The sequence below is a fragment of the Pseudokineococcus lusitanus genome (genome assembly GCF_003751265.1).
GTDB classification, from domain to species: domain Bacteria; phylum Actinomycetota; class Actinomycetes; order Actinomycetales; family Quadrisphaeraceae; genus Pseudokineococcus; species Pseudokineococcus lusitanus.
In genome coordinates, this window is the sequence record NZ_RJKN01000006.1 from 287,141 (window position 1) to 344,608 (window position 57,468).

At 78.3% G+C, this 57,468-nt stretch carries 51 protein-coding genes; 26 read left to right on the forward strand and 25 right to left on the reverse strand.

The window, feature by feature from the left end:
• Positions 1-23: 23 nt before the first annotated feature.
• From EDC03_RS12830 to EDC03_RS12845, 4 genes are all read left to right on the forward strand, one after another.
• The gene (locus tag EDC03_RS12830; protein ID WP_241967179.1) at positions 24-617 is read left to right on the forward strand and encodes a GNAT family N-acetyltransferase; all 594 of its coding nucleotides are present in this window, start codon (positions 24-26) and stop codon (positions 615-617) included.
• A gap of 540 nt (positions 618-1,157) precedes the next feature.
• Entirely contained in the window at positions 1,158-2,816 is a 1,659-nt protein-coding gene (locus EDC03_RS12835) for an HNH endonuclease signature motif containing protein (RefSeq protein WP_148058083.1), read from the forward strand.
• 164 nt (positions 2,817-2,980) lie between these two features.
• The gene (locus EDC03_RS12840; protein WP_123380624.1) at positions 2,981-3,985 is read left to right on the forward strand and encodes a quinone oxidoreductase family protein; all 1,005 of its coding nucleotides are present in this window, start codon (positions 2,981-2,983) and stop codon (positions 3,983-3,985) included.
• Positions 3,986-4,088: 103 nt separating this feature from the next.
• Positions 4,089-5,477, forward strand: a complete 1,389-nt coding sequence (locus EDC03_RS12845; protein ID WP_158674295.1) for a S8 family serine peptidase — start codon at positions 4,089-4,091, stop codon at positions 5,475-5,477.
• Positions 5,478-6,119: 642 nt separating this feature from the next.
• On the opposite strand, the gene EDC03_RS12850 is transcribed toward EDC03_RS12845, so the two are convergent.
• The 4 genes from EDC03_RS12850 to EDC03_RS12865 all read right to left on the reverse strand — a co-directional run bounded on the left by EDC03_RS12850 (position 6,120) and on the right by EDC03_RS12865 (position 11,617).
• Positions 6,120-8,162, reverse strand: a complete 2,043-nt coding sequence (locus EDC03_RS12850; protein ID WP_123380626.1) for a sensor domain-containing diguanylate cyclase — start codon at positions 8,160-8,162, stop codon at positions 6,120-6,122.
• A 148-nt stretch (positions 8,163-8,310) separates the two neighbouring features.
• On the reverse strand, positions 8,311-9,594 hold the full coding sequence (galK, locus tag EDC03_RS12855) for a galactokinase (RefSeq protein ID WP_199720226.1): 1,284 nt from the start codon (positions 9,592-9,594) through the stop codon (positions 8,311-8,313).
• Positions 9,591-10,736: a galactose-1-phosphate uridylyltransferase gene (gene galT, locus EDC03_RS12860; RefSeq protein ID WP_241967180.1), complete on the reverse strand. Its 1,146-nt coding sequence runs from the start codon at positions 10,734-10,736 to the stop codon at positions 9,591-9,593. Before galT ends, galK begins: the two co-directional genes overlap by 4 nt.
• 89 nt (positions 10,737-10,825) lie before the next feature.
• Positions 10,826-11,617 carry a DeoR/GlpR family DNA-binding transcription regulator gene (locus EDC03_RS12865; protein WP_123380627.1) on the reverse strand — a complete coding sequence of 264 codons (792 nt, stop codon included), beginning with the start codon at positions 11,615-11,617 and terminating at the stop codon, positions 10,826-10,828.
• Positions 11,618-11,782: 165 nt separating this feature from the next.
• Here EDC03_RS12865 and EDC03_RS12870 point away from each other — a divergent pair, with 165 nt between their 5' ends.
• Positions 11,783-13,981, forward strand: coding sequence for an alpha-galactosidase (locus EDC03_RS12870; RefSeq protein ID WP_199720227.1), 2,199 nt, complete (start codon positions 11,783-11,785; stop codon positions 13,979-13,981).
• Between the two features lie 240 nt (positions 13,982-14,221).
• Positions 14,222-15,520: a GNAT family N-acetyltransferase gene (locus EDC03_RS12875; RefSeq protein ID WP_158674296.1), complete on the forward strand. Its 1,299-nt coding sequence runs from the start codon at positions 14,222-14,224 to the stop codon at positions 15,518-15,520.
• A 73-nt stretch (positions 15,521-15,593) separates the two neighbouring features.
• On the opposite strand, the gene EDC03_RS12880 is transcribed toward EDC03_RS12875, so the two are convergent.
• The 3 genes from EDC03_RS12880 to EDC03_RS12890 all read right to left on the reverse strand — a co-directional run bounded on the left by EDC03_RS12880 (position 15,594) and on the right by EDC03_RS12890 (position 18,865).
• Positions 15,594-16,535, reverse strand: a complete 942-nt coding sequence (locus tag EDC03_RS12880; RefSeq protein WP_123380630.1) for a carbohydrate ABC transporter permease — start codon at positions 16,533-16,535, stop codon at positions 15,594-15,596.
• Positions 16,535-17,401, reverse strand: a complete 867-nt coding sequence (locus EDC03_RS12885) for a carbohydrate ABC transporter permease (protein ID WP_123380631.1) — start codon at positions 17,399-17,401, stop codon at positions 16,535-16,537. The genes EDC03_RS12880 and EDC03_RS12885 overlap by 1 nt, the downstream gene beginning before the upstream one ends.
• A 123-nt stretch (positions 17,402-17,524) precedes the next feature.
• On the reverse strand, positions 17,525-18,865 hold the full coding sequence (locus EDC03_RS12890) for an ABC transporter substrate-binding protein (protein WP_123380632.1): 1,341 nt from the start codon (positions 18,863-18,865) through the stop codon (positions 17,525-17,527).
• Positions 18,866-19,353: 488 nt separating this feature from the next.
• Here EDC03_RS12890 and EDC03_RS12895 point away from each other — a divergent pair, with 488 nt between their 5' ends.
• A complete protein-coding gene (locus tag EDC03_RS12895) occupies positions 19,354-19,749 on the forward strand; it encodes an STAS domain-containing protein (RefSeq protein ID WP_123380633.1) in 396 nt (131 codons plus the stop codon).
• 67 nt (positions 19,750-19,816) lie between these two features.
• On the opposite strand, the gene EDC03_RS12900 is transcribed toward EDC03_RS12895, so the two are convergent.
• Positions 19,817-20,377, reverse strand: a complete 561-nt coding sequence (locus EDC03_RS12900) for an ATP-binding protein (RefSeq protein ID WP_123380634.1) — start codon at positions 20,375-20,377, stop codon at positions 19,817-19,819.
• Between the two features lie 160 nt (positions 20,378-20,537).
• Here EDC03_RS12900 and EDC03_RS12905 point away from each other — a divergent pair, with 160 nt between their 5' ends.
• Entirely contained in the window at positions 20,538-21,092 is a 555-nt protein-coding gene (locus EDC03_RS12905) for an STAS domain-containing protein (RefSeq protein ID WP_123380635.1), read from the forward strand.
• The gene (gene trxA / locus EDC03_RS12910) at positions 21,079-21,456 is read left to right on the forward strand and encodes a thioredoxin (RefSeq protein ID WP_123380636.1); all 378 of its coding nucleotides are present in this window, start codon (positions 21,079-21,081) and stop codon (positions 21,454-21,456) included. The genes EDC03_RS12905 and trxA overlap by 14 nt, the downstream gene beginning before the upstream one ends.
• Before the next feature lie 89 nt (positions 21,457-21,545).
• On the opposite strand, the gene EDC03_RS12915 is transcribed toward trxA, so the two are convergent.
• Positions 21,546-22,610, reverse strand: a complete 1,065-nt coding sequence (locus EDC03_RS12915) for a CDP-glycerol glycerophosphotransferase family protein (protein WP_158674297.1) — start codon at positions 22,608-22,610, stop codon at positions 21,546-21,548.
• Positions 22,611-22,773: 163 nt separating this feature from the next.
• On the opposite strand from EDC03_RS12915, the gene EDC03_RS12920 reads away from it, so the two are divergent.
• Entirely contained in the window at positions 22,774-24,423 is a 1,650-nt protein-coding gene (locus tag EDC03_RS12920; RefSeq protein ID WP_123380709.1) for an alpha-amylase family glycosyl hydrolase, read from the forward strand.
• Positions 24,424-24,657: 234 nt separating this feature from the next.
• On the opposite strand, the gene EDC03_RS18250 is transcribed toward EDC03_RS12920, so the two are convergent.
• Entirely contained in the window at positions 24,658-24,870 is a 213-nt protein-coding gene (locus tag EDC03_RS18250; protein WP_123380710.1) for a CDGSH iron-sulfur domain-containing protein, read from the reverse strand.
• A 201-nt stretch (positions 24,871-25,071) separates the two neighbouring features.
• On the opposite strand from EDC03_RS18250, the gene EDC03_RS12930 reads away from it, so the two are divergent.
• The 4 genes from EDC03_RS12930 to EDC03_RS12945 all read left to right on the forward strand — a co-directional run bounded on the left by EDC03_RS12930 (position 25,072) and on the right by EDC03_RS12945 (position 29,769).
• Positions 25,072-26,127, forward strand: a complete 1,056-nt coding sequence (locus tag EDC03_RS12930; RefSeq protein WP_199720228.1) for an iron-containing redox enzyme family protein — start codon at positions 25,072-25,074, stop codon at positions 26,125-26,127.
• A gap of 73 nt (positions 26,128-26,200) precedes the next feature.
• Positions 26,201-26,752 carry a hypothetical protein gene (locus EDC03_RS12935; RefSeq protein ID WP_148058085.1) on the forward strand — a complete coding sequence of 184 codons (552 nt, stop codon included), beginning with the start codon at positions 26,201-26,203 and terminating at the stop codon, positions 26,750-26,752.
• A gap of 106 nt (positions 26,753-26,858) precedes the next feature.
• On the forward strand, positions 26,859-28,025 hold the full coding sequence (locus EDC03_RS12940; protein ID WP_123380640.1) for a zinc-dependent alcohol dehydrogenase: 1,167 nt from the start codon (positions 26,859-26,861) through the stop codon (positions 28,023-28,025).
• 460 nt (positions 28,026-28,485) lie between these two features.
• A complete protein-coding gene (locus EDC03_RS12945) occupies positions 28,486-29,769 on the forward strand; it encodes an arabinan endo-1,5-alpha-L-arabinosidase (RefSeq protein WP_241967182.1) in 1,284 nt (427 codons plus the stop codon).
• A gap of 27 nt (positions 29,770-29,796) precedes the next feature.
• Here the strand turns inward: EDC03_RS12945 and EDC03_RS12950 are convergent, their stop codons facing one another.
• The 5 genes from EDC03_RS12950 to EDC03_RS12970 all read right to left on the reverse strand — a co-directional run bounded on the left by EDC03_RS12950 (position 29,797) and on the right by EDC03_RS12970 (position 32,171).
• Positions 29,797-30,054, reverse strand: a complete 258-nt coding sequence (locus EDC03_RS12950) for a hypothetical protein (protein WP_123380641.1) — start codon at positions 30,052-30,054, stop codon at positions 29,797-29,799.
• 201 nt (positions 30,055-30,255) lie between these two features.
• Complete coding sequence (locus tag EDC03_RS12955) at positions 30,256-30,585, reverse strand: putative quinol monooxygenase (protein WP_123380642.1); 330 nt, start codon at positions 30,583-30,585, stop codon at positions 30,256-30,258.
• 62 nt (positions 30,586-30,647) lie between these two features.
• On the reverse strand, positions 30,648-31,352 hold the full coding sequence (locus EDC03_RS12960) for a hypothetical protein (protein ID WP_123380643.1): 705 nt from the start codon (positions 31,350-31,352) through the stop codon (positions 30,648-30,650).
• Complete coding sequence (locus tag EDC03_RS12965) at positions 31,349-31,951, reverse strand: sigma-70 family RNA polymerase sigma factor (protein ID WP_123380644.1); 603 nt, start codon at positions 31,949-31,951, stop codon at positions 31,349-31,351. Before EDC03_RS12965 ends, EDC03_RS12960 begins: the two co-directional genes overlap by 4 nt.
• Positions 31,952-31,982: 31 nt before the next feature.
• On the reverse strand, positions 31,983-32,171 hold the full coding sequence (locus EDC03_RS12970) for a hypothetical protein (protein ID WP_123380645.1): 189 nt from the start codon (positions 32,169-32,171) through the stop codon (positions 31,983-31,985).
• 237 nt (positions 32,172-32,408) lie between these two features.
• Here EDC03_RS12970 and EDC03_RS12975 point away from each other — a divergent pair, with 237 nt between their 5' ends.
• The 3 genes from EDC03_RS12975 to EDC03_RS12985 all read left to right on the forward strand — a co-directional run bounded on the left by EDC03_RS12975 (position 32,409) and on the right by EDC03_RS12985 (position 37,092).
• Entirely contained in the window at positions 32,409-33,182 is a 774-nt protein-coding gene (locus EDC03_RS12975; protein WP_123380646.1) for a response regulator transcription factor, read from the forward strand.
• A complete protein-coding gene (locus EDC03_RS12980) occupies positions 33,169-34,932 on the forward strand; it encodes a sensor histidine kinase (RefSeq protein WP_123380647.1) in 1,764 nt (587 codons plus the stop codon). The genes EDC03_RS12975 and EDC03_RS12980 overlap by 14 nt, the downstream gene beginning before the upstream one ends.
• Positions 34,933-35,172: 240 nt before the next feature.
• Positions 35,173-37,092 carry a protein-arginine deiminase family protein gene (locus tag EDC03_RS12985; RefSeq protein WP_158674298.1) on the forward strand — a complete coding sequence of 640 codons (1,920 nt, stop codon included), beginning with the start codon at positions 35,173-35,175 and terminating at the stop codon, positions 37,090-37,092.
• A 28-nt stretch (positions 37,093-37,120) separates the two neighbouring features.
• On the opposite strand, the gene EDC03_RS12990 is transcribed toward EDC03_RS12985, so the two are convergent.
• Positions 37,121-38,908, reverse strand: coding sequence for a SpoIIE family protein phosphatase (locus EDC03_RS12990; RefSeq protein ID WP_123380649.1), 1,788 nt, complete (start codon positions 38,906-38,908; stop codon positions 37,121-37,123).
• 132 nt (positions 38,909-39,040) lie between these two features.
• On the opposite strand from EDC03_RS12990, the gene EDC03_RS12995 reads away from it, so the two are divergent.
• The gene (locus EDC03_RS12995) at positions 39,041-40,126 is read left to right on the forward strand and encodes a GGDEF domain-containing protein (protein ID WP_123380650.1); all 1,086 of its coding nucleotides are present in this window, start codon (positions 39,041-39,043) and stop codon (positions 40,124-40,126) included.
• A gap of 68 nt (positions 40,127-40,194) precedes the next feature.
• On the opposite strand, the gene EDC03_RS13000 is transcribed toward EDC03_RS12995, so the two are convergent.
• Positions 40,195-40,752 (reverse strand): DUF4190 domain-containing protein, encoded by a 558-nt coding sequence (locus tag EDC03_RS13000; RefSeq protein ID WP_123380651.1) that lies wholly within the window; start codon positions 40,750-40,752, stop codon positions 40,195-40,197.
• Positions 40,753-41,003: 251 nt separating this feature from the next.
• Between EDC03_RS13000 and EDC03_RS18450 the strand changes: the two genes are divergently transcribed.
• The 5 genes from EDC03_RS18450 to EDC03_RS18455 all read left to right on the forward strand — a co-directional run bounded on the left by EDC03_RS18450 (position 41,004) and on the right by EDC03_RS18455 (position 45,744).
• The gene (locus tag EDC03_RS18450) at positions 41,004-41,915 is read left to right on the forward strand and encodes a diguanylate cyclase domain-containing protein (protein ID WP_158674299.1); all 912 of its coding nucleotides are present in this window, start codon (positions 41,004-41,006) and stop codon (positions 41,913-41,915) included.
• Between the two features lie 108 nt (positions 41,916-42,023).
• Positions 42,024-43,037 (forward strand): alpha/beta fold hydrolase, encoded by a 1,014-nt coding sequence (locus EDC03_RS13010; RefSeq protein WP_123380653.1) that lies wholly within the window; start codon positions 42,024-42,026, stop codon positions 43,035-43,037.
• A gap of 124 nt (positions 43,038-43,161) precedes the next feature.
• Entirely contained in the window at positions 43,162-43,875 is a 714-nt protein-coding gene (locus tag EDC03_RS13015) for a GAF and ANTAR domain-containing protein (protein ID WP_123380654.1), read from the forward strand.
• Positions 43,876-43,960: 85 nt separating this feature from the next.
• Entirely contained in the window at positions 43,961-44,677 is a 717-nt protein-coding gene (locus EDC03_RS13020) for a GAF and ANTAR domain-containing protein (RefSeq protein WP_148058086.1), read from the forward strand.
• 185 nt (positions 44,678-44,862) lie between these two features.
• Positions 44,863-45,744 (forward strand): ANTAR domain-containing protein, encoded by an 882-nt coding sequence (locus EDC03_RS18455; protein WP_123380656.1) that lies wholly within the window; start codon positions 44,863-44,865, stop codon positions 45,742-45,744.
• 8 nt (positions 45,745-45,752) lie between these two features.
• On the opposite strand, the gene EDC03_RS13030 is transcribed toward EDC03_RS18455, so the two are convergent.
• Together EDC03_RS13030 and EDC03_RS13035 are read right to left on the reverse strand one after the other, a co-directional pair.
• Positions 45,753-46,508 (reverse strand): GAF domain-containing protein, encoded by a 756-nt coding sequence (locus EDC03_RS13030; RefSeq protein WP_123380657.1) that lies wholly within the window; start codon positions 46,506-46,508, stop codon positions 45,753-45,755.
• Entirely contained in the window at positions 46,505-47,275 is a 771-nt protein-coding gene (locus tag EDC03_RS13035) for an ANTAR domain-containing protein (RefSeq protein ID WP_158674300.1), read from the reverse strand. Before EDC03_RS13035 ends, EDC03_RS13030 begins: the two co-directional genes overlap by 4 nt.
• Before the next feature lie 223 nt (positions 47,276-47,498).
• On the opposite strand from EDC03_RS13035, the gene EDC03_RS13040 reads away from it, so the two are divergent.
• The 3 genes from EDC03_RS13040 to EDC03_RS13050 all read left to right on the forward strand — a co-directional run bounded on the left by EDC03_RS13040 (position 47,499) and on the right by EDC03_RS13050 (position 50,862).
• On the forward strand, positions 47,499-49,688 hold the full coding sequence (locus tag EDC03_RS13040) for a diguanylate cyclase domain-containing protein (RefSeq protein WP_123380659.1): 2,190 nt from the start codon (positions 47,499-47,501) through the stop codon (positions 49,686-49,688).
• 269 nt (positions 49,689-49,957) lie between these two features.
• The gene (locus EDC03_RS13045; protein WP_123380660.1) at positions 49,958-50,236 is read left to right on the forward strand and encodes a hypothetical protein; all 279 of its coding nucleotides are present in this window, start codon (positions 49,958-49,960) and stop codon (positions 50,234-50,236) included.
• Between the two features lie 5 nt (positions 50,237-50,241).
• Positions 50,242-50,862 (forward strand): hypothetical protein, encoded by a 621-nt coding sequence (locus EDC03_RS13050; RefSeq protein ID WP_148058087.1) that lies wholly within the window; start codon positions 50,242-50,244, stop codon positions 50,860-50,862.
• A gap of 23 nt (positions 50,863-50,885) precedes the next feature.
• Here EDC03_RS13050 and EDC03_RS13055 read toward each other — a convergent pair whose 3' ends face one another.
• From EDC03_RS13055 to EDC03_RS17660, 6 genes are all read right to left on the reverse strand, one after another.
• Positions 50,886-51,923, reverse strand: a complete 1,038-nt coding sequence (locus EDC03_RS13055) for a helix-turn-helix transcriptional regulator (protein ID WP_123380662.1) — start codon at positions 51,921-51,923, stop codon at positions 50,886-50,888.
• Between the two features lie 2 nt (positions 51,924-51,925).
• Positions 51,926-52,687 carry an ANTAR domain-containing protein gene (locus EDC03_RS13060; protein ID WP_123380663.1) on the reverse strand — a complete coding sequence of 254 codons (762 nt, stop codon included), beginning with the start codon at positions 52,685-52,687 and terminating at the stop codon, positions 51,926-51,928.
• Positions 52,688-52,790: 103 nt separating this feature from the next.
• Positions 52,791-54,164: an alpha-amylase family glycosyl hydrolase gene (locus EDC03_RS13065; RefSeq protein WP_123380664.1), complete on the reverse strand. Its 1,374-nt coding sequence runs from the start codon at positions 54,162-54,164 to the stop codon at positions 52,791-52,793.
• 58 nt (positions 54,165-54,222) lie between these two features.
• Positions 54,223-56,202, reverse strand: coding sequence for a sensor domain-containing diguanylate cyclase (locus tag EDC03_RS13070; RefSeq protein ID WP_158674301.1), 1,980 nt, complete (start codon positions 56,200-56,202; stop codon positions 54,223-54,225).
• A 101-nt stretch (positions 56,203-56,303) separates the two neighbouring features.
• Positions 56,304-56,489: a hypothetical protein gene (locus EDC03_RS13075; protein WP_123380666.1), complete on the reverse strand. Its 186-nt coding sequence runs from the start codon at positions 56,487-56,489 to the stop codon at positions 56,304-56,306.
• Positions 56,486-57,016 (reverse strand): hypothetical protein, encoded by a 531-nt coding sequence (locus EDC03_RS17660; protein WP_158674302.1) that lies wholly within the window; start codon positions 57,014-57,016, stop codon positions 56,486-56,488. The genes EDC03_RS13075 and EDC03_RS17660 overlap by 4 nt, the downstream gene beginning before the upstream one ends.
• Positions 57,017-57,468 lie beyond the last annotated feature (452 nt).

Consider the following 57,468-nt stretch of genomic DNA (forward strand, 5'->3'; position numbering starts at 1 on the left):
GGACGCCCTGCCAGCGTGGCGGCGTGAGCGACGAGAGCAGCACGACCGACCTCCCCCGCGGCCTGCGGCTGCGCCCCGCGGGCCCCGACGACGTCGACGCCGTGGTCGCGCTCGTCCAGCGCGCCTACCGCGGTGACGCGAGCCGGGCCGGCTGGACGACCGAGGCGGACCTCCTCGACGGGCAGCGCACCGACGCCGACGCCGTCGGCGAGCTCGTCGGGGAGCCCCGGTCGGCCGTCCTCCTCCTCGTGGGCGAGGACGACGCGCCCGTCGCCTGCTGCCACGTGGCCGCACGGCTCCGGGCCGAGGGCATGGCCGGCGACGACGTCGTCGGCTACCTCGGGATGCTCGCCGTCGACCCCGCGCGCCAGGGCGACGGGACGGGGCGGGCGCTGCTCGCCGCGGCCTCGCGCCACGCCGCGCAGGACCTCGACGCCCGCGTGCTCGAGATGACCGTCATCGCCCAGCGCACCGAGCTGATCGGCTGGTACGAGCGGCAGGGCTGGGAGCGCACCGGCGAGCGTCGCCCGTTCCCGTACGGCGACGAGCGCTTCGGCCGCCCCCGGCGCGACGACCTCGAGTTCGTCGTGCTCGCCAGGGAGGCCGCCGAGGTCTGAGCGGGCGGCCCGGGCGGGCGGTGCGACCCGCCGCCGCCCGCCCTCGCGGCTGCGTCGCTCGGGACGGCGGGTCGGGCCGTCAGGTGCTGCGCCGGACGAGGTGCCGTCGTCCGGCCCGTCCACCGCCCGCCCGGGTCCCCGGGTCCACGTCGGGCGCTGGTCGCACGGCGGTGGACAGCCGTGGCGGCTGTCGGTCCCCTCGACTACCATTCGAACACACGTTCGGACGACGGTCGCGAGGGGGTGGTCGAGGTGGGACTGCAGGAGCCCGAGGAGGACCGCCCGCGCGACTGCGCCCCAGGGGCGGCCGACGACCACGACGCGTCCGGTGCTCCGTCCGGTGCTCCGTCCGGTGCACCGTCGGGTGTCCCGTCGGGTGCTCAGTCCGGTGCACCGTCCGGTGCCGCCCCCGAGACCTCGGTGTCGGCCGGGCCGGCCGACGTGCCGGTGAGCGACCTCCCCCTCGCCCGGCGGGCAGGTCGAGCGGTCCTGGACCAGCTCCGCGACGCCCACGCAGCCGCGGCGGCCCAGCACGCTGTGATGCTGGGTCTGGTGGCCGACCTCGTCGACGAGACGGCCGCCTCCCTGGGTGTGCCGGTCGGCGGGGACCCGGTCGAGACCGCCCGGTTCGGGCGCCTCGGCGGGGACCCCGCCGAGGCCGTCATCACCGAGATCGCCCTCGCCCTGCGGGTCGGGGTCGCGGGCGCGCGGCGGCTGGTCACCGACGCGCTCGCGCTCACGACCGTGCTCCCCGAGACCCGGGCCGCGCTGAGCGCGGGGACGGTCGGAGCGGGGCAGGCGCACGCGGTCGTCGCCGAGACCGCGGGCCTGACGTCCGAGCAGGCCCGCTGGGTCGACGCCGAGGTCGCCGACGACCTGCCCCGCCTGGACCCGCGCGGGATCACGCGGAAGGTCCGGGCGTTGGTCGCCCGGCTCGAGGTCGACGCGACCAACCGCCGCGTCCGGTACGAGACGTGCCGCCGCCGCGTCCTCGTCCAGCCGCTCGGCGACGGGGCCGCCGAGCTCGTCGCCACCGGACCCGTCGCCGACATCACCGCCCTGTTCCACCGCCTCACCACGTGGGCGCGCACCCGCACCGGCCCGAACGCCGCCGCGGACCCGCACGCCGCGGTCGCCGCAGGCCTGGACCCGGTCACCACCGACACCACCGGTCTGCCCGACCAGCGCGGCGTGGACGCCCGCCGCTTCGACGCGTTGGTCGGCCTGGCCACCGACACCGGTGCCGGCCTGCGTGAGGACGGCCGTGCGCACGCCGGGCAGTGCCACGGCCCCCAGCTCAACGTCTCGCTCCCGACGCTGCTGGGCCTGGACGACGAGCAGGCGTGGCTCGCCGGCCACGGCGCCGTGCCCGCCGACGTCGCCCGCGAGCTCCTCGCCGCCGGCCACTCCTACCGCCGGATCCTCACCGACCCGTGGACCGGCACGGTCCTCGGCGTCGACGGACACCTCCACCACCTCCCGGCCACCACGACCCGCACGACGCCGAAGGCGCTCGACAGCACCTCGACCGGAGCCCTCGGTACGTTCCGCGCTGCTACCGACAGCGACCCGGCGACGACGCCAGGCGTCGGTGTCCCCGGGTGGGCCGGGCGTGGGCCCTCCCTCCCCGAGGACCGACCGCCGGGGCGGCCCCCGTGCCCGCTCGCGGGCCTGCCCACCGGCTACGTGCCCACCGCTGAGCAGTCCCGCTACGTCCGAGCCGCCCTGCCCGAGTGCACCCATCCCGGCTGCACCCAGCCGTCGGTGCGCTGCGACCTCGACCACCAGGTCCCTCACGGCGCCGGCGGACCCACCTGCGAGTGCAACCTGCGGCCCCGCTGCCGCAAGCACCACCAGTGCCGCACCCACTACGGGTGGCAGGTCGAGGCCATCACGGACGACCCGGCCGACCCGTACGGCCTCGGCACCCGGTGGACCTCACCCCTCGGGCTGGTCCACGACGATCCCGCACCACCCTTCCTGCCCCGACCCGTCACCAGCCGCGACGCAGACGGCACACCCCTGCCCGCCGGCTGGGGCGACCGTGGCGAGCCCCTCGACTGCTCGTACCCGGCCGTCGACATGGCCTGGCCCGGCGCCCTCGCCCTCGAGGCCGCCGTCACCGCGACCATCCACCACCGACGACCGCCCCAGCCACCACCGCATCCGGTCGAGGACGACGACCCGCCGCCCTTCTGACGGGGCCACGGCCACGGCCACGCCGGTGCTCGCTCCGGCGGTCGACCCGTCCCGTCGCCGCGACGGTCACCTCCGACCCAGTCCAACCCGACCCGACCCGCGCCGGGCGAGGGCGGCGGCGGCTCCGGGCAGCGCCCGGCGGGCACCTGCGCCACCATCGCGGCATGCGAGCGGTGCAGGTACGGCGGACGGGTGGTCCAGAGGTCCTCGAGGTCGGGGAGGTCGAGGAGCCGGTCCCCGGGCCGGGGCAGGTGCTCGTCGAGGTGGACGCCGCGGGCGTCAACTACATCGACACGTACCTCCGCAGCGGGACCTACCCGATGCCCACGCCCTTCGGCGTCGGCCTCGAGGGCGCCGGCCGCGTCGTCGGCCTCGGCGAGGGCGTGGAGCCCGACGGCGACCTCCGCGAGGGCGCGCTCGTCGCGTGGAAGCAGGCGCCCGGCAGCTGCGCCGAGCGCGTCGTCGTCGACGCCGCCGAGGCGGTGCCCGTCCCGGACGGCGTGGACGCCGAGACGGCCGCCGCGCTCATGCTCCAGGGCCTCACCGCCCACTACCTCGCGACGTCGACCTACCCGGTGGCGGAGGGCGACACGGTCGTCGTCCACGCCGGGGCGGGCGGCGTGGGCCTGCTGCTGACGCAGATGGTCGTCCGGCGCGGCGGTCGGGTGCTCGCGACGACGTCCACGCCCGAGAAGGCGGACCTGGCCAGGGGCGCCGGCGCCGCGGAGGTGCTCGGCTACGAGGGGTTCGCCGCCCGCGCCCGCGAGCTCACCGGCGGGGAGGGCGTGGCGGCCGTCTACGACGGCGTCGGCCGGGCCACCTTCGCCGAGGGGCTCGACGCCCTGCGCCCGCGCGGCGTCATGGTGCTGTTCGGCGGCGCGAGCGGGCCCGTCGAGCCGTTCGACCCGCAGGTCCTCAACGCCAAGGGCTCGCTGTACGTCACGCGCCCGTCGCTCGGCGCCTACACGCGGACGCGCGAGGAGCTGCTGCGCCGGACCGGCGACGTCCTCGCGTGGGCGGCCGCCGACGAGCTGTCCGTCCGCGTCGGCGGCCGGTACGCGCTCGAGGAGACCGCCCGCGCGCACGAGGACCTCGAGGGCCGCCGCACCACGGGCAAGCTGCTCGTCCTCCCCGGTGGTGCGGCCGAGGCCGAGCTCGGCCGCAGCTGAGCCGGACCGGCGGGCCGCCCCGACGGCGGCCCGCCGGCCGTCCACCGACGACCCGTCGGCGCCGGGACCTCAGGCCGGACCCCCGATCGGCCGATCAGGGGACGTGAGCCCTCGCCCCGTCGCCCCGCCCCGCCGTCGCGCCCCCCGTCCGGCCGTGGGCCGGGCCGGCCGCACGGGGGCCGCCGCCGCGCTGCTCGTCGGCGGCCTGCTGCTGCCCGTCGTGGCCGCGCCGTCCGCGCTCGCCGCGGGGGACGCCGCCGCCGCCGTGGCCGCCGTGCTGCCGGACGCGCTCGCCGACGAGCTCTCGGCGCGGCAGACCGCGCAGCTCGCCGGGGCCCTCGTCGACGACGCCGGGACGGCCGACGCGGTGGCCACCCCGGGCGCGGGCGTGCAGCACGTCGAGGTCGCCGTGACGACCGACGACGGCGGGCTGGAGGTCGCCGCCGTCGCCGTCGAGGCGCCGCGGGCGGGGGCCGTCGTCGACCTCCTCGGCGGGCTGCCGTCGGTCGAGGCCGCGGGCGTGGCGCAGCGGCTGGACGTGGGCGACCCCGTCCCCGTCGGGGCGACGTCCGTGGCCCCCGGTCGCGCCGGCGACCCCTACGTCGGCGAGCAGTGGGCCCTCCCCGCGCTGGACGCGGACCGGCTGCGGGCGTCGCGGATCGCGGTGCCGGTCGTCGCGGTCGTCGACTCCGGCGTCGACGCCGGCCACCCGGACCTCGCCGGGAGCGTCCGGCGCGGGTACGACGCGCTGACGAGGCAGCCCGGCGGCACGACCGACAAGCACGGCCACGGCACGCACGTCGCGGGCGTCGTCGCGGCGACCATCGGCAACGGCGTGGGCGTCGCGGGCCTCGTCCGCGCGGACGTCCTCCCCGTCCGGGTGCTGAGCTCCGCGGGCGTCGGCGACACGACGAGGGCCGCCGACGGCGTCGTCTGGGCCACCGACCACGGCGCCGACGTCATCAACATGTCGCTGGGCGGCCCGGAGTCCTCCGACGTCCTCGCACGGGCCGTCCGGTACGCGATCGAGCACGGCGTCGTCGTCATCGCGGCCATGGGCAACGAGGGCGCCGAGGGGTCCCCGACGAGCTACCCCGCCGCGTACCCGGGCGTCGTGGCCGTCGCCGCGGTGGACCGGCGCCGCGCCACGGCCCCCTTCTCCTCGCGCGGGGCGCACGCCGACATCGCCGCCCCCGGCGTGGGCATCCTCTCGACCTACAAGGGCGGCACCTACGCCTACCTCGACGGGACGTCGATGGCGGCGCCGTACGTCGCCGCCTCCGCCGCGGTCCTCGCCGCGACCGTGCCCTCGGCCTCCCCGGCCGCCGTCCAGCGCGCGCTGCTCGAGACCGCCGTCGACCTCGGCCCGCGGGGCCGCGACGTCGCCACGGGTTACGGCCTCGTCGACCCGACCGCCGCCCTTCTCCGGCTCCGGGACGGCGGCCCGCCTCGGCAGTGCCTCGCGGGGGTGCGGCCGACCGAGGTCGGCTGACCCGGAGGGCCGACCCGGGGGGTCGGCCCGCCCGGGGCCCTGACGACGTCGGCCGGGCTCCGTCGGCCGGGCTCCGTCGGCCGGGCTCCGTCGGCCGGGCTCCGTCGGCCGGGCTCCGTCGGCCGGGCTCCGTCGGCCGGGCTCCGTCGCCCGGGCTCCCTCGCCCGGGCTCCGTCAGCCGACCGCCGCCCTGTCCCGGCTCCGGGCCGGCGGCCCGCCGCGGCCGTGGCTCGCGGGGGTGCGGCCGACCGGGGTCGGCCGACCCGCGGGGGCGTCTCGTCGGCCCTGCGGGGAGGTGGGAGTCCGCCGTACGACAGGAGATGCCCCGCGCCGGCGGCGGCGTCGGGCTCCCGACCTGCGGTGACGTGCCGTGACTGCGACCGACGCCTGCAGCCCGGAGACCTCCGCAGGACCGCAGGACCGGCCGGCCGCCCCGAGCCCGCGGAGGCCTCCGACCAGCGGCGACGCCCCCTTGGGGCGCCGTTGCTCCTCGCGACCTCGCGACCTCGCGACCTCGCGACCTCGCGACCTCGCGACCTCGCGACCTAGCGGCCCCGCGGCGGCCCGGTCGTGCCGCCCGAGGGACCCGCTCGACGTAGGCACCCCGCGGCGCCCGGCCGGAGCGGCAGGTGCGGAGGGCTCTCAGCGCGCGAGCACGTCCCCGTGCAGGACCACCCGACCGCGCCCGGCGCGCTTGGCGGCGTACATGGCGAGGTCGGCGTCGTGGAGCAGGCCCGCGCTGCCGAGGCCGGGGGCGCCCGTGCGGCCGCCGACGCTCGCGCTGACGGAGAAGACGCCCGAGTCGAGGATGACCGGCACCTCGAGCGCCGCGACGAGCCGGCGGCCCAGGGCCGAGAGCGCGGCGGGGGAGGCCCCGTCCGGGGTGGGGACGAGGACGGCGAACTCGTCGCCGCCCACCCTGGCCACGAGGGCGTCGGGCCCGGCGGTCACGACGAGGCGCCGGGCGACGTGGCGCAGCAGCTCGTCGCCGGCGGCGTGCCCGGCGCTGTCGTTGACCGGCTTGAAGCCGTCGAGGTCGAGGAAGAGCAGGCCGGCGCGGCCGGCGGCGGCGTCGGCGCGGCGGACGAGCAGCTCGCGGCGCGGCAGGTCGGTCAGCGGGTCGTGGCTGGCGCGGTGGCGCAGCGCGCGCTCGAGGCGGCGCTCGGCCGTCACGTCCTCGACGACGACGAGGAGGTACGGCGCACGTCCCTCCGGGTGCACGCGGGAGGCGCCCAGCCGGCCGCGGCGCTCGCCGTCGCCCACGACCGCGTGCTCGCAGCGCGGGGCGGCCGCGCCGCGGGCCCGGGGTGCCCCGCCGCCGAGCGCGCACGGCCCGTCGCCCTCGTGCGGGCCGACGAGCTCGTCGAGGCGGCGGCCGGCCAGGGAGCGCGCGGGCCGCCCGACGAGGGCCGCGAGGGCGGCGTTCGCCTCGGTGACGACGCCGGCCCGCCCGCCCTCGAGGCCGACGACGGCCATGCCGGTCGGGGCGGTGGCGAAGGAGAGGCGGAGGAGGTCGGCGCGCTCGTCGGCGGCGCGGCGGGTGCGGTCGAGGTGGCCGAGCAGGTCGTCGCGCTGGTGGCGGTAGAGCGACAGCGCGAGGCAGACGACGGCGAGGACCGCGGCGAAGGCGTGCGCGACGAGCGGGCCCGCCTCGCCGAGCCCCGCGACCGGGCCGCGGTCGGCCACGGCGCAGGCCGTGACGACGAGGCCGACGACGACGACGTGCAGCGCCGTCGTGGCGGTGGAGGCGCGCAGCGCCACCCACACGGACAGCGGCAGCGCCGCGAAGGCCAGCGGCGCGCCCTGCAGCACGCCCCACAGCAGGACGTGGACGGACGTGGCGGCGACGACGAGCAGCGCCACCTCGAGGGGGTGGGCCACCGGGCCGTGCGCGGCGCCGTCGACCCCGGCGGGGGCGTCGCCCGGCGCGCGCCGGACGAGGACGCGGCGACGCACGCCGGCGCCGGGGGCCGTGACGACGAGTGCGGCGCCGACGACGGCGAGGACGCAGGAGGACGTCCGCAGGGCCCAGGCGCCGGCGTCGAGGAGGTCGGGCGCCCCGCCGCCCGCGAGGAGGAGGGCGCCCGGGAGCAGGGAGCCGGCGGACCCGACGGCGGCCGCGGCGACGAGGACGGCGAGGTCCGGCGGCGTGGCGAGCGGGTGGCGCGTCCGGGTGCGGCGGACGGCGCGGCCGCGGCGGGCGTCGACGGCCCGGCCGAGCACGCGGTGCGACTCCGCCGTCAGGAGGCCGCAGCCGGCCACGGCGACGCCGGCGAGCAGCGCGGTGACGGGCCCGCCGCCGGTGAGGAGTCCCGGGACGGCGACGGCGAGGGCGACCCGGGCCGCCGTGCGGACGGCCGCGGACCGGTCGCCGACCACCCCGGCCCAGCGGCACCACAGGACGGCGAGGGCCGCGAGGGGCCCGGCCGCGGCCGTCGCCCAGTCGGCCCCCACGCCGGCCCGGGCGCCGACGACGACGAGCGCGCAGAGCACGACGCCGACGAGGTGCACCGAGCGCCGGTCGCCCCGGGCCCCGGCGCGCGCGGCGGGGGCCGCGCCGGCCCGCGCGGGGGCCGGCCGCGCTCCCGACGGCGTCCGGCGCGGGGCCGGCACGACGGGGAGCGGCGTCGTCGGGAGGGGGCGGAGGCCGGCCGGCTGCTCGGCGGCGTGGTGCAGGGGGCTCACGGGGCGACCATCGGCAGGTCGGGCGCGCGGCTTGAGCGGCGACCTCGACGACGACCCGGCCGCCCCGCCGGACCACCCGCCGGGAGGTGCGGCGGGTGGTCCGGTCGGGCGGCGTCCGGGTCCCGGGCCGGCGCGGGCCGGGCGCGTCTCAGGCCAGGCGCTCGGCGCCCCCGGCCGCGACCGCGCGCACCGAGGTGGGCCGCGGGTGGCCCGCCGCGAGCGACGCCGCGACGACGGCGGCCGCCACGGCCTCCTCGTCCGCGGTCCGGACGAGCGCCAGCGCCGAGCCGCCGAAGCCGCCGCCCGTCATCCGCGCCCCGAGCGCGCCGGCCTCCCGGGCGGCGGCGGTGACGACGTCGAGCTCGGGGGAGGACACCTCGTGGTCGGCGGCCAGGGAGGCGTGGGAGGCGTCGAGCAGCGGGCCGACGTCGGCCGGCCGGTCGGCGCGCAGGAGCGCGACGGCGTCCGCCACGCGCTGCTGCTCCGTGAGGACGTGCCGCGCCCGGCGGGCGACGACGTCGTCGGCGCCCGCGGCGGCGAGCCGGTCGAGCACCTCCCCGACGGACGACCCCTCGGCGGCCCGGGCCAGGTGCGGGACGTCGAGCAGCCGGGCCGCCTCCGCGCACGCCGCGCGGCGGGCGGCGTACTGGCCGTCCACGAGCCGGTGCGGGGCGTGGGTGTCGACGACGAGGACCGCCAGGCCGTGCTCGGCGAGCGCGAACGGCACGTGCTCCACCGACCCGTCCGAGGAGTCGAGGAGGAGCAGGTGCCCGTCGCGGCAGCGCAGGGAGGCCTGCTGGTCCATGCCGCCCGTCGCCGAGCCGGCCACCTCGTTCTCCGCGCGGACGGCCGCGCCGACGAGCAGGCGGCGCAGGGCGTCGCCCTCGGGCGTCGTCGGGTCGGCGGCCGGCCCGTCGGCGTGGCCGGTGAGCGTCGCGAGCGCGAGCGCCGTCGAGCACGTCAGCGCCGCGGAGCTCGACAGCCCCGCGCCGACGGGGACGTCGGACGTGACGGCGAGGTCGGCGCCGCCCACGGCCCACCCCGGGCCGTCCGCCTGCGAAAGCGCCCAGAGGACGCCGACGGGGTAGGCCGCCCAGCCCTCGACGGAGCCCGCGCCGCCGTCGCTGCCGGGGCGGACGTCGGCGAGGTCGCCCTCCCACACCTCGTCGGGCGCCCACGCCGAGACGACGCGGACCCGCCCGTCCTCCCGCGGCCGCGCCGCGAGGAGGGTGCGCTGCGGCAGCGCGAAGGGCATCGACCGGCCTCCGGCGTAGTCCACGTGCTCGCCGATGAGGTTCACCCGCCCCGGCGCCGCCCAGACGCCGGCCGGGTCTCCGCCGTGCGCACGGGCGAAGACCTCGGCGACCTCGCCCACGGCGCCCTCCTCGGCGCCCGTCCCGGCGCCCGTCCCGGCGCTCGACCGGGCGCTCACCGGGCCACCTCCCGCAGCCGCGCCGCGATGGCCTCGGGGGTGCGGTCGTTGACCCACGCGCCCATCGCCGACTCCGAGCCGGCGAGGTACTTGAGCTTGCCGGGCGAGCGCAGGAGGGAGAACACCTGGAGGTGCAGCCGCCCGAGGTCGCGGTGCTCGCCGGTCGGCGCCTGGTGCCAGCCGGAGATGTACGGCAGGTGCTCGACCTCGGGGAAGAAGCGGTCGAGCCGGCGGACGAGGTCGAGCTGGACGTGCGCCAGCTCCTCGCGCTCGTCGTCCTCGAGCGCGGCGAGGTCGGGCACGTCGCGGTGCGGGGCCAGGTGGACCTCGACGGGCCAGCGGGCGGCGGCGGGCACGTACGCCGTCCAGTGCTCGGCGCGCAGGACGACGCGCTCGCCCGCGCGCACCTCGGCGGCCAGGACGTCGGCGAGGAGGTTGCCCCCCGTGCGCTCCCGGTGGGCACGGGCCTCGCGCACGAGCGCCTGCGTGCGCGGCGGCAGGTACGGGTATGCGTAGACCTGCCCGTGCGGGTGGGAGAGCGTCACCCCGATCTCGGCGCCGCGGTTCTCGAAGCAGAAGACCTGGGCGACGTCGGGCAGCGCCGACAGCTCCTCGGTGCGGTGCGCGAGGGCCCGCACGACCGTGCGGAGCCGCTCGACGCCGAGGTCGCCGAAGGACGCGGCGTGGTCGCTGGAGAAGCAGACGACCTCGGTGCGCCCGGCCGCCGGGCCGACGGGCCACAGCGGCTCGTCGTCGAGGAGGCCGGCGGGCGGGCCCACCGTGAGCTCCGCGAAGGACGGGAAGCGGTTGTCGAGGACGGCGACGTCGTAGTCGGCCGCCGGGACCTCGGAGGCGACGGCGCCGCGCCCGGTCGGGCACAGCGGGCACTCGTCGGCGGGGGGCAGGAAGGTCCGCGTCATGCGGTGCGCGGCCAGGGCCACCCAGTCGCCGGTCAGCGGGTCGCGGCGCACCTCGCCCGCGCGGCCGCGGTCGGCGGCGGTCATCGGCCGCCCGTCGGGGCGGGGCCGGCCCGCGCCCGCGCCGCCGCGGTCGTCGTAGTAGCGCAGGGTGCGGCCGTCGGCGAGCAGCTGCTCGGTGCCGGGGCCGCGCAGCGCCGAGGGCGCGGGGGCGGACGTCGTCACGGGGGCTCCGGGGGTCGGGGAGGGCTGGGGTCGGGGAGGGCTCGGGAAGGGCGGGCGTCGAGGCGGTCGGGCGGTGCGGGTCGGGCGGCTCAGGCGTCCGCGACGACGAGCCGGCCGACGCGCGCGCCGGTCTCCTCGCGGGCCGCGCCGGGCAGCCCGTCGTCGGTGACGAGGACGTCCACGTCCTCGAGCGGGACGGCGGTGGCGAGGCCGGCGACCTGCCACTTGGAGGAGTCGGCGAGGACGACGACGCGGCGGGCGGAGCGGACCAGGGCCCGGTCGGTCTCGGCCTCCTCGAGCGTCGGCGTCGTGAGGCCGCGCACGGGGTCGACGCCGTGGGCGCCGAGCAGCAGGACGTCGACGTGCAGGCCCTCGAGCGCCCGGACGGCGAGCGGCCCCACGAGCGCGCGGGACGGCGTGCGGCGGCCGCCGACGAGCAGCACCTCGCGGCGCTCGTCCGGACGGCCCGGCCCGTCGCCCTCCCCGGCGAGGAGGTCGGCGACCGGGAGCGAGTTCGTCACGACGGTGAGGCCCGGCACGTCGCGCAGGAGCCCGGCCGCGAGGTGCGTCGTCGTCCCCGCGGAGACGCCGACGGCGCTGCCGGGCGGCACGAGCGCGGCGGCCGCGCGGGCGATCGCCGTCTTGGCCGCCACCGCCTGCGTCTGCTTGGCGGCGAAGCCCGGCTCGTCCGTGCTGGGCGCGCGGGGGGCCAGCGCCCCGCCGTGGACCCGGTCGACGAGCCCGCGGGCGGCGAGGTCGGCGACGTCGCGGCGCGCCGTCATCTCCGAGACGCCGAGCTCGGCGGCGAGGTCGGCCAGCCGGGCCGCGCCACGGGCGAGCACGGCGTCGAGCACGGCACGACGGCGTTCCTCGGCGAGCACCGCGCCTCCGCAGGGTCCGGGGGGGGGATCAGGGGGCCGGCCACGCCGGCGTGCGCGGCGGCGTCCGGTGCCGTGCGCGTCGGTGTCTGAGCGTGGTGGGTCGTGTGCGGTTCTGTCAACGCGCGGTGCAGGGCCTCGGTCGACGCCCACGGCAGGATGCGCGGCGTGACCGCCGCCCTACCCCGTCCGGACGACGACCCCGCTGCCCCGGACGTGCCGTCCCGGCTCGTGCACCGCCGGGCGGACGGCGTCTCGCTCGTCCTCCTCCTCGACGCCGACGGCGGCCGGCTGCCGCGCGTCGTCCACTGGGGCGCCGACCTCGGCGACCTCGCGCCCGGGGACCTCGCCGGCCTCCTCGCCGCCGTCGCGCCGACGCCGGACGAGCACCCCACCGACGTCGCCCGGGTCCCGTGCCTCGTGCCCGAGCACGCGGACGGCTGGGTCGGCCGCCCCGGCGTCGAGGGCTCGCGCGACGGGCGCGACTGGTCGCCCGTCCTGCGGGTCCGGGCCACGGCGGAGGAGGTGGCCGACGACGGCACCTACCGCCTCGTGACGACGGCCGCCGACCCCGTCGCGGGGCTCGCGCTCGAGCTCGAGCTGGAGCTGGCGCCGTCGGGCCTCCTGCGCACCCGCGCGACGCTGGCCGACGAGGCGCCGGAGGGGGAGACGCCCTTCCGCGTCGACGCGCTGCGGCTCGTCGTGCCCGTCCCGGCGACCGCCGACGAGCTGCTCGACTTCACCGGCCGGCACACGCTGGAGCGGGTGCCCCAGCGGCAGCCCTTCACCGCGGGCCTGCACGCCCGCGAGGTGCGCTCGGGCCGTACCGGTCTCGACGGCGTCCACGTCCTCGCCGCCGGCCGGACGGGCTTCGCGAACCGCACCGGCGACGTCTGGGGCGTCCACCTGGGGTGGAGCGGCAACGCCGAGACCTACGCCGAGCGCCACCCCACCGGTGTCCGCGTCCTCGGCGCCGGCGAGCTGCTCGTCGGCGGCGAGGTCCGGCTCGGGCCCGGGCGCACGTACACCTCCCCGTGGCTGCACGCCGTCCACGGCCGGGGGCTCGACGGCCTCGCCGGTCGCTTCCACGCCTGGCTGCGCGCCCGCCCGCAGCACCCGCGCCGCCCCCGGCCGGTCACCCTCAACACGTGGGAGGCCGTCTACTTCGCCCACGACCTGCGGCGCCTCACGGCGCTCGCGGACGCCGCGGCGGAGGTCGGGGCCGAGCGGTTCGTCCTCGACGACGGCTGGTTCGGCTCACGCCGCGACGACACGAGCGGCCTCGGCGACTGGACCGTCAGCGCCGACGCCTGGCCGCAGGGCCTCGGGCCGCTCGTCGACCACGTGCGCGGCCTCGGCCTCGAGTTCGGCCTGTGGGTCGAGCCCGAGATGGTCAACCTCGACTCCGACCTCGCCCGGGCCCACCCCGAGTGGCTGCTGCGCGCGGGCGGCCGGACCGGGGCACCGGCCCGGAACCAGCACGTGCTGGACCTCGCGCAGCCCGGCGCCTTCGAGCACGTCCGGTCGCACCTCGACGCGCTGCTGCGCACGTACGACATCGCCTACCTCAAGTGGGACCACAACCGGCTCCTCGTCGACGCCGGCTCCGGCCCGCTCGGCACGCCGGGCGTCCACGCGCAGACGGAGGCGGCGTACCGGCTCCTCGACGTCCTCAAGGAGGCCCACCCCGGCCTCGAGGTCGAGTCGTGCGCGTCCGGCGGCGGCCGGGTCGACCTCGGCGTCCTCGCCCGCACCGACCGGGTCTGGGCGTCGGACTGCAACGACGCCCTCGACCGGCAGGCGATCCAGCGCTGGACGCAGCTGCTCCTGCCGCCCGAGCTCGTCGGCGCCCACGTCGGCCCGCCGCGCTCGCACACGACGGGCCGCACCCACGACCTGTCGTTCCGGGCCGGGACGGCGCTGTTCGGGCACCTGGGCGCCGAGTGGGACATCGCCTCCGCGAGCGCCGAGGAGCGGGCCGAGCTGGCGCGCTGGGTCGCCCTGCACCGGGAGCTCCGGCCGCTGCTGCACGGCGGCGTCGTCGTCAACGCCGACGTCCCCGACCCGGCGCTGGCCGTCCACGGCGTCGTCGCCCCCGACGGCTCCGACGCCCTCTTCGCCCTCGTCGCGCTCGGCCGGCCCGTCACCGTGACGCCGGGACGCGTCGCCCTCCCGGGCCTCGCGCCCGAACGGCGCTACGCCGTGCGCCTCCAGGCCCCCGGCGACGACCCCGGCACGCGCTGGACGCCGCCGTGGTGCGCCGAGGGCGTGACGACGACGGGCGCCGCGCTGGGGACGGTCGGCCTCCAGGTCCCGCCGCTCGAGCCCGAGCACCTCGTGCTGGTGCGGGTGACCGCGGTGGGGTGAGAGGACGCTCGGCCGGCTCGGTCGGTCGCGTGGTGACGGCCGGGTGCGCGGGGGCGGCCGGGTGCGCTCTGGCGCTGCCTCGGCGCGCCGGGGTGCTGCCCGTGAGGGGTCGGGGCGCCGCGCCTGACGTGCCGGACGCGCACCCGGCCGCCCCCGCTCGTCGTTCCGTCACCACGGTCCTCTCTCCGCCAGGACGCACGTCGGGGAATGGGGGCGTCGCGCGTGGGTAGCGTCGTGGGCGTGACGACGACGGCAGGGGCGACGGCAGGGACGGCGGCGGGCGTCGAGGTGCGCGACCTCCGGCAGGAGGAGGCGACGGAGTGGGCGCGGCTGTGCTCGCGCGGCTTCCTCGAGACGAGGGCGCCCACGGAGGCGGCGGGCGACCTGCGGTGGCGCCGCACCGAGGGGCACCGGCGGCGCGTCGGCGTCGACGGCGGGCGGCTCATCGCGTCGTTCCGCTCCTACGGCGTCGACCTGCCCGTGCCCGGCGGGCACCTGCCCGCGGACGCGATCAGCTCCGTCGTCGTCGCGGCGAGCCACCGGCGGCAGGGGCTGCTGCGGCGGCTCATGACCGAGGACCTGCGGGCGGCGAAGGACCGCGGTGACGCGCTCGCCGTCCTCATCGCCAGCGAGGCGCCGATCTACGGCCGCTACGGCTTCGGGACGGCGACGACGGCGTGCCGGTGGGAGCTCGACGTCCGTGAGGCGCGCTTCCGCGGCGACCCCGTCCGGGACGGCGCCGTCGTCCTCGACCACGTCTCCGACGCCGACCTCGTCGACGTCGCCCCGCGGCTCTTCGCGCGGGTCCACGCGACGGCGGCGGGCGAGCACCCGCGCGACGGGCTCTGGTGGCCGATGGCGCTCGGGCTCGTCGAGGACCCGGACGCCGACGCCCGCGAGCAGCGGCCGGCGGTCGTGGCGAGGGAGCCGGGCGGCGACGTCGTCGGCCTCCTGCGCTACCGCGCCGGCGGGGACCTGTCCGGCGGCGACCGGCGGCGCGCGGCGCAGGTGCGCGTCCTCGACCTCCTCGCCGCGACGCCCGCGGCGACGGCGGCCCTGTGGCGGGCGGCCGCCGAGGTCGACCTCGCGGCGTCCGTCGTCGCCGACCACCGGCCGACGACCGACCCGCTCCCGCTGCTGCTCGCCGACGCGCGGGCCGCCGTCCGCAGCCACGACGCCGACTTCGTCTGGGCGCGGGTGCTCGACGTCCCCGCCGCCCTCGAGGGCCGGCGCTACGCGGCGACGGGCGGGCTCGTGCTCGAGGTCGTGGACCCCCTCGGCCTCGCGGGCGGGCGGTGGCGCCTCGACGTCACGGCCGACGACGCGGGCACCGGCGCGGCCGAGGTCACGGCGACCACCGCGGAGCCGGACGTCGTCGTGGGGGTCGACGTCCTCGGGACCGTCGTCCTGGGCCAGGGCTCGCCCGCCCCCGCGCTCGCCGCCGGCCTCGTCGACGAGCGCACCCCGGGCGCCGCGGCGCGGCTCGGGACGCTGCTCGCGCACCCGTCGTCCGCGGTGCTCACCCGCACCTGGTTCTGACCCCGGCGGGGACCCCGGACGCGACGACGCCCCCTCCCGCCGGGCGGGAGGGGGCGTCGTCGGACGGCGCGGGTCAGCCCTTGACGGACCCCGCGTTGAGCCCGGCGATGAGGTACTTCTGCGCCACGAAGGCGAAGAGGAACACCGGTGCCGTGAGCAGCAGCGAGGCGGCGCCCGCCTGCTGCAGGAGCGGCAGCGTCTGGCCGAGCTGGGTGGCGATGAAGACCGGCACCGTCGCGGCGTTGACGTCCGTGAGGATCACCGCGGTCAGGTACTCCTGGAACGCGAAGAGGAACATGAACAGCGCCGCGGTGATGATGCCCGGGCCCATGAGCGGGATGATGACGAGCCGCAGCATCGACAGCCGGGTGCAGCCGTCGAGCATGGCGGCTTCGTCGATCTCCTTGGGCACCGCCGCGAAGAAGTTGCGCAGCAACCAGATCGAGAACGGCTGGTTGATGGCCACGAGGGCGAGCGACAGCGCCAGCGTCGTGTCGTAGATCCCCAGCGAGCGGGAGATCTCGTACATCGGCAGGACGACGGCGGTGCGCGGCAGCGCCCGGAAGACGAGCGCCGCGACGAGCAGGACGACGGACACCCAGCCCGGCGCGCGGGACAGCGCGTAGGCGGCCGGGAGCCCGATGACGAGCGCCAGCGTCGTCGAGATGACCGCCACGACGAGGGTGCTGCCGAGGTACTGGTAGAAGTTCGTCGTCTGCCAGAGGTTGACGAAGGCGTCCAGCGTCGGCGTGAAGGACCACACCGGCGGGTTGCGGAAGGCGACGCTCGTCGGCTTGATCACCGAGAACGCCGTCCAGAGGACCGGGCTCAGCATGAGGAAGCAGACGACCGCCAGGACGACGGCGGCGACGACCTTGCGGGCCCTCGACGTCTTCGGGCCCCGGGGGACCTTGTAGACCTCCGGCGTCGCCCCGCGGCCGGCCGCGGCCGAGCCGGGGGCGTCGGTGGTGGTGACGCTCGTGGGCCGCGCGGCGGCCTCGGACGACGACGGCATCAGCTGCGCCCCTCTCGTGCCGTGCTGCGGATGAAGGGCAGGAGCATGACGACGATGAGGCCGATGAGCAGCACGTTCATCGCGCTGCCGAGGCCCAGCTGCTGGCCGCCGTCGAGGAACGCCCGGTTGTAGATGTAGAGGACGAGCGACTCGTTGCCGATCTGCACCGCCTGCGGCGACAGCGGGATGAGCTGGTCGAAGAGCCGCAGCACGTCCATGATCGAGATGAGCGTGACGAAGCCGACGACGCCGCGGATGCTCGGGGCGATGACGCTCCAGTGCGTGCGCAGCGTGCCGGCGCCGTCGACCCGGGCGGCCTCGAGCAGCTCGGCGGGCACGCTCTGCAGGCCCGCGAGGATGACGAGCATCGCGAAGGGCAGCAGCCCCCAGATGACGGCCCCGGCGACGAGGCCGCGGTTGGCCCACGTGCTCGTGAACCACAGCACCTCGGGGAGCCCGAAGAAGGCGATGACCTGGTTGACGATCCCGCCGAAGTTGCTGTTGAACAGCCAGCCGAACATCGTCCCGCCGATGAGGCCGGGCACGACGTAGGGCACGAGCAGCAGGCCGAGGACGAGCGGCTTGACCTTGACGAGCCCGTTGACGAGCACGGCGAGGACGTAGCCGCCGACGACGAGCACCGTGACCACGGCCACGGTGACGACGACGGTGAAGACGACGGCCGAGGCGAAGCGCGGGTCGGTGAGCGCCGAGCGGTAGTTGTCGAGGCCCACGAAGGTCCCCGGCTGGCCGTAGCGGACCTGCTGGAAGCTCCACTGCACGGTCCGGACGAGCGGGATCACCAGCAGCCCGAACATGACGATCACGCTGGGCGCGACCAGGAACGCGTACTCACGACGACGCACGAGGTCTCCTCGGGGTCGGCGGCGGGCCGACGTCGTCGGCGCGAGGGGGGTGCCCCTCGCGCCGACGACCCGGCCGGGCCGCGAGCGGTGCCGGCCCCGGGTGCCCGGGGCCGGCCGCGGGGCTCAGTACTGGGCGAGCACCCCGGTGGCGATCTCCTGCATGCGGGCCGCGCCCTCCTCGGGCGTGGTCTGCCCGAGGATGACCTCGGCGACGACGGGGAGCGTCTCGTTGGCGATCGGCGCGGTCCACGGGAAGGGCTCGGCCGGGGGCGCGTTGTCGATCGCGTCGATGGCGGCCTCGGCGTACGGGCCGCTGTCGGGGGTCACGACGCCGTCGCGCGCCGGGTAGGCGGCGGGGACGGACGCCTCGGAGGCCTCCTGGGAGACCGAGGACGCGATGACCTCGAAGAGGACCGCGGGGTCGACCGTCGTGTTGGTCGGGATCGACCAGCCGTCGACGGACAGGGCGCTGTACTGCGGGCCCGAGTCGCCGACCGTGGGCGGCGGCGCGAAGGCGAAGTCGGCGGCGAACTCGGTGTTGGACTCGACCGTGAGGTCGCTCATGCGGCCCGAGAACATGATCGCCATGGCGGCGTCGCCGTTGTACATCTGCTGCTGGACGGCCGGCTGGTCGAAGGTCGTGACCTGCGGGTCCATGAAGGGCGTGAGGCTCTTCAGCTCCTCGAGCGCCGTGACGGCCAGCGGGTCGTCGAAGTTCGGCGTCTTGGTCTCCGGGTCGACGTAGTCGACGCCGAGGGAGCCGAGCGCCGCGTCGTAGGCGGTGGCGAGGTCGCCGCTCGCGAGCCACGGGAGCGCCAGCGGGTACTGGAACTCGCCGGAGTCCTGGAGCGCCTGCGAGACCTCCTTGAGCTCCGCGAAGGTCGTCGGCGGCTCGAGGCCCTGCTCCTCGAAGACGTCGGCGCGGTACGCCATGACGAACATCTGCGCCTGCATGGGGAGGGCGTAGAGGTCGCCCTCGTACGTCATCGCCTCGAGCATCCCGGCGTTGAGCTCGCCGAGCCCGTACTCCTCGCCGAACTGGTCGACGTACTCGTTGAGGGGCTGGAGCGACCCCTCGGTGCCGAGCTGCGGGATGATGTAGCCGTACGTCTCGATGACGTCGTACGTGCCCTCGTCGCCCGCCAGCGTGGCCGTGGTGCGCTGCACCTGGCCGGCGAAGTCGATGGGCTCGTGCTCGACCGTGAGGTCGCCCTGGGTGCAGCTGTTCACCATCGTGTCGGTGAAGGGGTCGATCGCCGAGGAGTTGTAGGCGAGGACGTTGACGGTCGTCGGCTCCGAGACCTCGACCGCGCACTCCACCTCGGCGGCGTTCTCGTTGCCGGTCCGCGAGCCGGCGCCGCAGCCCGCGAGGGCGAGCGCGCCGACGGCCGTGAGGGCCACGGCACGGCGGGCGCGCCGGGGGCCGGCGGAGGTGGGCAGGGGTCGGTGCAGCGCTGCGCGCATCTGTGCTCCTGTCGACGGCGGGCGTCCTGGCCCGCGCGGGGTGTGCCGGGGATCCGGCAGGTGTGACCCGGTCGTGCGTCCCGGTCGGTGCCCTCGGCTCGGCCCGCCGGCGCGCCCTGCTGGGGCGTCCGGCCCGGGCCTCCGCGCTGGGCAGGCTGGGTATCGGCAGGCGCGATGTGGCGCCACGTCCGGTGAGCATAGGCCGGACGGGGGACATCGGCGGTCGGTCCGCACGTCGGGCCCACGGGGCGGCGCCGCGGCGACGCCCGGAGGACCGGTCCTGGCGGCTGCCGGCGTCGCTGCCTACGATCGTCGCCGCGCCCTGACTCCGCGCCGTGCCTCAGCCCGCCGCCCCCGAGGAGCCATGTGCCCCGCAGCCACCCGACCGCGGTCGGGCGCCCCCGCCGCGCCCGTCCCGGACCCCTGCCGCACGCCCGTCGGCGGCCCGCCCCTGCCCTCCCGCACGGTGTACGCCGTAAGGTCGCGGCGTGAGCACGGCGGAGACGGACGACGGGGCGGTGGGCCGGGAGCCCACGGCGACGCCGTCGACCCCGTCCACGGGCTCCCTCCCCGCCGTGGCCCCCCGCCCCGCCGGCCCGTCGGGCACGGTCGAGGCCTCGCCGGACGAGCCGGGCGTCGTCGTCCTGCGCGGCGAGGTCGACGCGTCGGTCGTCGCCGGCGTCCCCGACGCGCTCGTCACCTCGGGCGTCCGGGTGGCCGACGTCGCCGGCGTCACCTTCATCGACTCCGGCGGCATCCACCTGCTGCTGCGCCTGCACCGCGCCGCCCCCGAGGGGCTCGACCTCCGCGGTGCGTCCGAGGACGGGCTCGTCGTCGCGGTGCTCGCGACGCTCGGCCTCGCCGGGCTCTTCGGCCGCGCCTGACCCCTCGTCCTGTCCGACGACGGGACGGGCGTGCCGCCGACTGCCCTCGGCGGGCCGGCGACCGGTGTCAGCCCTCGGCCTGCCGCAGCTGGTCCGTCCGCAGGCGGGCCCAGACGTGCTTCGTCGTGGCCGTCGTGCGCCACGAGACCTCGAGCGCCAGGCGCGCGGCCAGGAGCATGCCGCGGCCGCCGTCGCGGTGACCGCCCTCGACGAACTGCGGGAGCCGACGGGTGTCGTGGTCGACCGTCTCGACGACGACCTCGCGCACCGGCCCGCCCGTCGTCGGCAGGTGGAGCCGCAGCAGCACCGGCGGCCGCCCGTGCCGGATGGCGTTGCTGGCCAGCTCGGTCGCGACGAGCAGCATGTGGTCCATGGCGCTCGGCGCGTCGCCGCTGCCCCGGTCGACGTCGTCCGGGAGGACCTCGGTCACGCGCCGGGCCACGGCCTGCCGGAGGTCGGCGAGCTCGTCGAGGGTGTCGACGTCCCACGCGCGGTCGAGGGCGAAGCCGGCGGGGAACTCCTCCGCCTCGCCGGCGGACGAGCGCCCGTGCGGCTGCGCGTCTACGGCCTCGTTGAGCGCGTCACGGCGGAAGTCGGTCGGCGGGCCGGCGTCGGGGGAGGGTGCCACTCCTCCAGGGTCCCGCCGCCCCGGCGGGGGCTGCCACTCGGGGCGCGGCCGGGGCGACGCGACGTGGGTGCGGCGGACGGTTGACCCGCCCCGCACGGCGCGTCACGCTGAGCCACCCCTGGTCCAGATCCGTGGCCGGCGCTCCTCCCGGAGGTGCCCCGTGCCGGACCGTCCCGACCTCGTCGTCCTCGTCGACCCCGCCACCCGGTCGGCCGTCGTCCGGGTGACCGGGCCCCTGCCGCACGGGACCGCGGCCTCCGTGCGCGACGTCGTGCGCCGGGCCGTCACCGTCACGGGGCCCTGGGTCACCGTCGACCTGGTCGGGTGCACGGGCCTGGCCCCCTCCGTGGCGGAGTGCCTCGTCGACGAGCACGAGCGCCTGCGGGCCTGGGGCGGGGCGCTGGTCTGCGAGGGGGTGCCGCCCACGCTCCCCGCACCGATGGCGACCGGCGGCGGGGCGGCGCCGGAGCCGGGGGACCTCACGGACGCCGAGCTCGTCGTGCTCCTGCGGCGGGCCCTGGTGCGCCGGCTGCACGCCGACGGCGAGCCCGAGCGCACCGCCGCCGGCCGTCGGCTCCTCGTGCTGCTCCGCGAGCACGAACGCCGCGGCGGCTCCTGGCCGCCCCGACCGGACGACGCCGTCCCGGACGGGCACGGGTCCACGTGGAACACCGGCGCGCCCCCGCTGGTTGAGGACCGCCATGAGCACCCGTGAGCTGACGCTGGCCGAGCACGACGCGACCGTCGCCGAGGGCATCGTCCTCATCGACTTCTGGGCCGAGTGGTGCGGCCCGTGCAAGCGCTTCGCGCCCGTCTACGAGAAGGTCTCGACGGCGAACGAGGACATCACCTTCGCCAAGGTGGACACCGAGGCGGAGCAGGAGCTCGCCGCCCGCTACGGCATCACCTCGATCCCCACGCTCGTCGCCTACCGCGACGGCATCCCCGTCTTCAGCCAGCCCGGCGCCCTGCCGCAGCCGGCCCTCGAGGACCTCGTGGGCCAGCTCCGCGGCCTCGACATGACCGAGGTGCGTCAGCGCTACGACGAGGCGATGGCCCAGCAGGGCCAGCAGGCCTGAGCCGCAGCACCTCCCGCACGACCGACGGCGCCGCCCCCCCTCGGGGGACCGGCGCCGTCGGTGCGTCCTTGCCCGGGCGGTGGGGGTGGTCAGAGCCCCGTCTGCTCGAGCAGGCGCCGGGTCGCGCCGCCGTCGTCGAGCGGTGCCCAGCGGCGGACGAACTCCGCGCGCCGGCCGGCCCACGCCGCGGTGACGGCGGGCAGGTCCGCCAGCACGGCCTCGAGCTCGGCCTGGGTGCGGACGACCGGGCCCGGCGACTGCTCGTCGAGGTCGAGGTAGAAGCCGCGCAGCGTGTCGCGGTAGTGCTCCAGGTCGTAGGCGAAGAGCACGACGGGGAGGTCCGTCGGGGCGACGTCGAAGAGCGACGACGAGTAGTCGGTGACGAAGGCGTCGGCCGCGAGGTAGAGCTCGGCGATGTCGGGGTGCGCGCCGACGTCGAGGACGCGCTCGTGGGACGCACCGGCGCCCCGGAGGACGAAGTAGTGCAGCCGGACGAGTACGCGCCAGCCCTCGCCGAGCCGGTCGGCCAGGCCGGCGGCGTCGAGGCCGCCCGTGCCGCCGTCGGCCGCCGCGTGGTCCTCGTCGTCGCGCCACGTCGGCGCGTAGAGGACGACCTTCTCGTCGTCGCCGAGCCCGAGGCGCCGCCGCACGTCGGCCCGCCGCGCGTCGCGGTCGGGGGCGTGGAGGACGTCGTTGCGCGGGTACCCCGTGTCGAGCACCCGGCCCTCGTAGCGGAAGGCGCGGGCCAGCAGCGCGCTGCCCTCGCCGCCCGGGCCGACGAGGCAGCCCCAGCGGTCCACCTCGGCCTGCAGCAGGCGCATGTCCTCGTCGCTGTACTGCGTGTGCGCGTCGCCGTGGATGCGCTTGAGCGGGGTGCCGTGCCACGTCTGGACGTACAGACCGCCCTCGCGGAGCGACCACGCGTCCTGGTCCATGTGGGTGTTCGCCACGACGGCGTCGGCGCCGTCGAGCGCGGCCACCGCGGCCGGGGTGCGGATCGGGACGGTCGTGACGCCCTCGGGGAAGCCCGCGAGGTGCCGCTCGTCGGCGAGCCACAGGTGCTCCACGTCGTCGCCGCGCGCGAGCAGCGCCTGGTGCACGGCGCGCGGGTTGTCCGCGTAGCGCCCGTTGAAGCTGTTGTAGACGACGCGCACGCGTCCCTCCTCGTCCGCCGGGTGGGGCAGGGCGGACCCTACGGCCGTGCCGCCGGCTGCCCCGACCGGCCGGGCGCCCCGACCTGCCGGACCGCGCGCGGTGCGCGACGCTGCGCCCGCGCGGGAGACCACCGCGCGCCCGCCGCCGGAGAGGACCGCGCCCATGCTGACGACCACGGCCGACGAGTGGTGGACGACGGGGGTCGGCTACTGCCTCGACCTCGAGCGCTTCGCCGACGGCGACGGCGACGGGCACGGCGACCTGCTGGGCCTGGGCCGCCACCTCGACCACCTCGAGCGGCTCGGCGTCACCTTCGTGTGGCTGCAGCCCTTCTACCCCTCGCCGGAGGGCGACGACGGGTACGACGTCAGCGACTACTACGCCGTCGACCCTGCCGTCGGCTCCCTCGGTCACCTCGTCGAGGTCGTCCGTGCGCTGCGCGAGCGCGGCATCCGCACGCTCGTGGACCTCGTCGTCAACCACACCTCCGTCGAGCACGCGTGGTTCCGGGACGCGCGGTCGTCGCGGGACTCGCCCTACCGCGACTGGTACGTGTGGCGCGACGAGCCCGACCCGGCCGACGACGACACCGACCTCTTCTTCCCCGGCGAGGAGGACTCGGTCTGGTCCTACGACGAGGCCGCCGGCCAGTACTTCCGGCACCGCTTCTACAGCCACCAGCCGGACCTCAACACGTCGAACCCCGAGGTCCGCGACGAGATCCGCCGCATCATGGGCTTCTGGCTGGAGCTGGGCGTCGTCGGCTTCCGCGTGGACGCCGTGCCGTACTTCGTCGAGACGGCCACGCGGGAGGGCGACGCCGACGACGAGGGCGACGGCGCGCTCGCCGAGCCGGTCCACCGGGGCCTGCGGCGCGACGCGGGGGCGCTGTCGGAGTCCTTCCAGATGCTCGACCTCATGCGGGCGTTCATCTCCCGCCGCTCGAGCGAGGCGATCATGCTCGGGGAGGTCAACCTCCCCTACGACGAGCAGCTCGAGTTCTTCGGCGGCTCCAACGCGCGCATGACGATGAACTTCGACTTCGTCCTCAACCAGCAGATGCACCTGGCGCTGGCCCGGCAGGACGCCGGCCCGCTGCTGGCCGCCCTCCGCGGGCGCCCGGAGCTGGCCCCCAGCAAGTCGTTCGGCGTCTTCGTGCGCAACCACGACGAGCTGTCGCTCGACCAGCTGGCCGAGGACGAGCTCGCCGAGGTGCTGGCCGCCTTCGGCCCGCGCGAGGAGCAGCAGATCTTCGGGCGGGGCCTGCGGCTGCGGCTGCCGACGATGGTCGGCCACGACCGCGACCGGCTCGAGATGGTCTACGCGCTGGCCTTCTCGCTGCCCGGCACCCCGGTCCTCTACTACGGCGAGGAGCTGGCGCAGGACGAGGACCTCGACCTGCCGGGGCGCCTCGCCGTCCGCACGCACGTCCGCTGGGGCTGCACGCCGGAGGGCGACGGCGTCGCGGACCAGGAGCGGGACCCCGGCTCCGTCCTGCACTTCTTCCGGACGCTCGTGGCCCGCTACCGCGACCGGCCCGAGCTCGGGCGGGGGTCGGTGGACCTCCTCGACGTCGGCAGCCCCGCCGTGCTCGCGCACCGCAGCACGTGGGCCGGCCGGACGACGGTGACGCTGCACAACCTCGGCGAGGAGCCGGTGACCGTGCGGCTGCCGGCCGACGTCGTCCCGGCCGGGCGGCGGGTCCTCGACCTCTTCGGCCTCGACGAGCAGGGCGGCGCCGAGGACGGCGGCGGCCTCGAGGTGACGCTCGGTCGCTACGGCTACCGCTGGTTCGGGGACGTCGTCGACTGACGACGCCCTCCTGCACCGCGACGGGGGTCCGCACCGGGCGACCGGGACGGGCCCCCGGCGTCGTGCGCCGCCCCCGAGGTGCGCGCGGCGGCGCCGCGGAGCATGGTGGGCACCGGTCCAGACCGGGGCCGTCGACCGCCCACGCGGACCACCACGGCCCGCGGCTCGCGAGCACGCCCCTGCACCCGCTGCTGCACGCGACCGACCTCCTCCGCCCGCCCCGCGTCGCCGACCTCAGCGACGGCCGCGGCGCACCTTGTGGCTCCCGTCGCAGTACGGGGCGATCGAGGAGCGCCCGCACCGGCACAGCGCCACCGTGCTCCGACGGCGCTCCACCGGCTCGCCGTCCACGTCGACGATCTCCACGTCGCCGCGCACCAGCAGCGGCCCGTCGGGGCAGACGGTGATGGTGGCGCCCTCGCCGGCGCCGCGGAGGACGGGGGGCAGGTCGTCGGAGTCGTCTGGACCGACCGGAGCGCCCGAGGGGCGTGACGGGGTGACCACGTCCGCAGCCTGCGTGCCTGCGGCGCGCAGCGCGACCGGGAGGGCGAGCAGCCCATGACGACCACCGACCGACCGACCACCGTCCCGACCCCCGCCCCGACCTCCGTCGGGCCCTCCACCCTCCGCGCGGGAGCGCCTGCCCCGGTGGGGGTCCCGACCGGCCGCGGTCCCGTCTCGGACGCCGTCCGCGACGTGCTCCTCGGCGGCGGCACCGCGACGGCCGACGTCCGCGACCTCGCGGCGGCCGAGCTGCGCCGCCGCGACCTCGGCGCCGACGAGCTGCTCCGCGACGACGACCTGCAGCTCGCGCTGTGGATGCTGCAGGAGCTGTCCTTCCGCGCCTACGGCGGCGCGGCCGACCACCTCGAGTGGGACCTCGGGCTCGTCGCCGCGCGGCAGGTGCTCGAGCAGGCCCTCGAGGAGGCGCTGCGGCAGGTGGCGGAGGTGCCGGTCGGCGTCGCGCCGGCCGAGGTGCCCGAGGTCCTCTTCGCCATGACGGCGGAGGACGGCACGCCCGGGCTGTCGCACCACCTCGCGCGTCGCGCCACGGTGGCGGAGTTCCGCGAGCTCATGGTCCACCGGAGCGTCTACCACCTCAAGGAGGCCGACCCCCACACGTGGGCGATCCCGCGCCTCGCCGGGACGGTCAAGGCCGCGATGGTCGAGATCCAGGCGGACGAGTACGGCGGCGGCCGGGCGGAGCGCATGCACGCCGCGCTCTTCGCGCGGACGATGCGGGCGCTCGGCCTCAGCGACACCTACGGCCGCTACCTCGACGACGTCCCCGCGACGACGCTCGTGGGCTCCACGGCCATGGCGCTCCTCGGCCTCAACCGGCGGCTCGTCGGCGCCGTCGTCGGCCACCTCGCGGCCTTCGAGATGACGTCGTCCCTGCCGAACCGCCGCTACGGCGCCGGCATGCGTCGCCTCGGGTACGACGCCGACGCCACGTGGTTCTTCGACGAGCACGTCGAGGCCGACGCCGTCCACGAGCAGGTGGCCGCGCACGACCTCGCGGGCGGCTTCGCCCGCCAGCACCCGCACCGCACGGACGAGGTCCTCTTCGGCGCCGCCGTCGGCCTGGCCCTCGACGAGGTCGCGGGCGCGCACCTGCTCGGCAGCTGGCAGGCCGGGCAGTCCTCGCTCCTCGGCGGCGGGCCGCTCGCCGGCTCGTCCGCCGCCGCGGCGCCCGCCGCCTGACGGAGCGCACCCCGCCCGACCGCGCCGTCGAGACGACCGGCGGCGCACCTCGACGCACCACCCGGAGGTCAGCGTGACCCGAGTGCCAGATGCCCGTGACACCGCAGCCGGCGCAGCCCGGTCGGTGGTCGGCGCCGTCCGCGACGTCGCCCGCAAGGTCGGTGGCGGCTCCTCGCCGTCCGCCGTCCAGCAGACCCTCACCGTGGGCCGGTCCGTGGAGGAGGTGGCCACGCTCTGGCGCGACCCGGCCGCCGTCCGCCGCGTGCTGGGCGACGCCGGTGACGTCGCCGTCGACGGGGCGGGGGACCGCTGGACGTGGCGGCTCGCGACGCCCGGCGGGGGCGACCCGGTCGAGTGGGAGACCGTCCTCGCCGACGGCGGCGTCCCCCGCACCCTGCGCTGGTCCGGGCCGGACGACGTCGGCACGCCCGGGCAGGGCGCCGAGCTCGTCGTCACCCTGCGCCAGGCGCCCCAGGACCTCGGCACCGAGCAGGTCCTCCGGCTCGCGCTGCCCGTGCCGGACCTCGCGGCCGGCGCGATGGCGCTGACGCTCGGTTACCGGGCGCGCTCGCTGCTGCTCACGGGCGAGACGCCCGAGCTCGAGCCCGTGCCGGCCGCCCGATGAGCGCCCCGACGAGCGCCCCGACGAGCGCCCCGACGGGCGCTCCCCCGCGGCGCCCGACCGTCCGACCGACCTGCTCCACCCCCGACCCCACCGAGAGGGGCTGACCGTGCGCGCGCTCTGCTGGAACGGCGTCAACGACCTCGCCGTCGAGACCGTCCCGGACGCGGGGGTCGTCAACCCCCACGACGTCGTCCTCGAGGTGGGGCTGACCGTCACGTGCGGCTCCGACCTCCACTTCATCGACGGCTACCTGCCGGGGATGCGGCAGGGGGACGTCTTCGGCCACGAGTTCATGGGCCGCGTCGTCGAGGTGGGCAGCGCCGTCACTCGCACGAAGGTCGGTGACCGCGTGACGGTCCCGTCCTTCGTCTCGTGCGGCGAGTGCTGGTACTGCTCCCACGACATGCCGTCGCTGTGCGACACGTCCAACCCGAACGCCGCGCTGCAGCAGCCCGTCCTGGGCCACCCCGGTGGCGGGATCTACGGCTACACGCACCCCTTCGGCGGCTACCAGGGCTCGCACGCCCAGTACGTGCGGGTGCCCTTCGGCGACACCAACTGCTTCGTCGTGCCGGACGGCGTCACCGACGTCCAGGCGCTCTTCGTCTCGGACGCCCTCGCCACCGGCTACACCGGCGCGGTCTTCTGCGACATCACGCCCGGCGACACCGTCGCCGTCTTCGGGGCCGGCGGCGTCGGGATCATGGCCGCCGCCAGCGCCCGCGCGCTGGGGGCGGCACGGACCGTCGTCGTCGACCGCTTCCCCGAGCGGCTCGCGCTCGCCGAGGCGCAGGGCTCGGAGGTGCTCGACTACTCCTCCGTCGACAGCGTCCAGGAGGCGCTGCGGGAGATGACCGGGGGCCGCGGGCCCGACGCGGTCATCGAGGCGGTCGGCATGGAGGGGCACGGCACGGGGCTCCAGAACGTCGTCGACCGCGCCAAGCAGGTCGTCCGTGCGTCGACCGACCGGGCGACGCCGCTGCGCGAGTCCGTCATGGCCTGCCGCAAGGGCGGCGTCGTCTCGGTGCTCGGCGTCTACGGGCTCACCGACTCGTTCCCCATGGGCATCGTCACGAACAAGGGCCTGACCATCCGCTCGGCCCAGCAGTACGGCCAGGTGCACGTGCCGGCGATGTTCGAGCACATCCAGCGCGGCGCCATCGACCCGACGCCGCTGGCGACGCACACGATGTCGCTCGAGGACTCGGTCGAGGGCTACCGCCTCTTCAAGGAGAAGGAGGACGGCTGCATCCGCGCCGTCTTCCGCCCGTGAGGCGCTGCGGCTGAGCCGCTCCCGCAGCTCGCCCGACCGCCCGCCGCGCCCGTCGCGGCGGGCGGTCGTGCGTCGGGGGCGGGGGGCCGTGGCGCGTCCGCGACCGGGGAGCACGGTGGTCGGTGGGTCGGCGTCCGGGGGGCGTGGTGGTCGCGGACGGGGCCAGGGGGCGGTGCGGGCGTTCCCCGGTCGGGGCGCGAGCGGTGCGGGCGTTCCCCGGTCGGGTCTGGGGAGCGTGGTGCCCGGGGCGACGGCGTCCGGGGAGCGTGGTGCACGGCTCCGGGGCGGTCAGCCGTGCAAGGCGCTCCCCGGTCGGGCCTCAGCCGTGCAGGGCAGTCCCCGGTCGACGTCCTCCCGGTGCCGACGTCCCCCGGTCTCGCTGCAGCACCTGTTGACCAGCCCGCCGCGCGTCCCGCATGCTCTCTCTGCCCCTTTACAACGATGTAGATGCGGAGATCCCGTGCGACGCCCCCTGCGCACCTCGCTCGCCGCGGCAGCCGCTGCCGCCGCGCTCGCCCTCACGACCGGTGCCGCCGCGGCGGCACCGGACGACGCCGCGGCCCCGACCGTCGTCGTCGACGGCAGGGACACTGGTGTCCCGGACCGGCTGCTGCCCAGCGGCGCCCGGGTCAGCGGCGCCCTGCAGCTCGACGGCGGCTGGGCGTCGCGGCCGGCGTTCCAGCGGCACGTCGTCGCGGAGCTGCGGGACCTGCGCGCCGCCGGTGTGCTCTCCGGGCGGGAGGCGTCCGCCGTCCGCTCGGCCGCGGCGCGGTCCGCCGACGGGACCCCCGGCTCCGAGCAGCCGCCCCGCGGGCGGCTCACCATGGCCGGCGACGTCGGCGACCTCGTCCCCGGCGTCGTCGACGACCCGGTGCACGACCCGACGCTCTTCGAGCACGACGGCACCTACTACGTCGCCTCGACCGGCATCGCGGACGCGGACGACCCGGGCGGCGTCTTCCTGCGGCGCTCGACGGGGAGCCTCGAGGGCCCGTGGGAGTCGCTGGGCGCGGTGCCGCTGCCGGCGTGGACCCGGGCGTACGACGTCGGCCACCTGTGGGCGCCCCACCTCGTCGAGCGGGACGGCGTCGTCCACCTCTACTACAGCGCCTCGTCCTTCGGCACGAACACCTCGGCCATCGGGCACGCGAGCACCCGCACGCCCGAGGACCTCGAGAGCTGGGTGGACAGCGGGCCGGTCCTCACGAGCGGGCCGGGGGACCCGTACAACGCCATCGACCCGCAGGTCTACGTCGACCGCTCGGGGACCTGGCGGATGGCCTTCGGGTCCTTCTGGACCGGCCTGCAGGTCGTCGAGATGGCGTCGATGACGGAGACGACCGGGCCGGTGACGAACCTCGCCCGCCACCCCGAGGACCCGCCGAACCCCATCGAGAACCCGCAGGTCTTCGCCCGCGGGGGCTACTGGTACCTCACCGCCGCCTGGGACCTCTGCTGCCGCGGCGTCGACAGCACCTACCGGACGGTCGTCGGCCGGTCGACGTCGCCGACGGGGCCCTTCGTCGACCGGGACGGCGTCCCGCTGCTCGAGGGCGGGGGGACGGTGCTCCTCGACCGCCGCGGCGACCAGGTCGGCCCGGGGGCGCTGGACGTCCTCGAGGACCGCGGCCTCCTCTACGCCGTGCACCACTACTACGACGCGGCCGCGGACGGCGTGATCCGGATGCAGGTGCGCGAGGTGGGGTGGGAGGACGGCTGGCCCGTTGTCCCGGGCGAGGACTGAGCCGGCCGGCCCGCCGCCGCCGCAGGGTCAGGCGGCGAGGTCGTGCGCGTCCGCGCGGTGCCGGGCGGGGCCCACGACGGCGAGGTGACGTGCCCCGGGCGCCGCGGCGGAGGCCTCGGCCGCCGGGCCGGGCACGAGGACGCGGGGCGCGCCGCCGCGGCCGGAGCCGGGGGCGGCGACGACGTCGGCGGGGACCCCACGGGCCAGGAGCGGCGCGAGGGCGACGAGGACGAGGACGACGACGGCGGTCACGACGACGGCCGCGGTGGCGACGGTGACGGTCACGGGGGGCTCCTCCGGGGCGGGCGCCGGGTGGTCCGGCGACGTGCTCCGAGACTGCCGCCGCGCCCCCCGCCGCGTCGTCGTGCCGGGGTCCGGTCCTGGGAGGGTCCGCCGTCCGACCGGGTCCGACCCCGGTCGGACGGACGGGGGCCGCCGGTCGCCGCCCGGTCGGGGGGCGGCGACCGCGGCGCCGTCAGCGGTGGGTCAGCGGCGGGTCGGCGTGACCTCGCCCATCTCGCCCCAGCCGTCCTGGTCGACCGTGACGTTGATGATCTCGGGCGTGCGCTCGACGTGGTCGCCCATCCACCCGACCGCCGTCCGGAAGTGGTCGCTGCCGACGTGCGCGGCGCCGGCGGCGTCGTCGCGGAACGCCTCGACGAGCGTGTAGACCCGCTCGTCGTCGACGCTGCGGGACCACTCGAAGAACAGGCACCCGTCCTCGGCGCGGGTCGCCTCGGTGAACTCGCGGGTGAGCTCGGGCCAGCGCGGGGCCGACTCCGGCAGGACCGTCCACTTCACGACGATGAGGATCATGAGGCGGAGGCTAGACGCGGCCCGGCGGCGCCGCCCGTCGCGCGGGACGCGCCGCCGAGGCCTCAGCCGGCGCGGAAGGCCTCCTCGTAGAGCGCCCGCAGGGCGGGGTCGTCCGGCCCCGAGAGCCCGCAGGGGGCGATCTGCTGGGCGCCGCCGGGTCCGTCGCCGACGGGGGTCGTGGCCACGAGGTAGGTGCCACCGGCCGTCACCGGCAGCGGACCGCCGTCGACGGGCCCCGCGTCCGGGTCCGCCTGCGGGACGACGACCTCGTCGCCGTCCGCGACGAGGTCGCCGGCGTAGACGTCGGTGACCTCGAGGACCGCGCGGCCGTCCGCCACCTCGACCGCCCGGGCCTCGAAGGCGGTGCCGACCGTGCGCAGCGCGGCGACGTCGACGGGCGCGCAGGCGACGGCGGGGCCGGCCCCGTCGGCGGCGGCCAGCTCGACGGTGCTCCCGCCGCCCAGGCCTCCGGAGGCGGTCAGCGCGGCGACGGCGACGACGCCGGCCGCCGCCACCCCGGCGAGCGCCACGACCGCCCGGCGGGGAAGGCGGCGGGCGCGGCGGACGGCGAGCTCGTCGCCCGCCCCGTCGCGGAGGTCCCCGCCCGGGCCCTCGGCGACGACGCGGCCCACGAGCCCCGCCACCTCCTCGGCGCCGAGCGGGGGCAGCCCCCGCGCGGGGTCGGCGGCGCGCAGCCGGGCGCGCAGCGCGTCGTCCTCCGCGGGCGCGCCCGCGTCGTCCGCCGCGAGGTCGTCGTCGTGGGTCATCGCTCCTCCCTCCGGAGGTCGTCGGTGCGGCGGTCGTCGGCGGGGTGGTCCTCGTGCCGGTGCTCGTCGGCGCCCGGGGCGGCGCCCACCCGGTCGAGCTCGGCGCGCAGGCGGCGCCGGGCGCGGTGCAGGCGCACGGCCACCGCGCCGGGGGTCGTGCCCAGCACGGTGGCGAGGCCCTTCGTGTCGAGGTCCTCCCACGCCCACAGGCGCAGCAGCTCGGCGTCGGCGGGCCGCAGCGCCGCGAGCACGCGCTCGAGGAGGACACGGTCCGCCGCCACGGCGGCGGGGTCCGCCGGCGCCGGACCGGCCGGCGCGTGGACGGCCTCCTTGGCCGCCACCCGCTCCTGCCGCCGGGCGCCGCGGGCGGCGTTGGCCAGCTGCAGCCGGGCCACCCCGACCGCCCAGGGCACCGCCGCCCCGGGCGGGACGTCGTCGAGGCGCCGCCACAGCACGAGCAGCGTCTCGCCGAGCACGTCGTCCGCGGTGGCGGCGTCGGTCCGTCGCCGCAGGTAGCGGCGGACGGGCTCGACGACCTCGGCGACGACCGCCTCCAGGGCGGCGCGGCGGGCCTCGTCGGCGGGAGGCGGGGGGCTCACGACCCGGCAGTGTCCACGTGCCCCCGCCGTCTTACCGGCGGACCGCCCCGGCCCACCCGGCGGCGGCGCCGGAGGGCGGGGCCCCGCGGCCGGCCACCACCGCGCGCTCGAGCGCGTCGACGACGTCGGCGAGCGGCCACGTGCTCGCGAGGCCGTGCACCCGCAGGTGCGCGGGGCCGCCGGCGGACGGTGCGGCGGGGGTCGGGGCGGTCTCGTCCACGGCGTCTCCTCGGGCGGGGGGCGGCGTCGTCACCGCCCTCGACCCCTCCTGTCCACCCGCCCGTCCCACCTTTCTCCCCCTCCGAGGGGGGTCGCGGCGGCCCGTCCGGGGTGACCGTCTTGACAGCGGGCGACGACGCCTCCGGAGAATGCGCCCGCCCCGTGCCCCGACGGCCGTGCGGCGGCCGGGTGCCGTGCCCGGCGGACGACGGCGGTGGGCAGCAGGGGCGGAGGGCGGATGGCGCGGGTCCTGGTCGCGGAGGACAACGTCAAGCAGGCGGCGCTCCTGCGGGCCTACCTCGAGCGCGAGGGGCACGCGGTCGTCGTCGTCCACGACGGCCGGCAGGCGGTCGAGGAGGTGCGCCGTGGCGCACCGGACCTCCTCCTGCTCGACGTCATGCTGCCCCGGCTCGACGGCCGCGGGGTGCTCCGCGCCCTGCGGGCCGACGGGGTGGAGGTGCCCGTCATCGTCCTGTCGGCGCTCTCGACCGAGCGGGACCAGCTGCTCGGCTTCGACCTCGGGGTCGACGACTACGTCGTCAAGCCGTACTCGCCCCGCCAGGTGATGGCCCGCGTGCGGGCGCTGCTCCGGCGCAGCGCCCGGCCGCCCGTCGCCACGGCCGTGCCCCCGGTCCCCGGCGCCGCGCCGGCCGAGGGGGCGCCGGGCCCCGGGGAGGCGCTCGTGGCCGTCGGCGGCCTCGTCCTCGACCGGCTGCGCTGCGAGGTGACGGTCGACGGCCGGCCCGTGCGCCTGACGCCGCGGGAGCTCACCCTCCTCGAGGCCCTCGCCGAGCACCCGGGCCGGGTGCGCTCCCGGCGCGACCTCCTCGTGGCGCTCTCCGGCCCCGGCGTCCACTCCCTCGAGCGGACCGTCGACATGCACGTCATGAACCTCCGCCGGAAGGTCGAGGAGGACCCGGCGGAGCCCCGCTACCTGCTCACGGTGAAGGGCCGCGGGTACAAGCTCGCCGAGGAGCCGCCGGCGGTCGAGGAGACCGGTGGTCCTCGCTAGCGTCGCCTCCCGGCTCATCGCGCTGAGCGTCGGCGTCGCCGTCCTGTCGGTCGGGGCGACGACGTGGGTGATCTCCGGTCGGGTGGAGGCGAGCACGCGCGCGGAGGCGGCGCAGACGCTCGCCGACGACTCGGGCATCTACCAGGCGCTCGTCGACTACGGCGGCCGGAACGCGTCGTGGGAGGACGTCGGGCCGACCGTCCGCTCGCTCGCCGAGCACTACGACCGCCGCATCGCGCTGCGCGAGGTGGGCGGCCCCCTCGTCGTCGACTCGGCCGTCCTCCTCGGCGGCCCGGCGGAGCCGCTGCGGGCCCGCCCCGACGCCACCCTGGACCCGCTCTCGCCGGCCCTCGGCGTCCTCGCGGGCGACACCTTCGACCCCGGGGGCGTCGACGGGCTCGAGGTCCCGGCCGCTCCGGCGGCCGACCTCGAGGCCAACGCCGGCCGGGTCACGACGGCCACCGCGTGCCTCGACGGGCTGGAGGTCGGGTACGAGCTCGTCGACCTCCCCGACGGCGTCCGCGACGTCGAGGTCGACTGGCCCGCCGGCTCGACGACGGAGGAGGACGACGCGACGTGGGCCTGCCTCGAGCCGGTCTACGAGCTGCTCCCCTCCCAGGTCGAGGAGCAGCGGCGGCAGGACGCCACCGTCGTCGCCTGCCTGGCGCGCGCGGGCGTCGGCGCGACGGCGGAGCCGGACGGAGGGGGCGTCGTCCTCGACCCGCCCTCGGAGGACGGGGACGAGGCGCTGGAGCGCTGCTACGACCAGGACCTGCGCTCGCGCACGGCACCGCCCGTCCAGCTCTTCCTCGGCTCCGAGACGACGGACGGCGCCCTGCTGCGGACCCTGCTCACGGGGCAGACGGCGTCGGCGGCGGTCGCGCTGCTCGCCGTCGCCGGGCTGACGGCGGGCCTGACGGCCCGGGTCGTCACCGCGCCGCTGCGGCGGCTGTCGGCCGCGGCCCGGCGGATCGGGGCCGGCGACCTCGGCACCCGGCTCCGGACGGGCGGGCGGGGCGAGGCCGCCGAGGTCGGCGCCGCCTTCGACGCGATGGCCGAGGCGCTGGCGTCCGCCGAGGGCGCACGACGGCAGCTCGTCTCCGACGTCGCCCACGAGCTCCGCAACCCGCTCGGCACCATCAGCGGCTCGCTCGAGGCCATCCGGGACGGCGTCTACGAGCCCACGCCGGAGGTGCTCGACTCGCTCACCGAGGAGGCCGACCACCTGCGCCACCTCGTCGACGACCTGCAGCTGCTCGCGACCGCCGACCGCGGCGCCCTGCACGTCGAGCGGCACCCGCTCGACCTCGCCGCGCTCGCCCGCAGCGTCGCGGAGGTGCACCTGCCCGCCGCGGCGGCGGCCGGGGTGCGCCTGGAGGTCGCCGCGCCGCCGACGCTGGCCGGCCACGGCGACGGCGCCCGCCTGCGCCAGGTGCTGACCAACCTCCTCGGCAACGCGCTGCGCCACACGCCGTCCGGCGGTGCCGTCCGGCTCGTCGTGGCCGCGGCGGGCGACCGGGCCCGGCTCGCCGTCGAGGACACGGGGGAGGGCCTGGACGACGCCGACCTCGAGCGCGTCTTCGAGCGCTTCTGGCGGGGCGACCCGGCCCGCACGCGCGACGGCGGGGGCAGCGGCCTGGGCCTCGCCATCACCCGGGCGCTCGTGCACGCCCACGGCGGCGAGGTGAGCGCCGCGGCGACGCCCGGGGGCGGGGCCACCTTCCTCGTCGACCTCCCGCGGCAGGGCTGACCGGGCGGGCGGCGGCCCTCCCGCGGGGTCGTGGGGCGTGCCCGCGACGCCCGGCCGCGCGCCGCGACGCCCGGACGCGTGAGCGTCGTGTCAAGGACGTGTCAGTTGTGCAACGACGCCTGCGGGGAGGCCCCGCCGCCGACGATGCTCCCCCCGCGGGCCCTCGCCCGCGGGCGTCCGACGGCGTGCGCCCCGACCCACCGTCCCGCCGCGCCGGCGGGACGCACGACCGGAGGTCCCATGCGTCCCACGTCCTCGGTGCCCCCTGCCCCCGGGGCCCCCGGTGCCCGCCGCCGGGGCGCCCGCGGCGCCCTCGCCGTCGCCTCCGCCGCCCTCGCGGTGGCGCTCGTGGGCGCGACCGGCGTCGGCCCGGCCGCCGCGGCCGCGACGCCGCCCGTCCCCGACCTCCGCGTGGACAGCGACCGCGACGGCGCCGTCGACCTACGCGCCGGTGCGGTCGCCGACGAGGCCGGCGAGCTCGCCGCGACGGCCGTGATGCTGCCCAACCTCGACGACGACTCCGGCCGCTGCCGCACCGCCCTCGGCGGCAAGAACCCGCTGCGGGTCGACGACGCCGTCCTCGCCGGGTGCTCCGACGCCGCCGACCGGGTCGTCAACGGCCCGTACGACGCCCTCGACCTCGCGCCCGTGCACCTGCGCCCGGTCGCCGGCCTGCCGCGCGGGGCGACCGGCGCGGTGCGGGTCAGCGGCGGCGACGCCCACGTCACCGTCTTCCTCCGCACCGGCAGCTCCGGGACGGCGTGGCAGCACCTGCCGTCCGGCTCCCGCCTCACCGCGGCGCAGCTCGCGTCCGGGCTGCAGCTCGGCGTCGAGGCCCGCGACGTCCGCCGCTCGACCCGCGGCTGGGACGGCACGGTGACGGTCGCGGTCGACGTCCTCGTGGACGGCCGCCGCTCCACCGACGAGGTGCGCCTGCGCGTGGCGCCGCTCCTCACCCACCACCACCTGCAGCGCTCCGAGGGCGTCCTCGTCCAGGCCCCCGGCCAGGACACGTCCGACCGGAGGTTCGTCGCGGCCGTCACGGCGGCGGCGGAGGCGGCGCGGGTGGTCGGCGGCGTCACGACGCTCGCGACGGGCGGCGACCGCTGGGTGCAGGACGTCGTCGAGCCGGCGTACGCGTCGATGCCGACGGCCGGCGGGGGCGTCCGCTCGATGCGGCTGCTCCTGCGCTCGGACCAGGACCGCGAGGCCGGCCGCGCCGTCTACGGGCTGCGCGGGCGCGACGTCGGCGTCGTCTGGATGGGCGCGGGCGCCGGCTGGGAGACGCTCGACTCGATGGGCAACCTCGAGACGGTGCCGCCGCACCGCGCGCCGGGCGGGAAGGACTACCCGGCGGGGCGGATCGTCATGGGGCAGCGGTACGACGCCCGCGGGCGCGTGACCGAGGCGCCGTCGGCGCGGGTGCTCGACCTGCTGCGCGCCCAGGGCCGCCAGGACCCGCTGATGCTCGACACGAGCTTCCTCGCCGTCGGCCACGTCGACGAGATGTTCCAGTTCGTGCCCGCGCCGACCCCGCGGGGCTGGGCGCTCGTCGCGGCGTCGCCGCGCGAGGGCCTCGACCTGCTCCGGCGGGCGAGCGCCGCGGGCGCCGGCTCCTCGACGGTCGTCGACCGGTGGGACGAGGAGCTGACGGTCGACCAGGCCATCGGCACCGGCCGCCGGAGCCTCGTCGGTGACAACGAGCGGGCCGCGGCGGTCATCGACAAGAACATCGCCACGATCCGCGCGGCCACGGGGCTCGGCGCCGACGAGGTCGTCACCCTCCCCGCGCTGTACGGCTCGCTCGACGGCTTCGCCGCCGCCGCGGCGACCGACGTCGTCGGCGAGGAGGCGTGGGCCGGCAACCAGCTGGCGCCGCTGGGCGTCACGGCGGCCGACGTGGAGGGCGCCTCGCAGGCGGCCTTCGTCCCGGGCGCGGTCAACGGCCTGCTCACGGGCCGCCGCGACGTCCTCGTGGCGAAGCAGTTCGGCGTCCAGGTGGGCGGCCGGGACGTCTTCGCCGACCGGGTGCAGGCCGCCTACGCCTCGCTCGGCATCCGCACGACCTTCGTCGACGACTGGCACACGTACCACGTGGGCCTCGGCGAGGTGCACTGCGGCACCAACAGCCTCCGGGACACCACGCGCCGCTGGTGGTGACGCGGGACCGCCGGTCGGGGAGGGTCCCTCAGGCCCGGCCGGCGGTCCCCGGGACCTCGACCGACCCTGCCTGCTCGGCCGGCCCCGCCGGCTCGGTCCGCGCGACGAGCAGCGCGACGTCGTCGCCGCCGTGCCCGCCGACCATGTCGGCGAGCAGGGCGTCGGCCAGCGCGTCCGGCCCGAGCCCCGCGTGCCGGGCGACGGCGCGCACGAGCTCGGCCATGCCGTCGCGGACCGGGCGGTCGCGCCGCTCGACGAGGCCGTCGGTGTAGAGCAGCAGCGTGCTGCCGGGCGGGACGAGGAGCTCGTGGTCGGTGCGGGCGACGTCGTCGCGCACCCCCAGCAGCAGGTCGCTGCGGCCCTCGACGAGCAGGGCCGCGCCGTCGGGGAGCAGGAGCACGGGCGGCAGGTGCCCGGCGCTCGACCACGCCACCCGCCGGGCGCCCCCGTCCCCGTCCGCGGGCGGCGCCACCCGGGCGAGCAGGCAGGTCGCCAGGCCCGTGAGGTGCAGGCCGGCCATCGCCTCGTCGACGTGCCGCAGCACCCGGCCGGGCGTCTCGCGGTGCGCCCAGACGAGCGAGCGGACGAGCGAGCGGAGCTGGCCCATGGCCGCCGCCGCGGTGACGTCGTGGCCGACGACGTCGCCGATGACGAGGTGCGTCGCCCCGTCGGGCGTGACGACGGCGTCGTACCAGTCCCCGCCGACCTGGGCGCCGTCCGCCGTGGGCACGTACCGCTCGGCGAGCTCGAGGTCCGCGGTCCGGGGCAGGTCGGTGAGCATCGCGAGCTGGAGGGTCGTCGCCGCGGTGCGCTGCGCGACGAGCAGCTCGGCGCGGGCGAGGGCCTGGGCGGTGTACCGGGTCATCGCCTCCGCGACGTCGCGGACGTCCTCCTCCGGCGGGCCCGCGGTGGGCCAGGCGAGGACGAGCACGCCGACGGTGCGGTCGACGACGAGCGGCAGCACGGCGGTCGTGCCCTCGGCGCCCCCGTCGAGCCGCGTCGCGGGGTGGCCGGCGAGGAGGGCGGCACGGTCGACGGCGAGCACCGGCCGCCCGGTGAGCGCCGCGGCCGACAGGGCGTCCCCGCGGCGGTCCAGCCGGCGCCCCGCGGGGGCGTCGCCGTCGAGGGTGACCCGCACCAGCCGGCGGCGGCTCTCGTCGAGCAGGTGCAGCTCCGCATGCCGGGTGCCGAGGTGCTCGTGCGCGAGCGGGAGCACGGCGGCGAGGACGTCGGACGGCGTCGCCGTCCCCGACAGGTGCTCGGAGAGCTCGAGGAGCAGGCGCGAGTGCCGCCCCTCGGCGGCCGCGGCCATCCAGGCGCCGCGGGACTCGACGAGGGCCAGGGCGGCGTCCTCGCGCAGCTGCCGCAGGGCGATCTCGCTGGAGCAGGCGGCGGCGAGGTCGAGCAGGACGGCCACGTCCTCCTCGGTCCACTCCCGCGGCCGGTCGTCGACGGCGCACAGCGAGCCGACGACGACCCCCCGCGCGTCGCGCAGCGGCGCCCCGGCGTAGGCGACGACGCCGAGGACGTCGACGTCCACGTCGGCCAGGCGCGGGTGCCCCCGGACGTCGCCGACGACGAGCGGGGCCTCGTCCGCGACGACGACCTGGCACACCGAGGCGCGGCGGGGCGCGCGCCGACTGAGCTGGTACTCGGCGGGCAGACCCACGGCGCCGGGCATGAGCTGGGCGTCCGGGGTGACGAAGGACACCAGCGCGGTGCTCACGCCGAGCTGGGCGCGCACGAGCCGGGCGAAGAGGTCCAGGTCGGGGTCCGCCGGCACGGACGCGAGGTCGTCCGGGTCGGCGACGGTCATGGCCGCATCATCGCTCCCCGGGCCCGTCGTTGTCTGCGCCCGTGGCCGTCACGGGATGCGCGGGAGAGTGACGCGACGTGACCGTGACCGTCCCGCGCTGAAGAAGGACCCCGGCCTGCCGACGGGTGACCCGTGGACTTCTTCACGCCCCGGGACGCGCGCGGCGCCGCGCGGACGCTGCACGGCGTCATGCTGCTGGCCGCCGCGGTCCTCGGCGTCTACGTCCTCCTGGACCCGCCGGCCGTCGGCCTGCCCCTCGCCGTGGGGATCGTCGTGGCGCTGGCCGGGGGCGCCCTCGCCCTGCGGGTCGGCGCCGGGCGGGTGCCCGGCTGGGTCTTCGTGGCCGTGCCCGTCCTCGGCGTCGTGCTCGTCGCGACGCTCGACGTCGTCACCAGCGACGCGACGACGGCGGCCCAGGTCTTCTTCCTGCTGCCGGTCCTCTTCAGCGCCGCCTACCTCCGGCGGAGCGCGGCGTGGGCGGTGACGGCCGTCGCCGTGGCCGGGGAGGCGCTCACCGTCTTCTGGCTGCTGCCGCCCACGGTCGCCGTCGTCGACGCCGCCTTCGTCGGGTCCGTCGCCGTCGTCATGACCTTCGTGCTCACCCGCGCCAACGGGCGCACCGACGAGGTCGTGGCCGAGCTCCGCCACCAGGCCGCGGTGGACCCGCTCACCGGGCTCGTCACCCGCCGGGTCCTCGACGACGCCGCGTCGTGCGCGCTGAGCGGGGCCGAGGCCGCCGCCGGGACGGCGCTCGTCGTCGTGGACCTCGACCACTTCAAGCAGGTCAACGACACCCACGGGCACCCGGTCGGCGACGCGATGCTCGTGCACGTGGCCGGGCTGCTGCGCGAGGCGATGGGCCCGCGGGCCGTCGTGAGCCGCCTGGGCGGGGACGAGCTCGCCGCCCTCCTGCCGGGCACGACGGCGACGGCGGCCCTGACCAGGGCGCACCACTTCGTGGGCACCGTCCGGGCCCGGCCGCTCGTGCTGGCCTCGGGCGAGGTCCCGCTCGTCGTCCGGGCGACCGTGAGCGTCGGCGTGGCCCACGCGCCCGAGCACGCCGCCGACCTCCTCGGCATGTACCGGGCCGCCGACGGCGCCCTCTACGCCGTCAAGGAGGCCGGCCGGGACGGGGCGGCCGGCGCGACGGCGACGCCCGACGGGACGCCGGGCGTCCCCGCCCCGCGCCAAGAAACGCCGGCCGTCGTCCGCGGCTGAGGCGCGGGGACGACGACGGCGGCCGCCCCCGGGAGGGGACGGCCGCCGTCGTCGTGCGGGGCCGCTGGTCAGGAGCCGGTCTGCTCCTGCATCTGGTCGAGCTGCTGCGGCGCCTGGTCGACGAGCTCCTGGACCTGCGTCTGCAGGCGCTGGACGGCCTGGTCGTCGTTGAGGAACGTCGAGACGCCGATGATCGTGAGGATGCTCAGGAGGAAGACGAGCCCCGCCATGACCAGCCCGGCGACGGCCAGCCCCTTGCCGGTGACGCCGCGGCGCTTGGTCATCTTGAGCCCGGCGACGCCGAGCACGATGCCGATGATCGACAGCACGAGGGCCAGCGGCGCGAGGATGAGCGTGAGGAAGCTCAGCAGCGCCGAGAGGCCGAAGACGAGGGCGAAGGTGGCCGCCGCGCTCGTCTTCGCGGGGGCGGGCTCGCGGACGTCGTCGCGGTCGTGCCGACCGGCCGTGCGGACGTCGCGGTCGCGCAGGTCGCGGTCGCGGACGTCGTCGTGGCGGGCGTCGCGGTGGCGGACGTCGTCGCGGACGTCGCGGACGTCGTCGCGCAGGCCGTCACGACGGGCGTCGCCGTCACGGGGCGGGGTGCTCGGGCTGGGGGTGTGGGCCATGGTGACCTCCGGGGGTCGACGGGATGTGCGCCGCGACGGGGCTGCCGTGGCCGGTGTGACGGATGTGCTTGCTGAGAGTGACCGTAGGGACACGTCGTGCGGCCCGCACCTCGGGCGACCCTCTCGCTCGCCGCGACCTGCGGCGCTCGCCGTGCCCCGGACGGGCGCACCCGGCACGGTGAGGGCGGGCCGTCGTGGTACGCCGCACGGCCCGTGGTGCCGACGGGGGAGGTATGGACGTCATGGCGGCTGTGCCGCGACCCACCGCGCCCGGCGACGACGCCGGCCGTGACGACGCCGCCCGCGACGGGGCCGGCCTGGCCGAGGCCGTCGTGGCGGGGACGCCCGCGCTCGTCTGCGTCATCGGCGCCGACGGCCGCATCCTCTCCTTCAACCCCGCGCTCGAGCGCTCGACCGGCTGGCGCGCCGCGGAGGTCCTCGGGCGCAGCTTCTACGAGGTGCTCGCGGTCCCGCACGAGGCGGCGCTCGCCCGGGAGTTCGTCGAGGACGCCGTCCGCACCGGCACGGCGCCGCCGCAGGAGGGCGACTGGCTCGACCGGTGGGGCGGGACGCGCCGGGTGTCCCTGCTCAACAGCGTCGTCCGCGACGCCGGCGGCCGGGCGGTGGGGGTCGCCTGCGTGGGCGTCGACGTCACCGAGCAGCGGCGCGAGGAGGCGCGGCTGCGGGAGGCCGCGCTGAGCGACCCGCTCACGGGGCTGCGCAACCGCACCGCCCTCGTCGCGGCGGCCGCGGACGCGCTGCGGGACAGCACGTCCCCGGGCACCGGCGTCCTCTTCTGCGACCTCGACCGCTTCAAGCAGGCCAACGACGTCCACGGCCACGAGGTGGGCGACGAGCTGCTGCGACAGGTCGGCGCGCGGCTCGGCGACCTCGCGCGGGACGGCGACGTCGTCGCCCGGCTCGGCGGCGACGAGTTCGTCGTCCTGCTCCCGCGGACCGACGCCGAGCGGCTGTCCGCGGTGCGCGACGCCGCCGACGCCGCGCTGGCCCGTCCCTACGGGACGCGGCACGGGCGCGTCGTGCTCGGCGCGAGCGTCGGGGCGGCCCTCGGCGCGCACGGCGACGACGTCGAGCGGGTCCTCGCCGCCGCCGACCGCCACATGTACGGCATCAAGAGCGGGCGGCGGGCCGGACGCGGCTGACCGCTCCCGGACGACCCGGCCGGGAGCCCACCGGGACGGGCCGCGTCGCGCGCGCCCGACGGGCGGGGCGTGGCCCGGCGGACGCCCGGGCCGCGGGATGCTGGCCCCATGAGGACCCCGCCGCGCGTGCTCGCCGAGGCCGAGGACCGGGTGGTCGACCCCCTGCGCCGGGTCGTGGCGGCGGCCCCCCTGCCCCGCGCGCTCCGGCTGCCGGGGACCGTCGTCCTCCCCGGCCCGGTGCACCGCGCGGTCCGGCTGCCCCTCACCTCCCGCCGCCGGCGGGCCGCCGTCCTGCGCCGCTCGGCCGCGCTGGCCGTCCCGGTCGCGGCGGTCGCGGCGGGGTACGCCGTCGTCGTCCGGCGCCCGTCCGGCGGTGACGTCGTCGCGCGGATGACCCACCGCGAGGCCTCGCCGGAGGACGGGACGGACCGCGAGGCCCTGCCGCCGGTCGTCCTCGTGCACGGCCTCGGCATGTCGAGCTCGTCGCTCGCCCGGCTCGTGCGGGTGCTCGGCCGCTCGACGCGCACCCTCGCGCCCGACCTGCCGGGCTACGGGCGCAGCCCGCAGCCGCGGGAGGGGATGCTCGACGTCCAGCAGCTGGGGGAGGCCGTCGTCGCCTGGATGCGGCGCGTCGACGTGGGGCCCGCCGTCCTCGTGGGCCACTCGCTCGGCAGCCAGGTCGTCGCCGAGGTGGCGCTGCAGGCGCCGGAGCTCGTGCGCCGGCTCGTCGTCGTCGCCCCCACGGGCGACCCCGCGCTGCCCAAGGTGCGGTGGCTCGCGGGCCACCTCGCCGCGGACGCGCTGCGCGAGCGGCCGACCATCTGGGGCGTCGCCGCCGTCGACTACCTGCGCGCCGGCCCCGGCCAGATGGTGGCCCTCATGCGCCGCGCCCTCGTCCGGGCGCAGCAGGAGGTCGACGCGCGCCTCGACGTCCCCGTGCTCGTGCTGCGGGGCGACCAGGACCCGGTGTGCCGCACCGAGTGGTGCGAGCAGCTGGCCGCCGCACTGCCCGACGGCCGGTACGTCGAGGTCACCGGCGCGCACGGCGTGGCCCACGACGCGGGCCCGGACCTCGTCCGGCTCCTCCTCGACGAGGCGAGGGCGGCCGTCCGGGACCGCTGACGCGGGCGGCGGGGGGCTCGGCGCGCGGGGCCCACCGGGTCCGGTCGACCACGGGACCGCGGCCTCCCTACGCTGCACCGTCCGGCGTCGTCCCGCCGGGACGGAGCGGAGGAGGAGCACGCCCATGACCGTCGACGCACGCCCGGGGGCGACGGAGCTGGCCCTGCAGTTCGCCGACCTCAGCGCGTTCCTCACGGCGGGCGGGACGCGCGAGGAGGCCCTGCGTCGCCTCGTCGCCCTGGCCGTCCGGGCGGTGCCCGGCGCCACGTCGGCGGGCGTGACGGCCTGGCCGGAGGGACACCGCCCCCGCAGCCTCGCCGCGTCGGACGACGTCGCGACGGCCGCCGACGCCCTCCAGCACTCCCTCGGCGAGGGCCCCTGCCTCGAGGCGGCCGCCGACGCCGGGCTCGTGCGCAGCCCGGACCTGCTCGCCGACGACCGCTGGCCGCGGCTGCGGGCGGCCCTCGCCGACCGCACGCCCGTGCGCGGCGTCGTCGCCGTGGAGGTGGCGCGGGAGCCCGAGCGCCGCGCCCTCAACGTCTACAGCACCGAGCCCGGCGCCCTCGACGGGACGTCCGTCGACGTCGCCGTCCTCGTGGGCGCCCACGCGCGGGTGCTCCTGGCGCACGCCGAGAGCGCCGACGAGGCGCTGGGGCTGCGCCGGGCCCTCGGCACGAGCCGCCGCATCGGCACCGCGGTCGGCGTCCTCATGCACGCCCACCGCGTCACCGCCGACGAGGCCTTCCGGCTCCTCGTCCGCAGCAGCCAGCTCCTCAACCGCCGGCTCCACGAGGTCGCCGACGACGTCGCCCGGTCGGGGCAGCTGCCGGGGTCCTGAGCCCGGGCCGGCGGTCGACGGCGGGTCGACGCGGCTCCTAGGCTGCGGGGCCGTGCCGCTGCCGCGGCCGTCGGGGGGAGGCACCATGGGCACGACGGACGACCCGCCCGAGACCACCGGGCTCGCCCTGCAGTTCGCGACCATCAACGACTACCTCTCCGCCGGCGGGACCCGGGAGGACGCGCTGCAGCGCCTCGTGGACCTCGCCGTGGAGACCGTCCCGGGCTGCGACTGGGCCGCCGTCACCGCGTGGCCGACGGGGCGCCGCCCCGAGAGCATCGCGGCGTCGGACGACGTGGCGACGTCCGCGGACCACCTCCAATACGCGGTGCAGGACGGCCCCTGCCTCACGGCGGCGCTGGAGGGCTCGGCCGTCCACAGCCCGGACCTCGACGCGGACGACCGGTGGCCGCGCTTCCGGACCGCCGTCCGCCGGGCCGGCCCGGTGCGCGGCGTGGTGGCGGTCGACCTGGCCGGCGGCCCCGTCCGTGCGGCGCTCAACCTCTACAGCGGCCGGCCGGGCGCGCTGGACCTCGAGGCGCTGGCGGCGGCCGCGCTCTTCGGCGCCCACGCGCGCGTCCTGCTCGCGCACGCCGACAGCACCGCCCGGGCGGCGGGCCTGGACCGGGCGCTCGTCACGAGCCGCCAGATCGGCACCGCCGTGGGCATCCTCATGAACGCGCACAAGGTCACCGACGAGGAGGCCTTCGCGATGCTCACGCGCAGCAGCCAGCACCTCAACCGCAAGCTGCGGGACGTCGCCGACGACGTCGCCGAGACGGGTGCCCTGCCCCCGCCGTGAGCGGCGGGCCGCCGGCGGCCGGTCCGTGCCCTTGCACGCGGGAGCCCCGCCGGTAGCCTCGTCGGGTCGACGTCCTCCGGGGCACGGCGGTTTGCGCACGTCGCACGCCCCCAGCGGGTTGGACCAGCAGCCCCGTCGATGCCGTGCCCCCGCCTCGTCCGCCGGGTCCGCGGCCGAGGAGGGCGGTGCCCCGCGCAGCCGAGGAGCCGGCCCGGCAGGACACCGGAGCGTCGATGACCGACGACGTCCTCCCCCGACCCGTGCCCGCCGCCCGTCGACGCGACCTCGTGCGGCCGCCGCTGCCCGCCGTCCCCGTGGGGCCGCCGGGGCCGGGGGCCACGGCCCGCCACCTGCTGGCCGTCCCGCTGGACCAGCCGCTCGGGCAGGTGCTGCACCACCTGGCGGCCGTCGCGCTCCGGGCCCTGCCCGGCGCCCGGGGCGTCCAGGTCGTCGTGACGGCCGGGGGCGGCCGGCTCGCCGGGGCCGCCTTCGCGGGCGGGGGCGCGGCCGTCCTCGACGAGCGGCTCGACGACACGGCCGAGGGCCCGTGCCGACGAGCGGCGGCGAGCGGCCTCGAGGTGGTCGTCCGCCCCGGTGACGCAGCAGGCCCGGACGGCCCGGACGGCCCGGACGGCCCAGACGGCCCCGACGACCTCGCCGGCTTCGCCGCGCTCGCCCGGCGGCACGGCGTCGGGACCGCCGCGGGCCTGCCGCTGCGGTGCGGCGGCGAGGTGGTGGGCGCCCTCGGCGTCTACACGGCCGTCGGGGCCGCCGGGCCGGGCAGCGGGCCCGACGCGCTGGACGGGGCCCGCGAGGTCGCCGACCTGCTCGGGACACCCGTCCACAACGCGCACGCGCAGGCCCGCGCCACGCGCCAGGTGGAGCAGCTGCACGAGGCCATGCGCTCGCGCGCCGTCATCGAGCAGGCCAAGGGGGTCCTGGTCGCCCGTCTCGGCATCGCGCCGGAGGAGGCCTTCGCGCGCCTCTCGGAGGCGAGCCAGGCCACCAACGTCAAGCTGAGGGTGGCCGCCGCCGACCTCGTGGAGAGCGCCTGGCGGGGCCGCTGACCCGGGGCTCAGCCGCCGTCGGCGAGCAGCCGGAGCGCCGCCTCGTGGACGGTCACGCCCGCGCCGAAGGCGAGCGCCTGCAGGTGGCGGCGGGCGTCCCCGGCTGAGAGGCCGACCCGCTCGGCGAGCACGCCGAGGGCGCGCGGCAGGACGTCGGCGCGGGGGTCGAGGAGCAGGTCGAGGTCCAGGCCGCCGTGCACGGCCTCCTCCGCCCGGGCCAGCACCATCGCCGCGAGCAGGGCGGCGCCGCGGACGGCCGCGGCGAGCGCCGCCGGCGGCATCGGGAGCAGGGACCTCCCGGCCAGGAGGAGGAGGCCGACCACCTCGTCGGGCCGGCCCGGGCCCGCGAGCACGTCCTCGGGGGGCCGCAGGCCCCCGTCGAGGGGGAGGACGGCGAGGCACCGCACCGCCTCGGGGACGCGGTGGGCGGCGAGCAGCAGGGGCCACCGGTCGGTCTCCGCGCCGAGGTCCGGGACGACGACGCCACGACCGCTCCGCAGGACCTCCGTGGTCGGGCCCTCGCCGACCGAGCCCACCATGTCCAGCAGCGCGAGCAGGGGCGGGGACGAGCCGCGGAGCACGCCCTCGAACCCAGGACCCGCGCTGAGCACGACCGCCACGTGGTCGGCGCCGAGGAAGGCGGCCAGGTGACGGCCGACGGCGGTCTCCTCGGGCAGGCCGCCCTCCGGCGCGGCCGGGGCAGCGCCGTCGCTCACCGCGCCCCCGCCGTCGCGGCGGAGCTCGTCCGGCCCCGCGGCGCTCACGGCAGGTCCCGGCGCAGCGCGCGCTCGAGGAGGGCGGCGGCGGCGGCGGGGAGCGTGACGCCGTCGACCCGGGCGAGGTCGGCGAGCCGCGCCTCGGCCGACGCGACGTCGAGGCCCAGGCGGGCCATGAGCACGCCCTTGGCCTGCTCGACGACCGTGCGCGCCTCGAGCGCCGCCTGCAGGCGGGCCGCGGCGTCGGCCCCGGGGTCGGGCACGCGGGAGCGCAGCACGGCGACGGTGACGTAGGAGGCGAGCACCTTGAGGCGGTCGACGTCGTCCGCCCCGGCCCGGGCGGCCGCGGTGTAGGCGGTGAGGGCGCCGAGCACGGCCGGCGGGCTGCCCAGCCCGACCGACGTCACGCCGCGGAGGCCGTCGTCGTCGGCGAGCCGGCTCAGCAGCAGGTCGCGCCGGTCGCGGGCGAGGTCGGCGTGCACGACGCCCCGCGAGCGCGCCGCGTCGAGCACCGGCCCCCTGTCCTCCTGGGCCTGGTGCCCGTCGAGCCGCGCGGCGGCGGGGGACGACGACGCGACGGGAGCGGCCCGCCCCGCGTCGACGAGGGTGACCGACAGGGCGGCCGCGCCGTGGAGCGCGCGCACCCCGAGGTCGACGACCCGGCGGAGGACGCGCTCGAGCGGCTCGTCGTGACCCAGCCCGCCCAGCTCGGCCAGGGCCTCCCGGAGGCCGGCCGCCTCCTGCGGGTCGGGGACGTCACGAGGGTCGGGGGCGTCCGGCGGGCCGGGCACCTCGTCGCGTCGGCCAGGGGGCACAGGAGTCCTCTCGCGGACCGTCGCCCGTCGTGCTCGACCCGGCCGCTCGTGGGCCGCCCGCCCCCGCCGTCCGGGGCCGCCCTCCCACCGTAGGCCTCTCCGTCCGGGCGCGGACGGGGGACGTCCGGCGGAGGACCGCCCGGCGGGGCCGCCGTCGTGGCACCCTGCGGACGCCGGGCAGGTCCAGCACGGGCCACCCGCCGTCGTCCCGGGAGGGGGCGCCGTGGTCCTCGAGGTCGACGCCCGCGCGGTCAGGTCGGTCTACCAGCCCCTGGTGCGGCTGGACACGCGCGCCCTCGTGGGCGTGGAGGCCCTCGCCCGCGGGGCCGCGGGCACCCCCCACGCGTCGCCGGTGGCCCTGCTGGCCGCGGCCCGCCGGCAGGGGCGCCTCGACGAGGTGGAGTGGGCCTGCCGGGCCGCCGCCCTGCGGGGCGCCCTCGACGCCGGGCTCGGGCCGCGGACGACGCTCCTCGTCAACCTCGAGCCGGAGGTGTCCGGTCGCCCCCCGCGCGGGCTGTGGCCGCTGCTGGTCCGCGCCGCGGACGAGCTGCACGTCGTCGTCGAGCTCACCGAGCGCTCGCTCCTGTGGCAGCCGGCCCGGCTGCTGCGCGTCGTGGCCTGGGTGCGCCGGATGGGCTGGGGCCTGGCCGTCGACGACGTCGGCGTGGACCCGGCGTCCCTGGCGCTCGTGCCCCTGCTGCGCCCCGACGTCGTCAAGCTCGACATGGGCCTCGTCCACGGGCGGCCGGACGCCGCGGTGGCGCAGGTCGTCACGGCCGTGAGCGCCTACGCCGAGCGGACGGGCGCCACGGTCGTCGCCGAGGGGATCGAGACCCCCGAGCACCTGGCCACGGCGCTGGGCATGGGGGCCACGGTGGGGCAGGGGTGGATGCTCGGGCGCCCGGGCCCGCTGCCGGTCGCCCTCCCGGCGTCCGCCGGCCCCGCCCCGGCCCCCGTGAGGGTCACGGCGCCGCCGCGGCACGCCGACCCGGGCGGCGTCGTGGACGTCGTCGCCGCCGTCCTGCCGCTGCAGCGGGCGCCCCGGCCGCTGCTGCAGGTCATGAGCCGCTACCTCGAGCACCAGGCGCTGTCGTGCGGCCCGATGACGCTGCTGCTGTCCGCGGTCCAGGACGTGCGCCACCTCACGCCCGCCACGGCCGCCCGCTACCAGCACGCCGCCTCGTCGGCCGCGCTCGTCGCGGTGCTCGGCACCGGGATGCCGGTGGAGCCGGCCGAGGGGGTGCGCGGCGGTCTCCTGCGACCCACCGACCCCCTCGCCGAGGAGTGGGTCGTCACGGTCGTCGCCCCCCACTTCGCGGGCGCGCTCGTGGCCCGCGAGGTCCGGGAGGCCGTGCCCGGCGGCGAGCGGCGCTTCGACTACGTGCTCACCTACGACCGGGAGCTGGTCCTGCGCGTCGCGGCGGCCCTCGTGCGGAGGGTGCCGGGCGGCGGCGCGCTCGGCCGCACGCCGGCGCCGGTCCTGCCGGCCGTGGTGGCGGGGCCGGCACCCGAGGGCGACCTGCCGGTGCCGGTGGCGGGCGGGGCCGACGAGGGGACGGACGTGGCGCACCTGCGCAGCGCCTTCGACGGCGCCCCCATCGGCATGGCCGTGCTGACGACGTCCGGCGTGGTGGTGCGCTGCAACGCGGCCCTCGCGCGGCTGCTCGGGCGCCCGGCGGCACAGCTCCTCGGCGGCGACCTCTTCGGCGTCACGCACGAGGAGGACCGCGAGCCGGCGCACGCCGCCTGCGCGTCGCTGTCGACCGGCCGGACGACGACGACGCAGCACGTGCGGCTCCTGCGGGCCGACGGCGTCGTCCTGCCGGTGACCGTGACGACGTCGCGCGTCGAGGCCACGGCCGACGCGGACGTGCACCTCGTCATGCACGTCCAGGACGCGCGGGCCCAGCGGGCGCTGGAGCGCGAGCTGACGCACCGCGCGCTGCACGACACCCTCACGGGCCTGCCGCACCGCTCGCTGTTCCTCGACCGGCTCGAGCACTCCCTGCGGGGGGCCGCGAGGTCGGGGCGGTCGACGTCGGTCCTCTTCGTCGACCTCGACGGCTTCAAGGCCGTCAACGACACCCACGGCCACCACGCGGGCGACCTCGTCCTCGTCGAGGTGGCGCACCGGGTGAGCGCCGTCCTGCGGCCGGGCGACACGGCGGCGCGGTGGGGCGGCGACGAGTTCACCGTGCTCTGCGAGGGGGCCGACCGGGCCCAGGCCGAGGGCGTGGCGCACCGGCTGCGGCACGAGATATCGCGACCCCTCTTCGTCGCCGGCACCGAGGTCGTCGTCCACGCGACCGTGGGGACGGCCTGCTCCGCCGAGCTCGAGGCCGGGGCGGACGGGGCGACGCTGCTGCGGGTGGCCGACGGGGCGATGTACCGCGCCAAGAGCGCCTCCCGCTGAGGTCGCGGCGCCACCCCGGCGCCACCCCCGGGCCCGGCCGCGACCGCCCCGGGCCGTCCGCCCGGCGCGGCGGGTGTCCGCCGTGCGAGGTGGCGGGCCCCGGGGTGTTGTCCCCGCTGCCGTGGAAGGGCTCCCATGGCCCGGCGCCGCCGCGCTCCCGGGCCCGGACGGCGCCGGTCGCCGGCGGTTGAGCTCGCAGCCCTGCGGAGACGGTCCGGCCGGGCGCCCGTCCCGGCCGGCGCTGCGGGGGTGCGGTGAAGGTGCAGCTGGTGGTGCAGTCCGCCGGTGCGGCGTCGACGGAGGGCGGGTGGCCCCCGGTCGGGGAGGCCCTCGCCGGGCTCGGCCGCACGCGGCAGGTGATGGCGCAGGCCTGGGTCGTGGGCACGGCGTCGAGCGAGCACGAGGTGCTCTCCCACGTCCTGACCCGGTGCGGCGACGAGGTCGAGGTCGTGGTCGTCCGCATGGACCTCGGCGGGTACGCCGCCCACCTCGTGGGGGGCCCGCCGCTGTCCGACGGGTGGGGCGACGGCACGGCCGCGCTCGCGTGAGCGCCGTGAGCCCGGGGGAGGCCGCGGCGGGACCGGCCACGGGCTCGGCCCGCGTCGGCGTCGACGCCCGGGACGGCCACGTCCTGCTGGAGGTCCTCGGCCGTCGCGGGCAGGTCCTCCACCGGGACGGGGTGGTCGTCGACGGGTCCGACGCGTCCGACGCGTCGGGGGGGCCGGGCGACGGCGACGAGCGCGTCCTCGCCGCGGCCGACGACGCCCTGCTCGCCGCGGGGTGGGTCCGTGCCGGTGGGTGGCGGCCCCTGCCCGCCGGGGAGGCCGCCGCCGGCCCGGGCCCGCACGACGACGAGTCGTCGCCGGCGCCCGGGACGACCCGGTGGCGGGTGTGGACGACGGGAACGGCGGTGCTGCCGCGCACCCCGCTCGACGGGGCCGGGCTGCGGACGCTGGACACGCTGGGCTACCTCACGCGCGTCGCCCGGGGGCCGGTGACGGTGGGGGCGCTCGTGCCGCACGCCGCCCCGAGCCGCCGGCTCGCGGCCGTGCTCGTCCGCCGGCTCGTGGCCGCCGGGCACGCGCGCGCCGTCGGGCGGACCGCCGGGAGCCGCCCGCAGGCGCTGTACGCCCCGGTGGGCTCCCCGTGGGCCCCCGCCCGGGAGGAGCCCTAGCGCGTCGTCCGGCCGGGCGGCCCTCAGTGGCGCAGCGTGGTCGACGGCGCGACGCCGTACCGGGCGCGGTAGGCGGCGGCGAACCGGCCGTGGTGGGCGAACCCCCAGCGCTCGGCGACGGCGGCGACGCTGTCGCCGGCGCCCGCGTCGCCGGCCACGAGGTCCCGGTGGGCGCGCTCGAGCCGGACCTCCCGCAGGTGGGCGGTCGGCGTCGTGCCCACGTGCCGGACGAACGCCTCCTGGAGGGCGCGCACCCCCGTGCCGGCCGCGGCCGCCAGGTCGGTCACCGTGAGCGGCTCACCCGCCCGGGCGTGCAGGTGCTCGAGGGCCCGCCGGACGGTCGCCGGCCCGGTGAAGCCGGGACCGCGCGGCTGCTCGACGACGACGGAGGGGAAGACGCCGAGCGCCGCCGTGGCGAGGGTCCGGACGAGGTGCTCGCGCAGCAGGAGGCTCGCGGGCGGCCCGGCCGGCCCGCAGACCTGCTGGACCGCGGTGCGCGTGAGGGCCGCCCAGTACCGCTCCGCCCCGTCGTCGAGGGGCCGGCTGGTGGCGAAGCGGACGACGGGGTGCCCGTCGGCGTCCTCGGCGACGTCACGGGCGGGGTCGGCGGCCGCGGCGTCCGCGACCGTGCGCAGGGGCAGCACGAGGTCGGCGAACGCCGATCCGGCGTCGAAGGTCCCGCGCTGACCCGGCGTCTCCTCCAGGCGCCACACCCCGCCCGCCCGCAGCGGCCGGGGCGGCCGGCCGGCGGCGGCCACGGTCGCGGCCCCGGCCAGCACGAGGGACGTCACGAGCGAGTCCCCGGCACCGGTCAGCTCCGTCCGCCCGTCGGCGCCGAGCCGCGTGGTCACCGCTGTGAGCTCGCCGCAGCGTCCGGTGACGACACGGCACGTGAAGCCCTCCGGCTCGTCGAGCACGAGCCGCCCGACCGCGAGGGCGCGCCCCAGCACGTCGCCCGCCGCGACGGGGTCGTGGAAGTCCTGCACCCGGGCGGCGTCCGGGCCCGGGCCGCCGCCGGCCGGCGGGGGCGCGGTGGGTCGCCCGACGCCGGTGCCCGTCACGGTCAGACCGGCTCGCCGCGCCGGGCGCGGTCGAGGACGTCGGCCGCGACGGCACGGAGCTTGACGTCGGTGTCCTGGCTCGTGCGGACCAGGAGCAGCAGGGCCTCCTCCGCCCCCAGGTCGTGCCGGGCCATGAGCACGCCCGTGGCCTGCTCGACGACGGCGCGGGCCTCGAGCGCGGACCGCAGGCTGTCGGCCCGTCGCTCCGCGGCGTCCAGCCGCCCGGCGAGGGCGATGGCGGCGTAGGCGGCGACGGTCCGCACGAGGACGAGGGTCCCGGGCTCGCCGAGACGGCGTCCGGTGCCGTAGACGGTGAGCGAGCCGACGACCTGCGGCCGCAGCGGCAGGCCGACGGCGACGACGGCCGTGACGCCCACCCGAGCCGCGGCGGCGGAGAAGTCGGCGTAGACGGGGTCGTCCCCGGTGAGCACCCGGACGACCGCGCCCGTGAGGGCCGCGTCCAGGCCCGGCCCGACGCCGGTCTCCCGCTGGTGGCGGTCCAGGACGTCGGCCGGCGGGGAGGACGAGGCGGCCTGGCGCGGGACGCCCGCCTCGACCAGGGTGATCGACACGCCGAGCACGCCGGGCAGCGCCCGGGCGACCAGGTCGACGACCTCCCCGGGGCCGGCGAGGCCGGGGAGGTCGAGCACGAGGCGGGCGAGGTCGGCGAGCACGGCGAGCTGCCCTCCCGCCGACACGTCGTCGGGGCCCTCCGGGGCCGCGGGCACCTCGGACGAGGGGCGCTGCCGCGGCGGACCCGTCATCGCGCACGCTCCTGGACCGCTCGTCGGGTGCGTCGTCGGGCGGTCGTGGTCAGCCGACCAGGTGCCCGGGGCACGGGTGGGGCGAGGGTACGGGCGGGGCGGGTCAGCCCGCCAGCACGGCCCAGCCGTGCGGCGGGAGCACGACGGCGTCCGCGGTCACGTCGGCCTCCCCCGCGAGCACCGCCGTCGCGCCCGGGGCGGGCAGCGTCGTCGGGGCGTCCTCGAGCGAGAGCACGAGGAGCAGCCGCTCGCCGGCGCCCGTCCCCGTCGAGGCGACGACGAGCTGCCGGTCGGCCACGTGCAGCACCTCGGGGCGCGCCGTGTGGAGCCACCGGTGGCGGCGGCGCACCCCGACGAGCTCCTGGTGCAGCGCCATGACGGGCAGGCCCGCCGGCGACAGGTCGTCGGGGGAGGCGGGCAGCGCCGGGCGGACGGCGTCGTCGCCGCCGGCCCTGTCCTCCTTGACGCCGCGGAAGGCGTGCTCGTCGCCGTAGTACACCGACGGCGTCCCGCCGACGCCCAGCAGGACGACGAGCGCGTGGGCGAGGTGGCGGTCGTCGTCGAGGCGGCTCGCGAGGCGCGTGACGTCGTGGTTGCCGACGAAGGTCTGCGGCGTGAAGGCGTCGAGGAAGGTCGCGTGCCGGCCGAGGGCGTGCGAGAGCTCCCAGAGGTTGCCGTCGACGAGGCTGCTCCACACCGCCTTCCACAGCTCGTACTGGGTGACGGCGTCGAGGTGGCCGTCGCGGACGACGCCGGCGTAGTCGCCGTGGATGACCTCCCCGAGCAGGTAGGCCTCCGGGTGGGCGGCGCGCACCCGGTCGGCCACCTGCGCCCAGAAGGACGTCGGCACGGCGTAGGCGGCGTCGAGGCGCCAGCCGGCCGCGCCGCGGTCGAGCCAGTGCGTCATGACGGAGGCCACGTGGTCGACGACCTGGGGGCTCGTGTGGTCCAGCGCGACGAGGTGGTGGTGGCCCTCGAAGTCGTCGTAGTCGGGCTCGACGCCGGGCCGCCAGGCGGCGGGGTCGGCCGCGACGTCGTCGGGCCAGCGCAGCCGGAACCACGACGCCGTGGGCGCGGTGGGGCCCTGGTCGAGGACGGCGCGGAAGGCCGGGTGGCTGCGGCCGACGTGGTTGAAGACGCCGTCGAGGAGGACGGCGACGCCGCGCCCGCGGGCGGCGGCGAGGAGGGCGTCGAGGTCGGCCCCGTCCCCGAGGCGGGGGTCGACGCGCAGGTGGTCGACGGTGTCGTAGCCGTGCGTCTCGCTGTCGAAGACCGGCCCGAGGAGGAGGCCGTTGGCGCCGAGCGCGAGGAGGTGGTCGAGCCAGGCGGTGAGCGCCGGGAGGCGGTGCACGACGGGGGCGCCGTCCGGGAGCGCCGTCGGCTCGGCGTCGAGCGCGCCGAGCGGGTAGAGGTGCCAGAGGACGGCGTCGGCGACCCAGGCGGGGCCGTCGGTGCGGGGCGGGGGGGAGGTGCTCACGGGGGTCGAGCCTGCCCCAGCGCCGCCGGGGCCGCCCGGTGCCGCGGCCCCCGGCGCCTCAGCGGAGGGTCGAGCGGGCCGCCCGCGCGGGGACGGCGCGCCGGGGGGCGGGGACGGCGGGCGCCGGCTCGGGGGCGACGACGGTGCGGTCGCGCCCGCGCTCCTTGCCCGCGTAGAGGGCGGCGTCGGCGCGGGCGACGGCCGCGGCGAGGTCCTCCCCGCGGCGCCACCGGGTGACCCCGACGGTGCAGGTCTGGCCGTGCGGCACGACGGCGCGGACCCGGTCGAGGACGGCCACGGCCTCGTCGGGCGTGCAGCCGGGCAGCAGCAGCGCGAACTCCTCACCGCCCCAGCGGGCGATGAGGTCGACGTCGCGCAGCTGCTCGCGCGCGGCGGCGGCGAAGTCGCGCAGCAGCGCGTCGCCCGCGAGGTGCCCGCGGCTGTCGTTGAAGCGCTTGAAGTGGTCGAGGTCGACGAGCGCGACGGCGAGCGGCGCCCCGGTGCGCTGGGCGCGCGACACCTCGAGGGCCGACGCCTCGTCCCAGCGGCGCCGGTTGGCGAGGCCCGTGAGGGGGTCCCGGTCGGCGGCCTCGGCGAGCCGGCGCAGGAGGTCGCGGCGCTCCACGGCGGCGGCGGCCTCGCTGGCCAGGGTCTCGAGCATGGGCGGCAGGTGGTCCGGCAGCGCCGGCTGCGGCGTGCCCCAGACGAGGGCGAGCACCCCCAGGGCGCGGTCGTCGCCCGCGAGCACGGGCTGCCAGAGGCCCGAGCGGACGCCGGGCAGGCCCCGCATGCGGGGGTTCAGCTGCGCGCTGGTCGCGAGGTCGGCGACGAAGGTGGCCCGGTGGGAGCGGTAGGCCTCCACGGTGATCGACGGTTCGCCGTCCAGCGGCAGGGAGACGACGGGCATCCCCTCGCCGACCCCGGCCGTCGTGACGAGGTGCCCCGCGCCGTCCGGCTCGAGGAGGTGGACGACGTCGGCGCCCGAGACCTCGAGGGCGGCTCGGCAGATGTCGGTGCGGACGTCGTCGGAGGTGTGCAGCCGCCGGGCGGCCCGGGCGAGCACCTGGACGTGCTCGAGCCGCTCCACGGCCTCGCCCGCCTGCCGGCGGACCTCGACGAGCAGCGCGGCCCGCTCCTCGCGGCCGAGGGCGAGGGTCAGCCCGAGGACGGTGACGACGCCGACGAAGCCCTGGACGAGGAGCGCCCCCGCCGCCTCCTGGTCCACGGCGGCGAAGGGCCCGTGCCCGGCGAGGGTGAGCACGACGGCCACCGCCCCGACGGCGAGCGAGTGGACGGCCACGACCGTGGTGCCGAGCCGCAGCGCGGCCCACACCGTGAGGACGAGCAGGGGGTAGGCGACCGGGAGGGACGGCAGGCCGACGAAGACCGTCCAGTAGGCGGCCGCGGTGACGACGACGAGGCCGGCGACCTCCGCGGTGCGGCGCGCCGGCGCCGGCGCGCCCGGCGCGGGCGGGCCGGACCGACCGGCGAGGACGAGCCCGGCGGCGACCCACAGGACGACGCTCACGGCGTTGCGGACGACCCAGACCACCTCGACGAGGGCCTGCAGGTCCCCCGTCCCCACGGCGACGCCGAGGACGCCGACGGTCCCGCTGACCGCGCTGCCGACGAGGGCGGCCCCGACGAGGGCGGCGAGCTGCTGCGCCGACGTGAGCGCGTGCCCGCCGTCGGCGCGCCAGAGGCCCGGCGCCCACCGCACGAGGAGGACCTGGACGACGGCGACCTGGGCGCCGTAGGCGACGACGAGCACGAGCGCCATGAGCGGCGGCACGCCCGTGGCGGCGTTGACGACGAGGGTCACGAGCGCGAGCAGCGCCGCGTCGACGACGACCGTGCCGGCGCGGCGCTGGACGACGAACCACAGCGCGGCGACCCCGGCGGCGGGCCAGACGAGCGCCAGCCCGGCGCCGTCCATGACGTCGAGCCGGCCGAGGACGGTCGCGGCGGCGTAGGCGCCGGCGAGGGCGGCCGTCCGCGCGAGGGCGCGGGGCGCCGTCCGCGGGCTCGCCTCGTCCACGTGCGTCCTCCTCCGGCGGGGCGGGCGCCCCGGCACGGACGTCATCGGCCGGTCGGGTGACGTCTTGAGCAGTGCGGGAGGACGTCTCACCCGCCCGGCCGTCAGCGGGGACGGCGTCGCGGGACCGTGCCGGGCACGACGTCGGCCGTCGCGGACGCGGCGTGGCCCGGGGGCTCGGCCGGTCGACGGCGCCGCGCGCGGGCGGCGTCCAGGTCGCGCAGGAGCCGGCCGGCGTCCCGCACGACCGGGTCGGTGCGGGAGGCCGCCCCCCGGGGCGGCGGCGTCATCTCGCGCTCCGGTCGTCCGCACCGCCGTCCCGTCCGCCGGCGGACGGGGCCCACGGGTCGGGCCCGCGGTCGACGGCGGTGAGCAGGCCGAGGCGGCCCAGGACCGCCGTCGCGGCCGCGGACGGTGCCGGGAGGTGGAGCCGCCGCCGGTCCCGGTGGGCGACCCGGACGACGTCCACGAGCAGTGCCCGCCCGGCGTCGTCGAGGTGGGTGAGGTCGGCGGTGCAGAGGACCCGGACGCGGGCGAGCACGTCGGGCCCCACGGCGACGGACCACAGCAGGACCTCGCGGGTGACGTCGCCGCGCAGGACCAGGCGGAGGTCGGCGTCGTCGGCGCCGGGCGACGGCGCCCGCCCGGAGGCGCCCGGTCGCGCGGGGAGAGGGACCAGGGAGAGGTCGCCACGGACGCCGCTGAGGTGCGGCCACACGCCCTGCGGGCGGTGCTTGTCGTCGGGCCGGTCGGGCCGGTCGGGCCTGCCGGGCCGGGTCGGTCTGGTCGGTCGGGGGGCGGTGCAGAGCTCGCACACGGGCGCGGCCTCCTCGGCGGCGGGCCGAGGAGCCGGCCTGCCGCTGTCGTCGCTGCGTCGGGCGGCCTCCCGCGCGGTGGCACGGCGCGGCGTCGGCCTCGAGCCCCCGTGGGCCGTGTGCCGGACCCGTCGGGGGAGGTGGTGCGGACCACGGTAGGCACAGGACAAGTCGGGCAGACCTCACGGACCCGTAACGATCCGGGCGGTCACCCGTCCGGGCGCAGCACGACGCCGGCGCACCCGGGGGGTGGTGCGCCGGCGTCGTGGTCGGTGGCCGGGACGACCTCGGGTGGAGGGGGTCCCGGCGGGGTGTCACTGGACGCGCGAGGAGCTGCTCTTGTCGGCGTCGTCCTGGTCGTCGTCGTCGGCGTCGTCCAGGCCGGGGATGAACACGTCGACGACCTCGACGTTGACCTCGGTGACGTCCAGGCCGGTCATCCGCTCGACCGAGC

What these genes read in the sequence shown, in the direction of transcription:
- EDC03_RS12835 (WP_148058083.1), top strand. Translation starts at nt 1,158, where the DNA reads ATGCTGGGTCTGGTGGCCGACCTCGTCGACGAGACGGCCGCCTCCCTG.
- EDC03_RS12840 (WP_123380624.1), top strand. Translation starts at nt 2,981, where the DNA reads ATGCGAGCGGTGCAGGTACGGCGGACGGGTGGTCCAGAGGTCCTCGAG.
- EDC03_RS12880 (WP_123380630.1), bottom strand. Translation starts at nt 16,535, where the DNA reads ATGCCGTCGTCGTCCGAGGCCGCCGCGCGGCCCACGAGCGTCACCACC.
- EDC03_RS12890 (WP_123380632.1), bottom strand. Translation starts at nt 18,865, where the DNA reads ATGCGCGCAGCGCTGCACCGACCCCTGCCCACCTCCGCCGGCCCCCGG.
- trxA (WP_123380636.1), top strand. Translation starts at nt 21,079, where the DNA reads ATGAGCACCCGTGAGCTGACGCTGGCCGAGCACGACGCGACCGTCGCC.
- EDC03_RS12920 (WP_123380709.1), top strand. Translation starts at nt 22,774, where the DNA reads ATGCTGACGACCACGGCCGACGAGTGGTGGACGACGGGGGTCGGCTAC.
- EDC03_RS12955 (WP_123380642.1), bottom strand. Translation starts at nt 30,585, where the DNA reads ATGATCCTCATCGTCGTGAAGTGGACGGTCCTGCCGGAGTCGGCCCCG.
- EDC03_RS12960 (WP_123380643.1), bottom strand. Translation starts at nt 31,352, where the DNA reads ATGACCCACGACGACGACCTCGCGGCGGACGACGCGGGCGCGCCCGCG.
- EDC03_RS12975 (WP_123380646.1), top strand. Translation starts at nt 32,409, where the DNA reads ATGGCGCGGGTCCTGGTCGCGGAGGACAACGTCAAGCAGGCGGCGCTC.
- EDC03_RS12985 (WP_158674298.1), top strand. Translation starts at nt 35,173, where the DNA reads ATGCGTCCCACGTCCTCGGTGCCCCCTGCCCCCGGGGCCCCCGGTGCC.
- EDC03_RS12990 (WP_123380649.1), bottom strand. Translation starts at nt 38,908, where the DNA reads ATGACCGTCGCCGACCCGGACGACCTCGCGTCCGTGCCGGCGGACCCC.
- EDC03_RS13000 (WP_123380651.1), bottom strand. Translation starts at nt 40,752, where the DNA reads ATGGCCCACACCCCCAGCCCGAGCACCCCGCCCCGTGACGGCGACGCC.
- EDC03_RS13010 (WP_123380653.1), top strand. Translation starts at nt 42,024, where the DNA reads ATGAGGACCCCGCCGCGCGTGCTCGCCGAGGCCGAGGACCGGGTGGTC.
- EDC03_RS13015 (WP_123380654.1), top strand. Translation starts at nt 43,162, where the DNA reads ATGACCGTCGACGCACGCCCGGGGGCGACGGAGCTGGCCCTGCAGTTC.
- EDC03_RS13020 (WP_148058086.1), top strand. Translation starts at nt 43,961, where the DNA reads ATGGGCACGACGGACGACCCGCCCGAGACCACCGGGCTCGCCCTGCAG.
- EDC03_RS13060 (WP_123380663.1), bottom strand. Translation starts at nt 52,687, where the DNA reads ATGACGGGTCCGCCGCGGCAGCGCCCCTCGTCCGAGGTGCCCGCGGCC.
- EDC03_RS13075 (WP_123380666.1), bottom strand. Translation starts at nt 56,489, where the DNA reads ATGACGCCGCCGCCCCGGGGGGCGGCCTCCCGCACCGACCCGGTCGTG.